Annotated in this window: 49 protein-coding genes and 1 pseudogene (1 of these 50 running past the window's edge); 21 read left to right on the forward strand and 29 right to left on the reverse strand. The window is 65.0% G+C overall.

Annotated features, from left to right (window positions below):
* The first annotated feature begins 90 nt into the window (after positions 1-90).
* The 6 genes from LDO14_RS19130 to LDO14_RS19155 all read left to right on the forward strand — a co-directional run bounded on the left by LDO14_RS19130 (position 91) and on the right by LDO14_RS19155 (position 9,306).
* A complete protein-coding gene (locus LDO14_RS19130) occupies positions 91-717 on the forward strand; it encodes a TetR/AcrR family transcriptional regulator (protein WP_223992919.1) in 627 nt (208 codons plus the stop codon).
* Positions 718-814: 97 nt separating this feature from the next.
* A complete protein-coding gene (locus LDO14_RS19135; protein ID WP_223992920.1) occupies positions 815-2,353 on the forward strand; it encodes an aldehyde dehydrogenase family protein in 1,539 nt (512 codons plus the stop codon).
* Positions 2,354-3,994, forward strand: a complete 1,641-nt coding sequence (locus tag LDO14_RS19140; RefSeq protein ID WP_223992921.1) for a GMC oxidoreductase — start codon at positions 2,354-2,356, stop codon at positions 3,992-3,994. It begins immediately after the preceding gene.
* 146 nt (positions 3,995-4,140) lie between these two features.
* Positions 4,141-5,703 (forward strand): APC family permease, encoded by a 1,563-nt coding sequence (locus LDO14_RS19145; RefSeq protein ID WP_018769944.1) that lies wholly within the window; start codon positions 4,141-4,143, stop codon positions 5,701-5,703.
* Positions 5,704-5,884: 181 nt separating this feature from the next.
* Positions 5,885-6,445 carry a hypothetical protein gene (locus tag LDO14_RS19150; protein WP_223992922.1) on the forward strand — a complete coding sequence of 187 codons (561 nt, stop codon included), beginning with the start codon at positions 5,885-5,887 and terminating at the stop codon, positions 6,443-6,445.
* On the forward strand, positions 6,442-9,306 hold the full coding sequence (locus LDO14_RS19155; protein WP_223992923.1) for an ATP-binding cassette domain-containing protein: 2,865 nt from the start codon (positions 6,442-6,444) through the stop codon (positions 9,304-9,306). Before LDO14_RS19150 ends, LDO14_RS19155 begins: the two co-directional genes overlap by 4 nt.
* A gap of 222 nt (positions 9,307-9,528) precedes the next feature.
* Here the strand turns inward: LDO14_RS19155 and LDO14_RS19160 are convergent, their stop codons facing one another.
* The 6 genes from LDO14_RS19160 to LDO14_RS19185 all read right to left on the reverse strand — a co-directional run bounded on the left by LDO14_RS19160 (position 9,529) and on the right by LDO14_RS19185 (position 14,864).
* Positions 9,529-10,278: an SDR family oxidoreductase gene (locus LDO14_RS19160; protein ID WP_223992929.1), complete on the reverse strand. Its 750-nt coding sequence runs from the start codon at positions 10,276-10,278 to the stop codon at positions 9,529-9,531.
* A 142-nt stretch (positions 10,279-10,420) separates the two neighbouring features.
* Entirely contained in the window at positions 10,421-11,416 is a 996-nt protein-coding gene (locus LDO14_RS19165) for a Gfo/Idh/MocA family oxidoreductase (RefSeq protein WP_223992931.1), read from the reverse strand.
* Positions 11,413-12,315 carry a sugar phosphate isomerase/epimerase family protein gene (locus tag LDO14_RS19170; RefSeq protein ID WP_018769938.1) on the reverse strand — a complete coding sequence of 301 codons (903 nt, stop codon included), beginning with the start codon at positions 12,313-12,315 and terminating at the stop codon, positions 11,413-11,415. The genes LDO14_RS19165 and LDO14_RS19170 overlap by 4 nt, the downstream gene beginning before the upstream one ends.
* A complete protein-coding gene (locus tag LDO14_RS19175) occupies positions 12,312-12,899 on the reverse strand; it encodes a VOC family protein (RefSeq protein ID WP_018769937.1) in 588 nt (195 codons plus the stop codon). The genes LDO14_RS19170 and LDO14_RS19175 overlap by 4 nt, the downstream gene beginning before the upstream one ends.
* Positions 12,896-13,891, reverse strand: coding sequence for a LacI family DNA-binding transcriptional regulator (locus LDO14_RS19180; RefSeq protein WP_018769936.1), 996 nt, complete (start codon positions 13,889-13,891; stop codon positions 12,896-12,898). Before LDO14_RS19180 ends, LDO14_RS19175 begins: the two co-directional genes overlap by 4 nt.
* Positions 13,884-14,864: a Gfo/Idh/MocA family oxidoreductase gene (locus tag LDO14_RS19185; protein ID WP_223992934.1), complete on the reverse strand. Its 981-nt coding sequence runs from the start codon at positions 14,862-14,864 to the stop codon at positions 13,884-13,886. The genes LDO14_RS19180 and LDO14_RS19185 overlap by 8 nt, the downstream gene beginning before the upstream one ends.
* Positions 14,865-15,033: 169 nt before the next feature.
* Between LDO14_RS19185 and eda the strand changes: the two genes are divergently transcribed.
* The 3 genes from eda to LDO14_RS19200 all read left to right on the forward strand — a co-directional run bounded on the left by eda (position 15,034) and on the right by LDO14_RS19200 (position 17,919).
* Positions 15,034-15,681 carry a bifunctional 4-hydroxy-2-oxoglutarate aldolase/2-dehydro-3-deoxy-phosphogluconate aldolase gene (gene eda / locus LDO14_RS19190; protein WP_223992936.1) on the forward strand — a complete coding sequence of 216 codons (648 nt, stop codon included), beginning with the start codon at positions 15,034-15,036 and terminating at the stop codon, positions 15,679-15,681.
* Positions 15,678-16,226, forward strand: coding sequence for an AAA family ATPase (locus LDO14_RS19195; protein WP_223992944.1), 549 nt, complete (start codon positions 15,678-15,680; stop codon positions 16,224-16,226). Before eda ends, LDO14_RS19195 begins: the two co-directional genes overlap by 4 nt.
* 271 nt (positions 16,227-16,497) lie before the next feature.
* On the forward strand, positions 16,498-17,919 hold the full coding sequence (locus tag LDO14_RS19200; protein WP_134164989.1) for an MFS transporter: 1,422 nt from the start codon (positions 16,498-16,500) through the stop codon (positions 17,917-17,919).
* Between the two features lie 110 nt (positions 17,920-18,029).
* On the opposite strand, the gene metH is transcribed toward LDO14_RS19200, so the two are convergent.
* The 5 genes from metH to LDO14_RS19225 form a co-directional block, all read right to left on the reverse strand.
* A complete protein-coding gene (gene metH, locus LDO14_RS19205; protein WP_223992946.1) occupies positions 18,030-21,674 on the reverse strand; it encodes a methionine synthase in 3,645 nt (1,214 codons plus the stop codon).
* Between the two features lie 520 nt (positions 21,675-22,194).
* A complete protein-coding gene (locus LDO14_RS19210) occupies positions 22,195-23,136 on the reverse strand; it encodes a radical SAM protein (RefSeq protein ID WP_223992948.1) in 942 nt (313 codons plus the stop codon).
* Entirely contained in the window at positions 23,115-24,164 is a 1,050-nt protein-coding gene (locus LDO14_RS19215; protein WP_223992950.1) for a hypothetical protein, read from the reverse strand. Before LDO14_RS19215 ends, LDO14_RS19210 begins: the two co-directional genes overlap by 22 nt.
* Positions 24,161-24,805: a dTMP kinase gene (gene tmk, locus LDO14_RS19220; RefSeq protein ID WP_223992952.1), complete on the reverse strand. Its 645-nt coding sequence runs from the start codon at positions 24,803-24,805 to the stop codon at positions 24,161-24,163. The genes LDO14_RS19215 and tmk overlap by 4 nt, the downstream gene beginning before the upstream one ends.
* A complete protein-coding gene (locus LDO14_RS19225) occupies positions 24,802-25,248 on the reverse strand; it encodes a hypothetical protein (RefSeq protein WP_223992954.1) in 447 nt (148 codons plus the stop codon). Before LDO14_RS19225 ends, tmk begins: the two co-directional genes overlap by 4 nt.
* Before the next feature lie 292 nt (positions 25,249-25,540).
* Here LDO14_RS19225 and LDO14_RS19230 point away from each other — a divergent pair, with 292 nt between their 5' ends.
* From LDO14_RS19230 to LDO14_RS19240, 3 genes are all read left to right on the forward strand, one after another.
* The gene (locus tag LDO14_RS19230) at positions 25,541-26,362 is read left to right on the forward strand and encodes a TIGR04255 family protein (protein ID WP_223992956.1); all 822 of its coding nucleotides are present in this window, start codon (positions 25,541-25,543) and stop codon (positions 26,360-26,362) included.
* A 289-nt stretch (positions 26,363-26,651) separates the two neighbouring features.
* Positions 26,652-27,020 (forward strand): hypothetical protein, encoded by a 369-nt coding sequence (locus LDO14_RS19235; RefSeq protein ID WP_223992958.1) that lies wholly within the window; start codon positions 26,652-26,654, stop codon positions 27,018-27,020.
* Complete coding sequence (locus tag LDO14_RS19240) at positions 27,013-27,756, forward strand: DUF863 family protein (RefSeq protein WP_223992960.1); 744 nt, start codon at positions 27,013-27,015, stop codon at positions 27,754-27,756. The genes LDO14_RS19235 and LDO14_RS19240 overlap by 8 nt, the downstream gene beginning before the upstream one ends.
* A gap of 331 nt (positions 27,757-28,087) precedes the next feature.
* Here LDO14_RS19240 and LDO14_RS19245 read toward each other — a convergent pair whose 3' ends face one another.
* The gene (locus tag LDO14_RS19245) at positions 28,088-29,116 is read right to left on the reverse strand and encodes an LLM class flavin-dependent oxidoreductase (protein WP_223992962.1); all 1,029 of its coding nucleotides are present in this window, start codon (positions 29,114-29,116) and stop codon (positions 28,088-28,090) included.
* Between the two features lie 142 nt (positions 29,117-29,258).
* Between LDO14_RS19245 and LDO14_RS19250 the strand changes: the two genes are divergently transcribed.
* Positions 29,259-30,233 (forward strand): alpha/beta fold hydrolase, encoded by a 975-nt coding sequence (locus LDO14_RS19250; protein WP_223992965.1) that lies wholly within the window; start codon positions 29,259-29,261, stop codon positions 30,231-30,233.
* An 85-nt stretch (positions 30,234-30,318) separates the two neighbouring features.
* Here the strand turns inward: LDO14_RS19250 and LDO14_RS19255 are convergent, their stop codons facing one another.
* The 6 genes from LDO14_RS19255 to LDO14_RS19280 all read right to left on the reverse strand — a co-directional run bounded on the left by LDO14_RS19255 (position 30,319) and on the right by LDO14_RS19280 (position 36,500).
* Positions 30,319-30,825, reverse strand: coding sequence for a gluconokinase (locus LDO14_RS19255; protein WP_056392010.1), 507 nt, complete (start codon positions 30,823-30,825; stop codon positions 30,319-30,321).
* Positions 30,825-31,136 (reverse strand): putative quinol monooxygenase, encoded by a 312-nt coding sequence (locus LDO14_RS19260; RefSeq protein ID WP_056392011.1) that lies wholly within the window; start codon positions 31,134-31,136, stop codon positions 30,825-30,827. The genes LDO14_RS19255 and LDO14_RS19260 overlap by 1 nt, the downstream gene beginning before the upstream one ends.
* Entirely contained in the window at positions 31,133-32,056 is a 924-nt protein-coding gene (locus LDO14_RS19265) for an NAD(P)-dependent oxidoreductase (protein WP_223992967.1), read from the reverse strand. Before LDO14_RS19265 ends, LDO14_RS19260 begins: the two co-directional genes overlap by 4 nt.
* Positions 32,057-32,059: 3 nt before the next feature.
* Complete coding sequence (locus LDO14_RS19270) at positions 32,060-33,979, reverse strand: TRAP transporter large permease subunit (RefSeq protein ID WP_223992969.1); 1,920 nt, start codon at positions 33,977-33,979, stop codon at positions 32,060-32,062.
* Positions 33,980-34,075: 96 nt separating this feature from the next.
* Positions 34,076-35,107: a DctP family TRAP transporter solute-binding subunit gene (locus LDO14_RS19275; RefSeq protein ID WP_144600083.1), complete on the reverse strand. Its 1,032-nt coding sequence runs from the start codon at positions 35,105-35,107 to the stop codon at positions 34,076-34,078.
* Between the two features lie 40 nt (positions 35,108-35,147).
* Positions 35,148-36,500, reverse strand: coding sequence for a Gfo/Idh/MocA family oxidoreductase (locus tag LDO14_RS19280; RefSeq protein ID WP_018769920.1), 1,353 nt, complete (start codon positions 36,498-36,500; stop codon positions 35,148-35,150).
* A 167-nt stretch (positions 36,501-36,667) separates the two neighbouring features.
* Here LDO14_RS19280 and LDO14_RS19285 point away from each other — a divergent pair, with 167 nt between their 5' ends.
* Positions 36,668-37,771, forward strand: a complete 1,104-nt coding sequence (locus LDO14_RS19285) for a LacI family DNA-binding transcriptional regulator (protein WP_223995313.1) — start codon at positions 36,668-36,670, stop codon at positions 37,769-37,771.
* Between the two features lie 147 nt (positions 37,772-37,918).
* Here LDO14_RS19285 and LDO14_RS19290 read toward each other — a convergent pair.
* The 6 genes and pseudogenes from LDO14_RS19290 to LDO14_RS19315 all read right to left on the reverse strand — a co-directional run.
* Positions 37,919-38,113: pseudogene (locus tag LDO14_RS19290) on the reverse strand (polyketide cyclase); the annotation flags it as partial.
* 2 nt (positions 38,114-38,115) lie between these two features.
* Positions 38,116-39,576 (reverse strand): polysaccharide deacetylase family protein, encoded by a 1,461-nt coding sequence (locus LDO14_RS19295; RefSeq protein ID WP_223992971.1) that lies wholly within the window; start codon positions 39,574-39,576, stop codon positions 38,116-38,118.
* A gap of 115 nt (positions 39,577-39,691) precedes the next feature.
* The gene (locus LDO14_RS19300) at positions 39,692-40,603 is read right to left on the reverse strand and encodes an intradiol ring-cleavage dioxygenase (RefSeq protein WP_018769916.1); all 912 of its coding nucleotides are present in this window, start codon (positions 40,601-40,603) and stop codon (positions 39,692-39,694) included.
* A gap of 327 nt (positions 40,604-40,930) precedes the next feature.
* Positions 40,931-41,566 carry a GntR family transcriptional regulator gene (locus LDO14_RS19305; RefSeq protein WP_026266199.1) on the reverse strand — a complete coding sequence of 212 codons (636 nt, stop codon included), beginning with the start codon at positions 41,564-41,566 and terminating at the stop codon, positions 40,931-40,933.
* A gap of 41 nt (positions 41,567-41,607) precedes the next feature.
* Entirely contained in the window at positions 41,608-43,071 is a 1,464-nt protein-coding gene (gene tcuA / locus LDO14_RS19310; RefSeq protein WP_056392018.1) for an FAD-dependent tricarballylate dehydrogenase TcuA, read from the reverse strand.
* A gap of 120 nt (positions 43,072-43,191) precedes the next feature.
* Positions 43,192-43,860 (reverse strand): GntR family transcriptional regulator, encoded by a 669-nt coding sequence (locus tag LDO14_RS19315; RefSeq protein ID WP_223992974.1) that lies wholly within the window; start codon positions 43,858-43,860, stop codon positions 43,192-43,194.
* A gap of 320 nt (positions 43,861-44,180) precedes the next feature.
* Between LDO14_RS19315 and LDO14_RS19320 the strand changes: the two genes are divergently transcribed.
* From LDO14_RS19320 to LDO14_RS19340, 5 genes are all read left to right on the forward strand, one after another.
* Positions 44,181-45,272, forward strand: a complete 1,092-nt coding sequence (locus LDO14_RS19320; RefSeq protein WP_223992976.1) for a PrpF domain-containing protein — start codon at positions 44,181-44,183, stop codon at positions 45,270-45,272.
* A 39-nt stretch (positions 45,273-45,311) separates the two neighbouring features.
* Positions 45,312-46,409, forward strand: a complete 1,098-nt coding sequence (locus LDO14_RS19325; RefSeq protein WP_223992978.1) for an ABC transporter ATP-binding protein — start codon at positions 45,312-45,314, stop codon at positions 46,407-46,409.
* Positions 46,406-48,190, forward strand: a complete 1,785-nt coding sequence (locus tag LDO14_RS19330; protein ID WP_018772059.1) for an iron ABC transporter permease — start codon at positions 46,406-46,408, stop codon at positions 48,188-48,190. Before LDO14_RS19325 ends, LDO14_RS19330 begins: the two co-directional genes overlap by 4 nt.
* Positions 48,191-48,222: 32 nt before the next feature.
* Positions 48,223-49,341 (forward strand): extracellular solute-binding protein, encoded by a 1,119-nt coding sequence (locus LDO14_RS19335; RefSeq protein WP_056392020.1) that lies wholly within the window; start codon positions 48,223-48,225, stop codon positions 49,339-49,341.
* Positions 49,342-49,419: 78 nt separating this feature from the next.
* A complete protein-coding gene (locus tag LDO14_RS19340) occupies positions 49,420-50,391 on the forward strand; it encodes a serine hydrolase (RefSeq protein WP_223992980.1) in 972 nt (323 codons plus the stop codon).
* A gap of 41 nt (positions 50,392-50,432) precedes the next feature.
* On the opposite strand, the gene LDO14_RS19345 is transcribed toward LDO14_RS19340, so the two are convergent.
* Positions 50,433-51,338: a LysR family transcriptional regulator gene (locus LDO14_RS19345; RefSeq protein ID WP_223992982.1), complete on the reverse strand. Its 906-nt coding sequence runs from the start codon at positions 51,336-51,338 to the stop codon at positions 50,433-50,435.
* A gap of 128 nt (positions 51,339-51,466) precedes the next feature.
* On the opposite strand from LDO14_RS19345, the gene LDO14_RS19350 reads away from it, so the two are divergent.
* Both LDO14_RS19350 and dctA read left to right on the forward strand, forming a co-directional pair.
* On the forward strand, positions 51,467-52,609 hold the full coding sequence (locus LDO14_RS19350) for a PrpF domain-containing protein (RefSeq protein ID WP_223992985.1): 1,143 nt from the start codon (positions 51,467-51,469) through the stop codon (positions 52,607-52,609).
* Between the two features lie 57 nt (positions 52,610-52,666).
* Entirely contained in the window at positions 52,667-53,977 is a 1,311-nt protein-coding gene (gene dctA / locus LDO14_RS19355; RefSeq protein ID WP_134164971.1) for a C4-dicarboxylate transporter DctA, read from the forward strand.
* 256 nt (positions 53,978-54,233) lie between these two features.
* On the opposite strand, the gene LDO14_RS19360 is transcribed toward dctA, so the two are convergent.
* The 4 genes in view from LDO14_RS19360 to LDO14_RS19375 are tightly spaced (at most 11 nt apart) and all read right to left on the reverse strand, a layout consistent with a single transcriptional unit that may run on beyond the window.
* Positions 54,234-54,392, reverse strand: coding sequence for a hypothetical protein (locus LDO14_RS19360; RefSeq protein WP_223995356.1), 159 nt, complete (start codon positions 54,390-54,392; stop codon positions 54,234-54,236).
* Positions 54,389-55,762, reverse strand: coding sequence for an NtaA/DmoA family FMN-dependent monooxygenase (locus tag LDO14_RS19365; protein ID WP_223992987.1), 1,374 nt, complete (start codon positions 55,760-55,762; stop codon positions 54,389-54,391). Before LDO14_RS19365 ends, LDO14_RS19360 begins: the two co-directional genes overlap by 4 nt.
* Before the next feature lie 11 nt (positions 55,763-55,773).
* Positions 55,774-56,865, reverse strand: a complete 1,092-nt coding sequence (locus tag LDO14_RS19370) for an LLM class flavin-dependent oxidoreductase (RefSeq protein ID WP_223992989.1) — start codon at positions 56,863-56,865, stop codon at positions 55,774-55,776.
* Positions 56,862-57,671 carry the 3' portion of a DUF1684 domain-containing protein gene (locus LDO14_RS19375; RefSeq protein ID WP_223992991.1) on the reverse strand. Its footprint extends 27 nt past the window's final position, so only the last 810 of its 837 coding nucleotides appear in the window; the start codon falls outside the window, past its right edge; the stop codon is at positions 56,862-56,864. The genes LDO14_RS19370 and LDO14_RS19375 overlap by 4 nt, the downstream gene beginning before the upstream one ends.

Raw genomic sequence — 57,671 nt, forward strand, 5'->3', positions numbered from 1 at the left:
CGCCCTGCCGGCAGCAGGGCGGGGATTCTTCTGTTTGAGTGCGGATCCGCGAAAGTGCGCTCCCGGCCGGTTAGGCAATAGTCTGGCCAGATGGGGACCAGTGCCGTTAACTCCGGCGAACAAGTGGACAGGCAGACGCGCATACTCGAGGCGGCCATGGACCTGCTGTCCCGGCACGGCATTTCCGGAGTGAGCATGCGGTCCGTGGCGCGGGAAGCCGGCGTGGCGCTGGGCCTGGTCAACTATTACTACGACGACAAAACCACCCTGATCCGGGCAGCCCTGCGCCGGGTGGATGAGCATGACCTTCTGCTCGTCGCCCCCGATCCGTCCACGCCCCCGGATGAACAGCTGCGCAAGGCCCTGCGGCGGGTTGCCGGCGCCGACCTGCTGACCACGCGCTACCTGTCCCTGCGCCTGCACCTTTGGGCCCTCGCCCAGGCCGACGAGGACTACGCCCAGATCAACGCCGCCGCCTTCGACCGCTACATCGACGGGCTCGCAGCACTGGTATCCAGCGCCAGGCCAGGGCTCTCCCGGGAGGCATGCCGGGAGCGGGCATCGGACATCGTGGTCATCCAGAACGGCATGTGGCTGACCGCACTGCTCGGGGTGGACAAGGCCGCCATCCAGCGAAGTATCCAGCGCACGGAACAGATTGCCTTCGCGCCGGTCCAGGATGAAGGGGCCGGCGGGCAGGAGCCCAGCCCGCGCTAACCCGCCTGGTCCCGGGCGCAGACGGCCCGAAAGTAACATTGAACGAGTGTTCAAAAAAGTATTGAACACTCGTTCAGTGTGCATTACTGTCCTTCCTATGACTTACGCCACACCAACCCTGGACGCCGTCGAGAGCACCACAACGGACGAAGCGTCCTCCCTGTTCATCAACGGCGCGTGGGAGCCGGCGGCATCCGGCGCCGTGCGCCAGATCCGCAACCCGGCAGACGGCGAGCTGGTGGCCACGGTCTCCGAGGCCGGCCGGGAAGACGCCGAACGCGCCATTGCCGCAGCCCGCGCAGCCTTCGACTCCGGCGCCTGGTCCTCCGTCCCGGCACCCGAGCGCGGGGCCTTCCTCCTCAAGGTCGCTGCCGGGCTGCGCGAACGGCGGGAAGAGTTCGCCCGGGCCGAGTCCCTTGACACCGGAAAGCGCATGGTCGAGAGCCGCATCGACATGGACGACATCGCCGCCTGCTTTGAATACTTCGGCAGGCTGGCCGGGCAGCAGGCCGGCCGGGTGGTGGACGCCGGGGACCCCGGCGTCGTGAGCAGGATCGTCTACGAACCCGTTGGCGTCTGCGGCCTGATCACACCATGGAACTACCCCCTGCTCCAGGCGGCGTGGAAGATCGCCCCCGCGCTGGCCGCCGGCTGCACCTTTGTCCTTAAGCCGTCCGAGCTGACCCCTTCCACCAGCATCATGGCCATGCAGCTGTTGAAGGACCTTGGCCTGCCGGCCGGCGTGGCCAACCTCGTCACCGGACCCGGCGCCGAGGCGGGCGCACCGCTCTCGGAACACCCCGCCGTCGACCTCGTTTCCTTCACCGGCGGCCTGGAAACCGGCAAGCGCATCGCCGCAGCTGCCGCCGGGACCGTCAAGAAGGTGGCATTGGAGCTGGGCGGTAAGAACCCCAACGTGATCTTTGCCGACGCGGACTTCGACGCCGCCGTGGACAACGCCCTCAACGGTGCCTTCGTCCACTCGGGGCAGGTCTGCTCGGCAGGCGCCCGGCTGCTGGTGGAGGAATCCATCGCCGAACGCTTCGTGGACGAGCTGGTCCGCCGCGCCCGGGGCATCCGGCTCGGCGGCCCCTTTGACGACGCCGCCGAGACCGGCCCGCTGATCTCCGCCGCCCACCGGGACAAGGTGCACGCGTACGTCCAGCGCGGAATCCAGGAGGGCGCGCGGCTCCGCACCGGCGGCGCGGCACCTTCCGGGGAGAAGTACGACGGCGGGTTCTACTACCAGCCGACCATCCTGGACCAGGTGCAGCGCGGCATGTCCGTGGTCACCGACGAGGCGTTCGGCCCCGTGGTGACAGTGGAAACCTTCCGCACCGAGGACGAAGCCGTGGCCACCGCCAACGACACCATCTACGGCCTGGCCGGCGCCGTCTGGACCCAGGACGCCGGCAAGGCGCAGCGCGTGGCGTCACGGCTGCGGCACGGCACCATCTGGATCAACGACTACCACCCCTACCTCCCCCAGGCCGAGTGGGGCGGCTTCGGCCAGTCCGGCGTCGGCCGCGAGCTGGGCCCCACGGGCCTGGCGGAGTACCAGGAAGCCAAGCACATCTACCAGAACACAAGCCCGCAGGTCACCGGCTGGTTCGCTGACCACGGCAAGGAGAACTAGATGCACTTCGACAACATCGAGGACCTCAGCGAGCGCTCGTTCGATTACATCGTCATCGGCGGCGGATCCGCCGGCGCCGCCGTCGCCGCCCGCCTGAGCGAGGACCCGGACATGACCGTGGCCCTGGTGGAGGCCGGTCCGGACGACCGCAACATCCCCGAGATCCTGCAGCTGGACCGCTGGATGGAGCTGCTGGAATCCGGCTACGACTGGGACTACCCGGTGGAACCGCAGGAAAACGGCAACTCCTTCATGCGCCACGCCCGTGCCAAGGTGATGGGCGGCTGTTCCAGCCACAACTCGTGCATCGCCTTCTGGGCGCCACGGGAGGACCTGGACGAATGGGAGTCCAAGTACGGCGCCGCCGGCTGGAATGCCGACGCGGCCTGGCCGCTGTACAAGCGGCTGGAAACCAACGAGGACGCCGGCCCGGACGCACCCCACCACGGGGACTCCGGCCCCGTGCACCTGATGAACGTGCCCCCGGCGGATCCTGCCGGCGTCGCTCTTCTGGACGCCTGCGAGCAGGCGGGAATTCCCCGTGCGAAGTTCAACACCGGCACCACCGTGGTTAACGGCGCCAACTTCTTCCAGATCAACCGCCGGGCGGACGGCACGCGCGCCTCCAGTTCCGTCTCCTACATCCACCCCATCATCGACCGGCCCAACTTCACCCTGCTGACCGGCCTCCGCGCCCGCCAGCTGGTGTTCGATGCGGCCAAGCGCTGCACCGGCGTGGACGTGGTGGACTCGGCCTTCGGCCGCACCCACCGGCTCTCCGCACACCGCGAGGTGGTCCTGTCCACCGGCGCCATCGACTCCCCCAAACTGCTCATGCTCTCCGGCATCGGACCGGCAGCACACCTTGAACAGCACGGCATCGACGTCCTGGTGGACTCCCCCGGCGTGGGCGAGCACCTGCAGGACCACCCCGAGGGCGTGGTCCAGTTCGAGGCCAAACAGCCCATGGTGCAGACCTCAACGCAGTGGTGGGAGATCGGGATCTTCACCCCCACCGAGGACGGCCTGGACCGCCCCGACCTGATGATGCACTACGGTTCCGTCCCCTTCGACATGAACACGCTGCGGCACGGCTACCCCACCACGGAGAACGGCTTCAGCCTCACCCCCAACGTCACGCACGCCCGCTCCCGCGGCACCGTCCGGCTGCGCAGCCGCGACTTCCGCGACAAGCCGATGGTGGACCCCCGCTACTTCACGGACCCCGACGGCCACGACATGCGCGTCATGGTGGCCGGCATCCGCAAGGCCCGCGAGATCGCCGGCCAGCCCGCCATGGCGGAATGGACCGGCCGGGAGCTCTCGCCGGGCGTCGAGGCGCAGACGGACGAGGAACTGCAGGACTACATCCGCAAGACCCACAACACCGTCTACCACCCCGTGGGCACCGTCCGCATGGGAGCGGCCGACGACGACATGTCGCCGCTGGACCCCGGGCTGCGGGTCAAGGGCGTCACCGGCCTCCGCGTCGCCGATGCGTCCGTCATGCCCGAACACGTCACCGTCAACCCCAACATCACCGTCATGATGATCGGCGAGCGCTGTGCCGATCTGATCCGCGCGGACCGCACGGTCGAAGACGCCATGGAAGAAAAGGAGCTCACCACGTCCCTCGCCTGAGCGGCAGGTCTTAGGGGGCCGCACTTCCCCAACAGCGGCGGCCCCACCCTCGTTATTCCGCCGCACCCCAGGGCGGCCGGTCCCATCGTGCTTTTCTGATCTAGGAGTCCATATTGGAACCCAGCAAGAGTATTGATTCAAGCGGCATGGATGAATTCGGCTACACCCAGACCCTTGACCGGAGCATCGGCAAGTTTGCCAGCTTCGCCGCAGGTGTCAGCTATATCTCCATCCTCACCGGTGTTTTCCAACTGTTCTACTTTGGTTTTTCCATGGCCGGCCCGGCGTACGCCTGGTCCTGGCCCATCGTGTTCGTCGGCCAGCTGATGGTGGCCCTGTGTTTTGCCGAACTGGCCGGCCGCTACCCCGTGGCGGGTTCGGTCTACAACTGGGCCAAGCGCCTGGCGTCCGGGACCTCGTCCTGGCTGGCCGGCTGGCTGCTGCTGTTGTCCTCCATCATGGCGCTGGGCTCCGTGGCACTGGCCCTGCAGATCACCCTGCCCCAGCTCTGGTCCGGCTTCCAGTTCGTGGGTGACGGCACGGGCCCCTACGACTTCGCCATGAACGGCGTGGTGCTGGCCACCATCATGATCACCATCTCCACCCTCATCAACGCGTTCGGCGTGAAGCTGATGACCAGGATCAACAGCATCGGTGTCTTCGTGGAGCTGATCGCGGCCGTGCTGCTGATCCTCGCGCTTGGCTGGCATGTGGTGCGCGGCCCGGAGGTCTTCTTCCAGACCAACGGCTTCGGCGAAGGCCACGACCTGGGCTTCTTCGGCGTCTTCCTGATCGGCGCCATGGCCTCCGGCTACGTCATGTACGGCTTCGACACTGCCAGTTCGCTGGGCGAGGAAACCAAGGATCCCAAGAAGACCGCTCCCAAGGCCATCCTGCGCGCCGTTACGGCATCGTTCCTGCTGGGCGGGGGAATCCTGCTCTTCGGCATCCTGGCCGCGCCGGACCTCGGCGACCCCCAGGTGGGGGCGGCCGACGGCGGGCTGCAGCACATCGTGCTCTCCGTCCTGGGCGGCCCGTTCGGCAAGGCCTTCCTGGCCTGCATCGTGGTGGCCGTGGTGGTCTGCACCCTGGCCGTCCACGCCGCCGCCATCCGGATGATGTTCGCCATGGCCCGCGACAACAACCTGCCCTTCAGCCGGCAGCTCAGCAAGGTGGATCCGGTCCGCCGGACCCCCACTGTCGCCGCCATCGTCATCGGAATCATGGCCGTCATCCCGCTGCTGGTCAACGTGATGCAACCGGCCATCTTCACCATCCTGTCCAGCATCAGCATCGTGCTGATCTACCTGTCCTACCTCCTGGTCACGGTTCCCCTGCTGCGCAAGCGGTTCCTGAGGAAATGGCCGCTGGCTGACGATGTTTCCGAGCCCGGGTTCTGCATGGGCAAGTGGGGCGTTCCCGTGAACATCCTGGCCGTCCTGTGGGGCGCTGCCATGACGGTGAACCTGGTGTGGCCCCGCCCGGAGATCTACAACTCGGTGCCGCCGTTCGAGTGGTACCTGCAGTGGGGCGGCGTGATGTTCGTGGCCGCCGTCATCATTGGCGGGACCCTCCTCTACCGCCTGAAGATCCGCCACCAGACAGGGGTACTGGCCGAGCACGCCGCAGCCGTGGCTGCCCACCCGTCGTCGAGCGCCACACGCGCCGCTTCCGGGGAGCACCACCTGGTGGACGTGCAGGTGCCATAGGGCTGCTGCTGCAGCAGGGTCCGCTGCAGCAGCGCATTTCAAAGGAAGGGGCCGACGGCGGCACTCACGTGAGTGCCGTCGTCGGCCTTTTCTGTGCCTCCGGCCACCGCCATGTTGAGGCCCGTCGTCACACAAGGAAGCGGCCTCCTGATCCGGAGCGGCAACGCCCTACCCTTGACAGGTGACTTTGACTAAGATTCGTACCGCCGCCGCGGGCTCCCTCGCCGCCGCCGGTCTCCTGTTGACCCTGGCCGGCTGTTCCACGCCGGCCGCCACCCAGCCAAGGGCCTCTGCGCCCGCTTCCTCAGCTTCTGCCAGCGCCGCGTCCACCACAGCCGGCCCCTGCGCCGGGGTTAAGGTCATCGTCGATTCCGGCGCCCTGAAGCAGGCCGCTGCGGACACCTCCACCTGCGTGTCCGTGGACGGACCCACCGTGGCGTCCAAGGTGCTCGACGAGGCAAAGGTCAAGACCGAGGGCACCACCCAGTACCCCAACGAAATCGTGTGCCGCGTGAACGGCGTGCCCGCCGCCGACTTCGACATCAAGCACAAGGACGGCACCTACCGCGAAGAGTGCAAGGGCATGCCCGCCGCTTTCGCCTACTGGGGTCTCTGGGTCAAGCCCGCCTCCGGTGAATGGGCCTACGCACAGGAAGGCCTCGCCACCTTGAAGGTGAGCCCCGGTGAGAGCCTGGAACTGCTCTTCACGGTCGACGGCGAGCCGGCCGCGCCCGCGGCATGACCTTCCGGCCCGCGCCGTTGCGCGCAGCGGCAGTCCTCGCCGCTGTGTTCATCGCGGCGCGGGTCATTTACCGCGTCCTTTTCAATGGGGCGGGCACCGGCAGCCCGGTCCTGCTCGACCTGCCGCCGCTGCGGCTTCCCGCCCCGTATGCCCATGTAGTCTTCCTCGGTCCGGTCACCGCGCCGGGCCTCTGGCAGGCGGCGCTGTCCGCCCTGCCCATCGCCGCAACCATCCTCGGCTTCGGCCTGCTCAACGCGTGGGTTGATGTGTCCCGCGGCTTCGTGCGGCTGGCCCGCGGCGGCCCGCTGCAGGGCGTGGCCCGGATGCTGGTGGTGGCATGGGCGGCCCTCCCCGCCCTGTCCGACGCCGTGGCCTCCGTGCGCCTGGCGTTCCGACTCCGGGGCGAACGCTTCGGCCCCCGCGCCCTGGTCCCCATACTGGAGCGCACCCTGGAGCACGCCGGGCGGGTTGCCGCAGCTTTGGAGTTGCGCGGTTTCGGAAGCCGGGCAGCACACTCAGGAAATCACGACGGCGGCCCGCCGCTTATCGTCCGGAACGCACAGTTCCGGATTGGGGACACCTGCGTAACGGTTGACGGGTTCGCGCCGATGCCCGGCTCCGTCATTGTGATCACCGGGCCCACGGGCTCCGGAAAGTCCACCATCCTGCGGGGCATCGCCGGCCTGCTCTCCCACGTTGACGGCGGAGCGGTTTCCGGCACCGTTCTCGCCGGCGGACTGGACCGCGCCGCCACACCACCGCGGGACACCGCCCGCCTCATCGGCACCGTCCTCCAGAATCCCCGGGCGGCCTTCGCCACCACCCGGGTCCGGGATGAAATCGCCCTGGCCCTTGAGCTGCGCGGCGTGCCTGCCGCCGCTGCGCAGGCGCGGGTGCTGGAGGTGGCCGGGCGGATCGGAATCCCGGCACTGCTGGACCGGAATGTCAGCACCCTCTCGGCCGGTGAGGCGACGCTGGTGGCCATCGCCGCCGCCGTCGTGGACCATCCAAAGCTTCTCCTGGCGGACGAGCCCCTGGCGGATCTTGATACGGCAGCCCGCGCACGCGTCATCGCAGTGCTCAACGCACTCGCCGGCGACGGCGTCTGCGTCATCGTGGCGGAGCACCGGGCGTCAGCACTCGCCCCCGTCGCCGATGCATGGTGGACCATTGATGGTGGCGCGCTGGTGCAGGGTTCTGCGCCGCCCGCGGCGCCGGTGCCTTCCGGTGACAGTCCGGCGCGGGAGGTGGCCGGCTCCGTGCCGGTGCTGACGGCGGCCCACCTCGCCGTGCACCACAAAGGTACCCCGCTGGTGCGCGACGCGTCCCTGGCCCTCCACCCCGGTGAAGTGGTGGCCCTGGTGGGGCCGAACGGAGCCGGCAAGTCCTCCCTCCTGGTGGCGCTGACCCTGGGTGAGGGAGCTGCTGACAAAGGAGTGCTCGACGGCGGCCGGGTGGCCCTGGTGCCGGACGCCTCGGACGACCTCTTCACCAGCGACACCGTGTCCGGAGAGCTCCGTGCGGCCGAGCGGCGCCTGGCCCGTGGAAAGAGTGGCGCTCGTGGGAAGAGTGGTGCCCGTGGGAAGAAGGGCGGACAGCCCGCCCCCGGCTTTGCGGCGGCACGCCTGGCCCGGCTGCGGGGAGGCGTGCAGATTCCCATTGGCCACGAGCATCCCCGGGACCTCTCTGCCGGTGAGCGCAGGATCCTCGCCATCGCGCTGCAGACCATGGACAGCCCGCAGGTCCTCCTGATCGATGAGCCCACGCGCGGCCTGGATCCCGCGGCGCGGACGGCTGTCTCGGCGGCTTTGCGGGCGGCGGCGGATGACGGCGCCGCAGTCCTGATTGCCACCCACGACCTTGAGTTTGCCCGCGGCCTGGGCGCCCGGATCCTGCCGATGCGGGACGGCGTGGCGCCTGCAGCCAAAGCAGCCATCAGCCCCGAACCGCTTGTCCTCCCATCGCGGCCGGCAGCAACGAGGCCACAGCCAGCGACCCTCAACGAGCAGGCTGGCCCACGGGACGCTGCAAAGCCCCGGCGCCCCCGGATGCCGCGGGCGCTCGAACTGGCAGTCCTCGCGGCCGCAAACCTGCTGGCCTTGGCGGCCTTCTGCTGGCCGCTGCTCGCCGCCGCCGTGCCGCAGGATGCCACGGCTGCCCTCCCCTACGCTGCGCTGGCCATCGCACCACTGGCGGCCGTCGCCGTCGTGGTGTCCCTGGACGGGTCGGTCCGCTCGGCACACACGGTGGCACTGCTGGGCGTGCTGGCCGCGGTCGGTTCCGCTGTCCGGGTGGCGAGCACCGGCGTCGGCGGCGTGGAGGCGGTCTTCATCCTGCTGATCCTGGCCGGACGGGCGTTCGGCGCCCGGTTTGGCCTGCTCCTCGGCGCCGCCACCATCGCCGTCTCCAGTGTGCTGTGGGGTGGCGTTGGGCCGTGGACGCCCTTCCAGATCTTCGCCTGCGCCTGGGTGGGCGCCGGGGCCGGGCTGCTCCCCCGCCGGGTGCGGGGCAGGGCCGAGCTGTGGATGCTGGCAGGCTACGGCGTGGTGGCGTCCTATGTGTTCGGCCTGCTGACCAACCTGTGGTTCTGGCCCTTCGCGGTGGGCACCGGCACCGGCATCTCCTACGTGCCCGGCGCGCCGCTGGCCACCAACCTCAGCAGCTTCCTGCTCTACTCGCTGTTGACGTCGACGGCGGGCTGGGACACCCTGCGTGCCGTCACCACGGTGATCGGGATCGCCGTGGTGGGCCGCGCCATCCTCGCCTCGCTGCGGCGGGTGAAGCCGGTCTCCGGCGCGGGTGGGCAGGCCGCGCGGCCCCAGCCCACCCACGTCGTGGACCCGCTACAACTCAGGGCCTGAGGACCCGCCGAAAGATAGTTGCGTTGGCATGAGCTGTGGATGAATCAATGCATCTATTCCGCATGGTTATCTTCAAAATCTCGCGCTTTTGTTGCAGCTCCTGTGACCCTGATCTCATCACTACAAACTCTTCGATCATGAGAGGCATGAAGAGCTGTCCCATGCCAGTGACTGCACAGGCCATCCGGCACCAGCCCTAGGCGCTGAGCCCTAAGCCCCGGATCAGGTTCCTATTCCCAGGTGGGCTCCGCCTGCCACATCGAGGGATACGCCCGTGATGTAGCGGTTGTCCGGGTCGGCAAGGAAAAGGATGGCGCGGGCGACTTCCTCTGGTTCGGCGAACCGGCGCATTGGAAGCTGGGCGGCGCGCTTGGCGCGGTTTGCGGCTGCATCAGGGCCAGAGTCTTTGGCGAATTGTGCCCACATGGGAGTGTTTACCGGGCCGGGCGCGATGGCGTTGACCGAGATGCCGTTGGGGCCGAGCAGCTCGGCGAAGGACCACATGATGTGCAGTACTGCGAGTTTGCTTGCGTTGTAGGGCAAGTAGTTGAGGCGGGCTTCTTTGGCTGCAACGGAGGACAGGATCACGATGGCGCCGGCAGTGCCGGTCCCAGTCATTGATTGTGCGGTTTCGCGGACCATGGTGAAGGTTCCGGAACCGTTGATCCGCATGATGGAGTCGAATTCTTCGGTCGTTGTGTTCATGATGTCCGGCGTGGCACCCAGGACTCCAGCTGCGTGGACGAGAGCGTCGATGCGCCCGTGCGTGGTTGTGACATCACGGACGACTGTGGCGCATTGTTCTTCGGAGGTGATGTCCAGCGGGAAGAAGCCGGCGAGTTCCTGGCCATCCTTCGGGCCGCGGTCGGCACCTATGACGAGTGCCCCTTCGGCTGTGAGTGCCTCGACGACTGCATTACCGATTCCGCCGCTTGATCCGGTCACCAGAACGACTTGGTCTTTGAGGCTCATCTGATTTCTCCGCCTATCTGTTGCTGCCCTGCGGCTGGCTGGTGGGCTGCTCGTTTCATCTTTCCAGCTCCTTACTTGAGGTTTCATTGGGGTGAGCCGTCACTCCGGGCGCGGACCAGGGTGGTGCACCTGCCCGTGCTGCCTAGCTGTTGCCGCTAACGGCGTGGCTTGCCCATTGCCGGCCTTCTTGTTCTTGTATGGGCAGTCCGGAGGCGGCGAGGACCTGGTCAAGCAGCCGCTGGGTATGGACGGCTTCGCGACCGGAGGTCAGTGGCTGTTCCCTGTCGGCCACCCGGTCCAGGAAGTGGTGGACGGCGGCGGAGAATCCGAGTGTGTCGGTCGCCGTTGCCCAGCCATACGCCTCAGAGCTGAGCTCCCGTGAGGTTGTGACTCCCTTGACGGTGGTCGAGACGGTCTCCGGCGCCCTGACTTCCACGGTCTTGCCATCGCCGTAGGCGTCGAGTTTCTCATTCCAGGCACCTGCTGTCCGGGCAGCCATCAGCACTCCAGTGTTGCCGGTGCTGAAGCGGATCATGACTGCGACGCCGTCTTCTTCCCAGGGGTCGTCACCGGCTGCGTGTGCGGCAACGTCCACGGGCTCGCCGCCGCAGTACCAGCGGAGCAGGTCAACCATGTGAATGGCGTTCTCGAACGTTGCACGGTATTCGGATCCGGGGCGGTTCTTCTGCGCGACGCAGAAGGTAGCGCCTTTTGCGCCGAACAGCTCACGGCCGGCGGCATAGACGGGTGCGTAGCGGCGGTTGAAATCCACCATGAGGATGCGGCCGCGCTCGTCGGCCAGGTCCGCCAAACGTTCTGCTTCCTCGGTTGCCGGGGCAAGAGGTTTTTCGCAGAACACATCGACGTCGTTGTTGAGGCACAACTGGACCGCGTGCGCGTGTTCGGATCGGGGTGTGAGGACGAAGACGGCATCCAGGTCCTGCGCGTCCAGCATGTCCTCCACTGACCGGTAGGCGGCGCCGAATCCCCAGCGCCGAACCAGGTTGCCCGGGTCCTCGCGGCGGGATACCAGGGCTGCCAGCTCCACATCATCGCGCTGGACGAGTGTGGGTAGTTGGGCGATGGTGGCGATATTGCCTGCGCCGATGACGCCGACGCGGAGGCGCTGCCCGGTCATCGGGCGTTCTCCATTTCAGCCAGATCAGTGAGCATTCCGCGCAGTGCGGTCACGGATTCCCGGAATCCGTCCTCAGGGGTGGGGAGGTCTTGCGGGTGCCAGCGGTACTCATACTCGATACTCAGCAGGTCATTGTAGCCGTGGCGCAGCAGCGCAGCGAGGATCTGGGGCCAGGGAAGAACACCGGTACCGATGACCCTTGATCGGACGGCGCGCTCGGACGCGTCGACGCGCGCTGTTTCCGTGGCACGGAAAGCTGCGTTCGGATCGGTGAACACGAGGTCCTTCACGTGCACGTGACCGATCAGGTCGCCCTGGACGGCAAAGGCTTCCTCGAACGTCTCGTCATGGGTGAAGGTGAGGTTGGCCTGGTCGTAAAGAACACGAACGGCCGGGTGGGCAACCTCCCGGACGAGCGCAGCGGTTTCTGCCGCGGTCTGGGTCATGGTGCCGAAGTGGTTCTCCACACACAGCCGCACGCCGGCCTGTTCAGCCTCGGGTGCCAGGGTCTGCAGGGCCTCCCGCAGTTTCGCCCATCGCCGGTCACGATCGGTGTCACCGGGATGCCACGCTCCCGCGTATACACGCACCCGGTCGGCGCCAAGCAGGTGGGCGGTCTCAATTGCGCCGCGGAATTCGTCAACTCCCCCGCGCCACTGACTCTCGTCAAGGGAGTTGATGGCCGTGGTGTAGGGCGTGAGGCCAAGGATCGGAAGGCCCTCGCCGTCTGCCGCCGTCAGTGCCTCCATGGCGGCGCGGCGGTCCCCCAGCGGCAACCCTGAGGTGTAGCCGTTTTGGTAGATGACTTCCGCGGCATCAAGCCCTGCGTCCCGGAAGAGCTTTAGCGCTTGGGGGACCGTATGGTGCGGAGTGCCTAGTGTGTGACCTGCAAACCTCATTGTTGATTGTCCTTCCTGGAAGTGTGTTGTGTTGCCGTCCAGTCCGCTGGACCGACGAGCCTGGGTGGGGACGCGACCCGGGATCGGTCGACGATCTCCATCAGCAGGCCCCAAGGGGTGATGAAGTAGGTCCAGCGGTTGCCGGCCACGCGCGGGCTGTCGCCGGCGACTTCTTTGCGCTCCCCGAGCACGCGGACTCCCGGGGTTTCGTGCAGTACGGCGATCGCTTCGTCAACGTCGTCCACGACAAAGCACAGGTGGTGTCCGCCCGCGTCGCAATGCCGTGGCGGGGTCTCGCGCCGCTCGGCGCTGCTCCATTCGAACAGCTCAATGTTCAGATTCGGGGGCAGGCGAAGCATGGCGAGCGTGAGTTTCGCATCGGCCGGGACGTCGAAGTTTGTGGGCATGAATTCTTCGTCAGGCCCACGTTCGGAGCGGTACAGTTCCTCGGCCCCGAGCACGTCGACGAAGAACCGGACGCCCTCCTCGAGGTTGGGAACGGTCAGGCCGATGTGGTCCGCATGCTGGAGCCCCGGCAAACGCCGCAGTGAGCCCGCTGTGGCATCGTACCTTTGCGCGGTCATTTGCGCGGTCCTGCGGTGGAGGCACGGACAAGAAGCTCAGGTTCGAGCACGATGTGGTCCACGGAACCGTCCGCGTTCTGCTTCTCGGCCAGTTCGATGGCGAGGTGTCCCATGTCGGAGATAGGCTGCCGGATGGTGGTCAGGGCCGGGTTGAACCGGGCCCCCAAAGCCAGACCGTCGAAACCGATGACCGACACGTCCTCCGGTACACGCACGCCGCTTCTACCGAGGGCCGAGATGACCGCAAAGGCCACCATGTCATTCGCGGCGATGATGGCCGTCGGCGGATTCTCCATCTCGAGGAAATGCTCTGCCCCACGCGTACCCGCATCCAGATCCGACCCGCTGTCCAGCACAACAGGTGCACTGCCGCTCTCGGCGGACAGCTCCAGATACGCGTCCATCCGGTCCTGGGCGGTGTGCGTACCGGCGATGCCGGAAACATAGCCAATGGAAGTGTGCCCCAGTGAGTGCAGGTGGTCCAGCGCAAGCTTAATTCCGCGGCGGCTGTCGACGGTGACAGTGGGAACCGTATCATCGCCTTCCACCCGGTCGATCACCACCACCTTGTGGCCGAAATCGAAGCGCTTCAACGCCTCGGTATCGACCTTCGTGGAGGGCGCGACGATACCAAAGGGGGCATACATGGCCTGCATGGCGACGAAGTATCCCTCAGTTTTAGCGGGGTCCCCATTGGTGACGCAGAGCAGCAGCTGGTAGCCGCGCTCATCCGCCGCCTGCGTCATCGTCTTGGCCAGTTCTGCAAAGAACGGGTTGGTGATGTCAGGGACGATCAGCGGGATGAAGGTGCTGGTCTTTCGGCGGAGTGCCTGGGCGAGTGGACTCATTGTGTAGCCAAGGCCCTCGGCAACCCGGAGGATGTGCTCGCGGGTTTCGCTCTTCACCGCTTCCGGCCGGGAGAATGCCCGGGAAACCGTTGAGCGGTGGACACCGGCCGCCTTCGCGACAACGTCAATACTTAGGTCAGCCATCTTCTTTTCCTCCGCGCTGGTCGTCATACGCCTGCCAGATCGGGCGCATCACATCTTCGAGCTGGGCCAATGTTGGCAGCCCCTTGAATCCATCTTCCAGTGTCTGGGCGACACGGCGCACGAACGGATCATAAAGAGGGTCACTGTCCACGTCGATCACGGCAGACTCCGTTGTCCCGTCCAACGCGGTGAACGTGGCAGAACCATCCGAGTTGACGGAGGCGAATCCTGCCCCGCCCGCCGACGTGTAGCTGCAGTACCGCTTCAACGGCGAGCCCGGGAAGGCGTACCCCACCTCCACAATGGCTTCACACCCGCTCGGGGTGGTGATGATGAGACTGGCATGGTCCTCAACAGCCCCGCCATGCAGCGCCGCCGACAGCCGCGACTCGACACTCGCCGCTGACTCGTCACAGGCCTGCAGGAACAGGTCCACGAAATGCGGTCCCAGGTTTGCCAGGCACCCTCCCCCGGCGGTGGAAGGGTCCAGCATCCAAGGGTTGCCGTTAGCCAGGTAACGCGAAGGCGGACCGGCAATAAAGGAGATCCTCTGGTACGTAGGCCGGCCAGCCTTGGCCAGCCAACGGTCCGTCGGACCACCCCGCTGGACCAGCGGGACGGTGACCGGGACGCCGGCTGCCTCAGCCGCCTTGCGCACCTGCGAAAGTTCCGTCAAGGACGTTCCCAGCGGCTTCTCCACCACAATCGGAATGCCACGCTCGATCAGGTCAAGACACTTTTCGGCCATTCCATCGTGCGGGCCGAAAACATAGGCGAGCCCCACCCCGGGCAGATCGAGCAGGCTCCGCCAGTCCGCCTCAACGGGAGCGGCCCAAGTCTTTGCCAGTCCCTGAACGAGTGACACGTCCTCGTCACTGATGCCGACGACCTGGTGTTCTTCGCCGATTGCCCGGGCATACAACGGAACGTGCCAGTGTGAAGCACCAAGAATGATCGTGCGTGTTTTGCTCACCCTCACAGCTCCTTTGCTAAGTATGGGTCTTGCTGTCCACTCAACATGAGATCGGTTGCTGAGATCGGTTGCAATAACAGTATGGATGGTGGGAAAGTTTGTCAACGACACTTCAACAGTGGCCCAGGCAACAGGATCGTCCGACGCCTCGGCCCCAAGAAAGGCCACCATGTACAAGAAACTCCGCACCTTGCAGACCATCGACGAATCAGGCGCCGTCCTCATCGTCCGCCTCGAGAACGCCGACGTCGCAGAACGAGTTGCCGAAGCTGCCATCGCCGGAGGCTTCCGCGCCCTTGAAATCACACTTTCGATCCCAGGCGCCGTCGAGGTAATCCGCCGCCTCGCCGCCAAACATGCTGCCAATGGAGTCGCGATCGGCGCCGGAACGGTGCTGGACGAGCACGCAGCCTATGAGTGCATCCGGGCCGGGGCTGAATTCCTGGTCAGTCCCCAGCTCAACCCGGCGATGATCCGGACAGCAAACCGGTACCAGGTGCCCACCGTTAGCGGAGCCTACACGCCGACCGAGCTTGTTAACTCCGCCGAGGCAGGCGCTGACATCCTCAAGCTCTTCCCCACCGAAGCCGGCGGTATCCCCTACGCAAAATCCGTTCTCGCACCGCTCGCCCACCTGCCGATCATGCCGGCCGGCGGCGTCACCCTGGAGAACGTAGGCGAATGGTTCGCCGCGGGCGTAGCCGGCGTCGGCGTCGGCAGTTACGTCACCAAAGCATGGCAGCCCGACGGCGACTTCGACCGCGTCACCAAAGCCGCCAAGGAGTTCCTGTCAGCAGTGGCAGAGGCCCGCCGATGACGACCCCTAGCGTCTTTGTCGTGATCGGACCGGCCGGCTCGGGGAAAACAACGGTCGCACAGAAAACAGCAAGAGAAAACAACGCGGCCTACCTGGACAAGGACCGGGTATGCGGACGCTTTGTCGAGTTCGCACTGAAGGCAACCGGACACGACCCCACCGACCGGGAGTCCAACGACTACTACCGCGACAACCTGCTTCCCCTCGAGTACGAGACCCTCATGGACGTGGCCGGGGCTAACCTGCGCCTGGGCCGGTCCGTCGTGCTCGACGCCCCCTTCGGGGCCTACTTCGAAGACCCGGATTTTCTGACCAACGCGGCAAAGAAATTCGATTGGCCACCTTCCCAAACCACGGTGGTACGGGTGAGGGTCCCGCAGGACCTTCTACGCGAACGGCTCACCCTCCGCGGCCTGGAACGGGACCAATGGAAGCTCACCCACTGGAATGAGTATTGGTCGGTCTACGGAGACCTGGAATGCGCCTGGTCCGGCGTGCAGTACCTGGACTTCAACAACGAGACACCCCTTCCGGCGGAGGGGTAATGGCCCCACCGCTGCACCCACTGCCGCAAAGCGGTTGCCCCTCCTAGAGGGGCGACACCAGAATCTGCGACGAGGCTCACAAAAAACGTTGACAAGTCTGTTCTCTCGTCCGTACTCTGATTGCAACCGATCTCAGCAACCGATCTCAGCAACCGATCTTATTGGTTTTGCTGATCCGTCAAGGCGGTAACGGCAGCTGCAGCCGGAGCATTGACCGCCCCGGCTCAACCCCTAACCCCTCCTCAGCAAACGTGGAAGTATGGAGAGTTCAATGAAGACCTCAAAAGATGCGCTCGACAGCTCGGGCCCTTCGGGATTTCCGGAAGTGCCGGAGCCACGCAGGCGCTCCGTCAACATGGTGGCAGGCACGATCGGCCACTTCGTGGAGTGGTACGACTGGTACATCTACGGGCTGCTGGCAGCAGTATTCTCATCGCAGATTTTCCCCGGCGACTCCCCGTTTGCGTCCCTGGTCGCAGCACTGCTGACCTACGCAATCGGGTTTGTCGTCCGCCCGCTCAGCGGAATCATCATTTCACCACTGGCCGACCGTTTCGGCCGCAGGCTCGTCCTGACGCTCTCCATCTCCGGAATGGCGCTCGGCGCTTTGATCATCGGTCTCACGCCGTCATTTGCGACAATCGGGTACGCAGCGCCAGTTCTTTTCCTGGTTGCACGCATTCTTCAAGGCATCTCGGCCGGCAGCGAGCAGCAGAGCGCTATCGCTTTCATGGTCGAACACGCTCCCGCGAACCGGAGGGGCCTGTTTGGCTCGTTCTCCAATATGGCCAGCGGCCTGGCGACCCTCGCCGCGACCGGTGCCGCCGCGATCGTGACCTCCTCTTTTGCTCCCGACGACCTCGCCGCCTGGGGCTGGCGCATCCCGTTCCTCATAGGCGGTGTCCTTGGCGTAGTCGGGCTTATCCTGCGGGCTCGCTCTGATGAGACCCCTGAGTTTGAGGCGACTGCCCTTGTCGACCAAAAGTCCGCGGCGGCGCGCCTGATGGACCTGCTGCGCGAACACCCGAAGGCTCTGCTGCAGGCAGCTGCGCTGTCTGCTCCGGCCGTGGCCTACTACACCTGGGCCACCTTCCTTCCCACCTATGCCAAGCTGACCACCGGCCGCGACCTGTCCTCCACTCTTGCCGGAAGCGTTATCGGCCTTGCCTTGCTGGTGGTCATCGTGCCGGTCTGCGGATACCTTTCCGACCGCCTCGGCCGACGAAAGATCTTCCCCATCATCGGTGCCATCGGCATGATCGTGCTCTTCTACCCACTGCTTCTGCTGCTGAACCAGCCAGGCTTCGGCGTGTACGTTCTGGTCTCAGCGTCGGGATGGGTGGTTCTTGGAATCTGGCAGTCGGTCTATCCGACAATCCAGGCCGAGCTGTTCCCGGCTTCTGTCCGGGTCTCCGGAATCGGCTTTGCACACCAGATCGTGATCGCCGTCTTCGGAGGCACTGCACCACTGATTGCCGCTGCATTCGTCGGCGCCGGACAGCCCATGTTCGTCGCGTACTACATGATCGCCATTGTCGCCCTCTCCCTCATCGCCTACTTCACGCTTCCGGAAACTGGCAGCAAGGGCCCGCGTGCCACCGTCGCCCCGGCAGACCGCGAAGTGCTGGAGGGAGAGCACCTGCTCTTTGAGACTCCACACGGCGGGATCCAGGCGCACAATTCCAAGCCATAGGCGTCCTTCTGGTGCCCTCGTAACCATGTAACGCCCCGCACTTCGGGGATCGCCCTCGACCGAGACCTGGTCGAGGGCGATCCCATGCCCGGCCAACGACCGGCTTCACCTCACACCTTGAAGTACTTCGCCTCCGGGTGGTGGAACACGAACGCGTCGGTGGACTGCTCGGGGTGCAGCATCAGCTCATCACTGAGGACCACGCCCATCCGTTCGGGCTTCAGCAGCTCGGTGACCTTGCGGCGGTCCTCCATGTCAGGGCAGGCGGGGTAGCCCAGCGAGAACCGCGCACCGCGGTAATCGAGCTTGAAGTACCCTGCCGTGTCCTTGGGCTCCTCAGCCGCGAAGCCCAGCTCCTTGCGGATCCGGGCATGCCAGAACTCGGCAAGCGCCTCGGTGAGCTGCATGACCAGGCCATTGAGTTCGTAGTAGTCGCGGTACTGGTTGGCCGCGAACATCTTGGACGTGAACTCCTCGATCTTCGATCCGGCGGTGACCAGCTGCACCGGCAGGACGTCGATCTGTCCGGATTCGCGGGACTTCACAAAGTCGGCCAGGCACAGGTGGCGGTCGCGGCGCTGCCGTGGGAAATCGAACCGCAGGCGGTCGGTGCCGATCGGGCCGCCTGAACCACCGTCGGGGGCGAGCAGGCCCGCGGTGCCCAGGACGCCGTCGGGATCCTCGCCGTGGTGAAGCACCACCACCTGCTCCCCTTCGGAAACCACCGGGAAGTAGCCGTAGGCGACGGACGCGTCCAGCATGCCCTCGCCCAGGATGCGGTCCAGCCAGTAGCGCAGCCGCGGCCGGCCCTCGCGTTCCACCAGTTCCTCGTAGGAGGCGCCGTCCTCGCCGCGGCCGGGCTTGAGGCCCCACTGCCCCATGAAGGTGGCACGCTCGTCGAGGAACGCGGCGTACTCGTGGAGCGAGACGCCGCGGACAATGCGGGTGCCCCAGAACGGCGGCACGGGAACGGGGTTGTCGGTGGCGACGTCGGACCGGCCGGGCATGGCCTCGGGCTCGGTCACCGTGAATTTCGCGCCGCCCTTGTGGATGCGCTTCTTCAACGGCGGCAGGCCGACGTCGTCCGGCGACTCGCCACGGGCCACGCGGACCAGCGGCTCCATGAGGGAGAGGCCCTCGAAGGCGTCCTTGGCGTAGCGGACCACGCCGTCGAACTGCTCCGCCAGGTCCTGCTCCACGTAGGCGCGGGTGAGGGCTGCGCCGCCCAGGATGACCGGCCATTTCTTGGCCAGGCCGCGGGACTGCAGCTCGGCGAGGTTTTCCTTCATCACCACGGTGGACTTCACCAGCAGGCCGGACATGCCGATCACGTCGGCGTTGTGCTGCTCGGCTGCGGCGATGATCTCGGCGATGCCCTGCTTGATGCCGATGTTGATGACCTTGTAGCCGTTGTTGGTGAGGATGATGTCCACCAGGTTCTTGCCGATGTCGTGCACGTCGCCGCGGACGGTGGCGATCACCATGGTGCCCTTGCCGGACGAATCCGACTTCTCCATGTGCGGCTCCAGCAGGGCGACGGCATTCTTCATCACCTCGGCGGACTGCAGCACGAACGGCAACTGCATCTCGCCGGCGCCGAAGCGTTCGCCCACCACCTTCATGCCCTCGAGCAGGTGGTCGTTGATGATGCCCAGGGGGGTCATGCCCTCGCTGCGTGCCAAGTCCAGGTCCTCTTCGAGGCCCTTGCCTTCGCCGTCGATGATGCGCCGCTCCAGGCGCGCGCCGGTGGGCAGCGCGGCGAGTTCGGCGGCGCGCTGGTCCTTGAGCGCTGCGGTGTCGACGCCGGCGAAGAGGTCCAGCATGCTGGCCAGGGGGTCGTACGTGACGTTGCCGTCGGCGTCGTATTCGCGACGGTCCCAGACCAGGTCCAGGGCCACCTTGCGCTGCTCTTCCGGGAGGGAGGCGAGCGGGACGATCTTGGCGGCGTCGATGATGCCGCTGGTCAGGCCGGCCTGGACGGCTTCGTGCAGGAACACGGAGTTCAGGACCGTGCGCGCTGCGGGGTTCAGGCCGAAGGAGACGTTGGAGACGCCGAGGGTGGTGTTGATGCCGGGGTACTTGGCGGTGATCTGGCGGATGGCCTCGATGGTTTCGATGCCGTCCCGGCGGGTTTCCTCCTGGCCGGTGGCCACGGGGAAGGTGAGGCAGTCGACGATGATGTCCTCGACGCGCATGCCCCATTCGCCCACCAGGGCGTCCACCAGGCGGGAGGCGATGGCCACCTTGCCTTCGGTGGTGCGGGCCTGGCCCTCTTCGTTGATGGTCAGGGCGATGACGGCGGTGCCGTGTTCCTTGACCAGAGGCATGATGCGGGCGAAGCGGCTGTTGGGTCCGTCGCCGTCCTCGTAGTTGACGGAGTTGACCACGGGGCGGCCGCCGATGAGTTCCAGGCCGGCCTGCAGGACGGGCGGCTCCGTGGAGTCGATGACCAGCGGGAGGGTGGAGGCGGAGGCGAAGCGGCTGACGACCTCTTTGATGTCCGCGACGCCGTCGCGGCCCACGTAGTCGACGCAGACGTCCAGCAGGTGGGCGCCGACGCGGATCTGTTCGCGGGCGATATCCACGCAGTCGTCCCAGCGTTCCTCGAGCATGGCCTGGCGGAAGGCCTTGGAGCCGTTCGCGTTGGTACGTTCGCCGATGGCCAGATACGCGGACTCCTGGTCGAAGTTGACGTGCTGGTAGAGGGAGGCGACGCCGGCCTCGCGCTCGGTGGGGATTCGTGCCGGCGCGTTGCTTGCCTTGGCATCCACGGCTTTGGTGCGGAAGGGCGCAAGGCGTTCGACGACGGCGGCCATGTGCTCCGGCGTCGTACCGCAGCAGCCGCCCACCAGGCCCAGGCCGAATTCGCGCACGAATTGTTCGTGCGCGGTGGCGAGTTCGGTGGGGGTGAGCGGGTAGTGCGCGCCGTTGGCGCCGAGGATGGGCAGGCCGGCGTTGGGCATGCAGGCGATGGCGACGGAGGACTGCTTGGAGAGGTGGCGGAGGTGCTCGCTCATCTCGTCCGGGCCGGTGGCGCAGTTCAGGCCGATCGCGTCGACGCCGAGCGGTTCGAGGGCAGTGAGCGCGGCGCCGATTTCGGAGCCCATGAGCATGGTTCCCGTGGTTTCCACCGTCACCTCGACGAAGATGGGGAGGCGGATTCCCTTGGAGACGATGGCCTGCTTGCAGCCGTTGACGGCGGCCTTGGTCTGCAGGAGGTCCTGGCTGGTTTCGATGAGGAAGGCGTCCGCGCCGCCGTCGATGAGGCCCTCTGCCTGAAGGGCGAAGGTCTGCTTGAGGTAGTCGTAGCTGGTGTGGCCCAGGCTGGGGAGCTTCGTGCCGGGTCCCATCGAGCCGAGGACCCAGCGCATGCGGCCGTCTGTTTTTTCTGCCGCTTCGGCGCGTTCACGGGCGATCTCCGCACCCTTTCGGGCGAGCTCCTCGATCCGGTCGTCGATGCCGTAGTCGGAGAGGTTGGACCAGTTGGCGCCGAAGGTGTTGGTTTCGACGGCGTCGATGCCGGTGGCGAAGTAGGCGTCGTGGATGTCCGCGATGACGTCCGGGCGGGTGTCGTTGAGGATCTCGTTGCAGCCCTCGAGGTTTTGGAAGTCGGTTTCGAGCTGCAGGTCCCGGCCCTGCAGCATGGTGCCCATGGCGCCGTCGGCAATGACCACGCGGTGGTTCACGGCGTCCAGGAGCTCCTGCGAACGGGCGGGGCGGGGGACGGACTCGATGTCCAGTGCGAAACGAGGCATTTAAACAGACTACGGGCGGAGCCGCCAACGTTGCGCTGTGTGTCCGTGTACTACGGCAGGTGGCGGCCCGGCCATCGATAAATTGGGGGCCTCAACCAAGGGCCGAAACAAAGGTAGCGGGAAGCTTTGAAGACGGTCTCATCCCCTCGTCCTCCGGCGTATCTGCGAGCTAGCCTGCCTGCAGTGGTGACGTGTTGGGGGCTCTGGGTCCGCATCTATCTGGGTTAAACACGCTGCCACCGGCAAGCATAAGTATTCAATTTCAGGCATCGTGCTTCTCAAGGACACTAGATCGTCCGACTGAGCACAGCCCAACCTGACGCCAGACGGTCTCCTTTTGACGTCAGCCCTAAAGTCGGACGGAACGATGCCGCATTCAATCACCACGGCGCGTGCTGGCGATAACGTACGCCAATCGCGATCACGGATCGCGGAGGAGTCGTTCACGGCAGTCAGCATTTGGCTGAAAGCTCTAAGAGACTGACCATAAGGCGATTAGGCGTTCAACCGAATTTTCAGTCTAATTTTCCAGCTCGGGTGCGAGGGCATCTCCATACCTGGCGTGATGTTGCGTAGCGTCAAACGGAAGAGATGAAGCTAACTGAGACAGGTGATCCTGGATGAGATCACCCACGATTGGATAGTGGCCGTCAGTGGCTGTCATCGTGCCGTAAAGTTTCCCCTCCGGGGTGACCAGAGCGTAAGTCCCAAGCTTGGATGGGGCATCAAAGGAATCAAATGATGCGTTGCCCGCGTAGACCGAACGAGCAAGGGCAATGGCCTCCAGGTATTCAGCTCTTGAAACAACAAAGACATCGGCATTGGTGTAGCCCTCTCCCACCGGCGTGAACTCCAACAACGACCAGCGGACAATGTTTGAGTATCGGCCGATCAAACTAGCGATGTTTGCTACTTCATGTCGATTTTTGCGGGTTACGACTGTGCGTAAAATTACCGGTTTGTCGACCTGCTGAGCGGAATCCAGAAAATTGAGGACACGCTGGAAGTTTCCTCGTGTTTCTCTGATTGCGTCATGAGTTTCAGCGGTCGCGCCGTCCAGAGAAAGACCGATTAGGTCGGTTAGGGGTCCGAGTAGGACGGATCTCATTTCTTGTGGCATGTAATGAGCGTTGGTCTGCACCTCGACAAGTAGACCGAGGCCGCGGGCGTGGTCGAGTAGGTCCGGTAAATCCCGCCGCAATGTGGGATCTCCACCAGCAAAGACCACTGCGCCTACTCCGCCGAAAGCAATGGAGTTCAAGAGACGCCTTGCTCCAGAAGTGTCTAGTGGGGAACCGAGGGTTCGATAGCAGAACTTGCAGCCAAGATTGCACAGCGACCAAGATTCCCAGTGCACCTTGACGATACCTACCTTCGCGAAGGATGCGTGACAGCCCGGGTCAGGCTGGCCCGTGACGCAGCCTGGACATGAAGGCTGGATTACGCCCGTTGCCGGTCCCACCAATTTTTTGCACCTTTCAGGAGCGGATCCAATTTGTTGACGAGGTAGCCAATCACCCCACCTAGAATCAAGGAAGTAGCCGTCGGATGTTTCACATTCATAGTGGCAACAACGACGACGCCAGCCCCTACTAAGCCCAGCCACCACCATCTACGGAGAACCCATCCGAAAGATCGCCATACTCCTAGCGGACGGGCTCGGGACCAGGCATCATCGAAGCGATCCTGAAACATACGGCTGAGATTTGTCGCGCCCGAACGTCCTACTTCTATCATCGTCCCGTCGGTGGATCGCTCGACGGTGTCGTCATACACGTCGTATCTAAGGAGGCTGCCGTCGATGAGCGCGCTGCTGGCGTCCCGAAGATCATCTCGATGCCGAGTGACCCTGACCTGGAAATTAGGGCGCCCCCTTGTATGGAGATTCCACCCATCGAGCCGTTTCTTTGCTTCCGCGACCATGCTCGACCCGCGGATATCACCCGCCAAGTCAGCGGTAGCGAGAAGTATTCGAACCTTTACGCCAGCCTCGGCACGCGCTTTCAGTACATCCGCTGCGGAGAGCGGGCTTGTCATGATCGCCGGCATGGCGATATCGCTCCTAGCCTCACCTAACCGCGTGGCAAAACTGTCGAAAACATCCGGCTCTCCCATATGGCCCAGTACCCGGACCGATGCCTCCTCACGGCGGATTTGACGGATATGACCTGCGTAGACCGGAACAATCGCTGCGAGCTTCTCCTCAAGGTCGGCTGCGGCTTGCACAATGGCCTTGCCCTGGAACTTGCTAGGTACGTCGACCACCCAGTTACGTTCACGAGCGTCTCGCAGAGCCCGGTTCCTGTTATCCACTGTGTCTAGCACCGGGTAATTTGCAATTAGATCGAGAAGCTCTGCTTCGGGACGAAGATGTCTCCGAGACCACATGACCACGGCTAAGGTGGCCGTTTCGCGCTGCACGCCCGCCTGCGACAAAGCGTCCACGACAGTTATTTCCTGTGGCGTGAGCGCTCCAGCGCCCAATTTCACTTAAGAGCCTCCTGGACAACAGACCAAGCGTCGTGCACAACTTCCTCCAAGGGGCGACCGGTCGACTGGACCGTGCTCCAGCCGGGGTCCGCGGAAAGTTTTTGGTATTCATCTGCTGCTGCTCGCAGAAGATCCATGCTTGCTTCGTAGTGGTCCTTTTCGGGCCGGTCGGTGCCCTGCCTTAGCGAGGTGCGCCTTCGAGACTCATCCGGGGAAACTTCAAGCAAGACAGTGATAGTGGGCCGTGGCATCGCCATAAGACCATGCTCAAGGTTTCGAACCCAAGTGGTGAAGTTGTGCCTTTCCTTTTCCGGTAGGCGCGCTGCTTGGTACGCCGCATTCGAATCGACGTATCTATCCACAATGACGAGGTCCGAGGTCGACAAAGCATCACAAAGCTCGTCCCTAACCTGTAGCCGATCACACGCGAAAAGCATGGCGGCAGCATCCGGGGATAGGACAGGGTCCGGATTGCTCAGGTAATTTGAAATCGCAACTCCAGTTGGTGACTCATAGTCAGGGAAGGTGAAAAACTGCACCTTCAAGCCGAGTGCAGTGGCGTTGCCGCTAATGGCGTCGCAGACACTTCGTTTTCCCGCACCGTCAACGCCCTCAACCGCAAGAAGTACGCATTGCTTCACGCCATATTCCGAACTTCACTGGAAAAACTTGAGAGCAATCTGACGACACGTTCCTCATCTATACCTGTCTCAGCGCTTAATCTTCTGATTCTGCTCTCCCGTTCTTCAGGAAAGGTGAGCGCATCGCTGTCGAGAAGATCACGCGCGTACTGAGCGACTACCAAAAGGGACGCCAAGGAGTGAAATCTGGTTGGGAAACGCTCGTCAATGGTCCGGGCCCAAGGGACGTCGGTGTACTCGATTGCATGTGGGAGAGCACTGTTTGCGACTTCAACCAGGCGCCCGCTATCGGTCTTACCCAAGGATGCGCTGCAATCCCAGGCCGTAAGCAAGTCAATCGCGGCACGATCTAACTGAGGCAGCAGTTTTGAAGCCGCACTGCACCGGCGTTCGGGCTCGGTCTGCCAGATCGTATTGAGGGCTTCGTTGAGCTTCGAGGTCATTGCAGACTCCTTCTTCATCAATCCCCATAGTATCGGCGTTGGGCTCATCGTTTTTATCGATGGCTTTGTGTAGCAGTTGTCGCTGGTCCGTGTACATGGCTCTTGCCGCGCCCTTAGCCAGTGGACGACAGCGCTCACGCCGGATTCCGCACCGCGGACATAGCTGTCGTCCTCCGCATGCCCTGCTCGACTGTCACACCTCATACCTGCAAGCTTCCTGAAAATCTGGCAATAGGTCTAGCTTCGGTTACACTTCCGGTTACACTTCTAGTTACCTACCAGGAGGGTAACCATGACCTACGCAAACCGAGAGGTTTTCGTCCACGCTCCACTTGCTATCGTCACGGCCGAGGTCCAGCTAAACTACGAGCCCCGCATCAACGACGAGGCGACTAGAGCGAAATTCGCTGAAGAAATTCGCTCCCTGCTGCCCGTTCTAGAGCGCCAGACTGTAAATTCATTCACGCTCCAACCTTCTGAAGTTTTACAGAAGGAAACAATTCAGCAGATCCGAGCGACGTCGCTCGACAAGAGGGTTACAGCTTTACTGCATCAAACGTCTCTAAGCATATCCATGGACGGCAGGGCTTATTCAGGCTTCAACTCCTTCGCTCCTCTGTTTGACGCTGCGTTGGCTGCCCTTACGAATACCATTGATTCCGTCGTAGTTAAAAGAGTCGGCCTTCGCTACATCGACGAGATTCGCGTTGAAAATCCCCCCGAACACACAGGTGGATGGTCTCCCTGGATCAACAGTGCCCTCCTGGCCCCCGTTACGGCCTATGGGGAGTCTCAAGCGGAAGTCCTGAGGGGCAACGTCATCTACAATCCAGGCGATGACCGAAAGGTAATCTTCAATTGGGGCGAATTCGTGGGATCGGGCGTCGTTGGACCCGACGTTCCGTTCCACAACGCTACGCTTGCACCTTCAAAGCTCTTCCTTCTGGATGTAGACAGCGCATGGGAGCCAAGCGACTTTGTGCTCCTGGACAGGGAAAAGATCAGTAAAATCATGGATAGACTCCACGATCCCATTGGTGAGATTTTCCAGTGGTCTGTCACGGAGCAAGCACGAGAACTTTTCAGGGGGAATAGTGTCCGCAACGGTGCATGAGGTTGCTTCGAAGAAGCTCTATAGAAGTCACTCCTCCACTTCGAGCGATTCCTTGGTGGACTTGCTCAGCTCGTTTTCCGGAGGCACGTCCGATGCCCTCCTTGATGCCCAGTGGCGCCAGAGACGCCAACTCAATCGTGCACAGGCGTCCAATCTGCGGGCGGACCACCGAACGTCCTTTACAGATTCAATTGAGGCGCACGTCCGCGATCTGCTAAAGCAGCCCCTTTCGGCTGTCCTCCAAGACTTGGCAGAAACATGGGGGGTCGCTTGGGCTGACGTTGCAAGAATGGTGGGCGTCAGCCTGCCGGCGCTGCGCAAGTGGAGAATTAGCGGCGGCGCGTCGGGAGAGAATGTACGACGGGTGGCAGAACTTACTGCATTTTTGCGGTTGCTAAAAGAGGTGGGTGTTGAGGAACCAGCAAGTTGGCTGTCCGTCCCATCCATCGGTGGTTACACGGTGACGCCGCGGCATTTGTACAAGCCTGGCGCTGCGGCCGCTGCGTTAGTTGACCTTGCTTCTGCGTCTAGTTCCCCAGAAGAGATCCTGAACGAACTGCATCCTTCCTGGAGGATCGATTACGCCACTGATTTCGAAGTTGTGGTTGCAGAAGACGGCGTGCCTGCCATTGTGAGGAAGAATTCAGCCAATGGCTGACCAACTCGAACCACTACTACCTCCTGATGAACTGTTCGACTATAGAGAAGGGACAGGAGACGGCGTGCCTTTCTGGCTGCCGTATTCGCAGGGGGATGTCTTTGACGAGGTCGTTATGCCTGGTATCGAAGACAACGAGCCCGGTTTGGCGATGTTATTTATGCACCCCTGCACTATGCGAGAGGGGGCAAGACTTCGAGAAGCCGTTACCGCCGTACGCGTAAAATTTCACCAAGACCGAGTCCTGCCAAGACCTGGCACTTGGGCGAACCGCAATAAGCTCATGCCCCTGCCTGACTTGTCTGGCACCGGTGGTTCTACTCATGTGGCTGACTTTATGCTCATCGGTACGGTCCCCTCCGTTTCTTTGGACCGAGCCCGCCGCGTGTCCCAGTTGTCCGCGGACGGGAGGCTAATCCTGCAGCAACGCATAATATTTCACCTCACGAGGCACGCTCCTTCCATTGATATATTGCGCCAAGCCAGCCACGGCTTAGAACTCGAGTTGCAGTCTCAAACAGACTGGATGGAGGAAGCCTTTAAGAAGGGTTTGGTGCAATCAGGCGAGGACGTGGATCAGCAAGAGATCGCCTTCGACGAATACATGAGCGGCCCCCTAGAGCCGGTCAACCCTGATGTTCAAGCGAGTACCAAATCTCGGCGATCGCTTTTATCCAGCCCCAGAGAAGCTCCGGCCGTAGTCCGCGACGTTCAAAGAAGGATTATGTCTCTGTAATCCGTCTGCTACACGCAATTGGTCCAAATTCGGTGGATTGTCATCGCTACGTGGTGGGCATGTCCCTGCCTAAGAGGGGCCTTATACCGCCTAAAATTGGTAACTAATACGAGTGCCGTTGTCCTCGAGAAGTACCCCCAATCTGAGCTCGGAGGTACTTCTCGAGGTATGTCTCCCGCACGTGTCGCTGTCCCAACACCCTCGCCTGCCCATTGACTGGGGCATCTCCTCGTTCTGCCGGCTTGGCTCCCCCTGGGTTTTCCACAGCACCGCAAACTCCCGTCTGGCGGAATGGTGGGCGGCCAGATCTAGAACGTTCGCTTCTCAACTCTCACGAAGCCCACCCCAGAGCCGGCCCCAACTTCCCCGCCATGTCCGTCAGGATCTGCACGTAGTCCTCGTGGTCGAAGCTGAAGGGCAGGGCGAATGCCACCTCATCCACCTCCTGGAACGCTGCATGCGCGTACAGCTGCTCCGCGATCTCCTCACTGGTACCAATGAGATCAGCAGCGAACATCATGCCCCGCGGCCCCTGCGGCGCAGCAGTCCGTGGAGTGCGCTCGTCCACGTACTGCTGGTACTTCTCCCGCTGGGCCGCAGTCGCCGAGTCAGTCGGGATCACCACCAGGCCCTGCGAAACCCGAGCTCCGGCGTGGCCGGCAGCAGTAGCAGCTTCGCGGAACGCCCGGATCTGCGACTGCTGGACCAAGGCGAAATCAGGTTTCTGGTCCTTGTCCGGAAAAATCACGCTGCTGGAGAGCAGATTGAACCCATTCGAACCCGCCCATACCGCTGACTTCGTACTCCCGGCCCCGTACCAAAGCCGGTCCCGCAGGCCGGGCGAATGCGGCTCCACCCGGTTGGAGAACTCCTCCACCACACCCTGCTTACCGGAAAACTCCCGCACCGGTTCCCCGGCAACCAAGCGCGCAAACCGCTCCACCCGGGCGTAGCTGAAGTCCTCCACGTCCCCGGTGTCCGGGTACAGCTCATGCTTCACGGTGTCGTACTGCATCGGCTCCCCAACGCTTACGCCTGGGTTGATGCGTCCACCTGCCAGCAGGTCCACGGTGGCCAGGTCCTCGGCCAGGCGCAGCGGGTTTTCCCAGCCCAGCGGCGTCACGGCAGTGCCAAGCTCAATGTGCGAGGTCCGTTGGCTCGCCGCCGCCATCACCGCCACAGGGGAAGAAATCCCGAACTGCAGGTGGCGGTGGCGCAGCCAGGCACTGTCGAACCCCAGCCGCTCCCCCAGCTCGATGATCTGCAACGTGGACTCGTGGCCCGCGGCCGGGTTCGCCGGATCGAACAAACCAATGGTGAGGAAACCCAGCTTGCGCAGGGGACGTTCGGGGTGCGGCATCGGGTTCCTTCAAAGCGGCGGACGGGGCTGGTTTCAGACTAGGCGGAAGCCCCTTGAATGAACCAGCAATCATTGACGCACATGACGGCCTTGTGGTTAGGCTCACCACAAGCCAGCGACGGCGCCGCCACAGGAGGAATACATGTCATTGCAGGAAATCGAGTTCACGTCCGCCAACGGCCGGGACACTATCCAGGCGTGGGTCTACGAGCCCATCGGCCAACCCAAGGCCATCGTGCAGCTGATCCACGGGCTCGGCGAGCACTCCCGCCGCTACCTCCACCTCATCTCCACCCTGGTGGACGCGGGCTTCATCGTGGTGGCAGGCGACCATTCCGGGCACGGGCGCACCGCGATGCAGCAGGGCACGTGGGGCGATGCCGGGGAGGACGCAGCCAGCGTGGTGGTGGCGGACGAGGTCACCCTCCAGGCCAAAGCCAGGGAGGCACTCCCCCAGCTTCCGTACGTGGTGTTCGGCCACAGCTGGGGCTCCATGATCGCCCGCGGCATGGCCGTCAATCCAGGTGCGCAGCTTTCCGGCCTGATCCTCTGCGGAATCGCCGCCCAAATGCGTGGCATCGAGAAAAGGATCAACCGGCCGGAACTGTCACGGCTTGCCTCCGGCGAGAGTGCAGCGGAACCCGCGCCTGAGGAACTGGTGGGCCAGTTGTTCGACGGTTTCCTGGGCCGCCTGGGAGAAGACGCCGGCCCCACCGCCTGGGTGGCGCTGGACGCCGACGTCGTCACCGACCACGGGAGGGACCCCTTCAACAACTTCGGCGCACCCCTGAGCGCACGGTTCCTGCAGGGCTTCGTGGACCTCTACGACCAGGTCACCTCGGACGACTGGTACAAACAGCTCCCCGCGGACCTCCCCGTGCTGATCCTCGCCGGCGACCAGGACCCCGTGACCAACTACGGCGAAGGCGCCTACCACGTGGCAAACCGCCTAGCGGATTCGGGCCACGCGGACGTCCGCACCCGCGTCTTCCCCGGCGTCCGGCATGAGGTGCACAACGAACCCACCACCCGCGCAGAGACAGAGCGCGAGACGGTCGAGTTCATCCAGCGTGTCACCCAGCGGCAGGACTCCCCCACACCGTCAGCTGCAGGCTGACCGTCCCCGAGGAAAGCACCCCGCTGGAAGGTTCGACGGCGGCACTCACCCGCCGCCGTCGTCGTACCTTCCAGCAAGGGGAGGCTCAGTCCGCTGCTGATTGCTCCAGCAGCCGTCGGATGCGTTCGACGGTTGGGTCGATGCCCCCTGTTGACTCGACCATCAGGCCGGATTCGTCGGTCTGCAGCTCCTCCAGGGTTTCCAGCTGGGACGTGAGCAGCGAGGCCGGCATGAAATGCCCGGGGCGTTGGGTGAGGCGGTCCTGCAGTGCCGGCCTGTCGGCTTTCAGCAGGATGAACGTGGTGGCAGGCGCGGCCGTCCGGATGGCGTCCCGGTAGCTTCGCTTCAGTGCTGAGCAGGCAACAATGGTTGCTTTTTCGGTGCTGGCGGACAGCTTGGTACCCACCAGGTGCAGCCACGGCCATCGGTCCTCATCCGTGAGGGGAACGCCCGAAGCCATTTTCTTGACGTTTGCTTCCGGATGCAGGGTGTCGCCATCGACGAAACTGGCGCCGAGCCGGGTGGCAAGCGCCTGGCCCACGGAGGATTTCCCTGCACCGGAGACCCCCATCACCACGATGCTCTGGGGCATTACAGGGCGCCCTGCCGGGCAGTGCCGGCGGGAATGGGCGTCAGGCGGGTGACCTCGACGGGTTCGGCCAGGAGTCCTTCGAGGGAGGCGTTGAGCCGCTTGACGGCGTCCCCCACTCCGTGGGCGTCGAGCAGCTCGGCGCTCTCCCATTTCTCAATCATGACGATCTGGCCGTTGGGCGCATCGTGGATGGCGTACAGGAGGCATCCGGGTTCTTCGTGGACCTCGGCGATGGCGGGCTTGAGGGCCGCGACAACCTGGTCGCGGGCGCCGTCGTTGGGCGTGAAGACTGCAGTGACGACGATGGTCATGATGATTCCTTTACTCGATTGCTGGTGATGCTCAGATAAATGCCTGTGTGGTCAAGGTCCCCGAGACCCTCGGTGACCATTGTTTGGAATGCCGAGGTCAGGGTGTTGGCGACGGGCAGTGCGAGTCCGGCATCCGCGGCCGCCTCCGTGACAAAGCGCAGGTCTTTGAGCTGGTTTTTGGCCGAACCGCCGCCGTGGAAGTCCCCCGTGATCCAGCGGCCGCCTTTTTGCTGGAGGACTTCGGAGTTGGCCAGCCCGCCTTTGAGGATGGCCTGGACCTTTTCCAGGTCCAGGCCGGACGCCTTCGCCAGCGCCATGGATTCGGACAGGGCGGTGACCGTGGCGGCCACCACAATCTGGTTGCAGGCTTTCACGATGGCCCCGGCGCCGGCCTCCCCGAACCACATGACCGTGGAGCTGTAGAGCTTGAAAAGCGGAGTGAGCCACTCGACCGAACTCCGGGGGCCGCCGGTCATGATGCTCAGCCGCCCCTGCTCCGCCCCGATGGTCCCGCCGCTGAGCGGTGCGTCGATGACCACCACCCCGTAACGGGACTTGCAGTGGGCTGCGAAGGCGGCGACGGCGGTGGGGGACACGGTGCCGTGGATGACCAGGACAGGTTCAACCGCACCTGTCCGCGCCCACCCCGCGAGCAGGCCGTCCTCGCCTTCCAGGAGTGCTTCGACCTGGGGCAGGTCCGGCAGGACGGTGAGGACAACATCCGCCGCGGCCTCCGCTGGCCGGAGCGCTACTGTCCCCTCTTCGATGGCTTTGGCTTTCTGGATCGTGCGGTTCCAGAGCGTCAGGGGTACCCCGGCGTTGATGATGTTCCGGGCGATGGGGGCTCCCATGGGACCGGTGCCGAGCAGCGAGACGGAGACACCGGGATCGAGCGGCGAGGGAGGTTTGGTTTCTGTCATCGGTTAGAAGGGGATCAGGCCGGCGAGGGCGGGAAGGAAGGTGCTGAACCAGGGCACGGCGGCGAGGACGAGGAGGCCGACGAACACCGCCACCAGGTAGGGCCAGAAGTGTTTGAGGCTGTTTTCCACGGTTTCGCGGGCGGTGGCGCAGGCGACGTAGAAGCCAACCCCTGCCGGCGGGGCGAAGGATCCGATGCCCATGGAGATGATGAGGACCATGGCGTACTGCACGGGGTTGACGCCGAAGTCGGTGGCGATCGGCAGCAGCAGGGGCGCGAAGATGAGCACCGCTGGCAGGCCTTCGAGGAGCTGGCCCATGATGATCAGCAGCACCACCGTGAAGAGCATGAACAGGATGGGGGAATCGCCCAGCCCGGACATCAGGTCGTGGATCTGCTGCGAAACGCCGGCCAGGGCGAGAGTCTGCGCCAGGGGCGACGCCGCGGCGATGATGAACAGCACCATGCCCGCCGTCGTGGTTGTTTCACGCAAGGTGTCCCCCAGAAGGCGCCTGCTGCCGCGGCGGTAGGCTGCCGCGAGCACGAAGGCGTAGGCGACGGCGACCGAGGAAACTTCCGTGGGGGTGGCGAATCCGCTGAGGATCCCCACCACCATGCCTACGGGCAGCAGGAGCGTCGGCAGGGCGAAGAACGTGGCGGAGCCCCGGGCCCGCCACGTGGCCTTGGCGCTTGGCACGCCTCCCTGCTTGCGCGCCCTCAGGAACACCAGTGCCATGACCACCAGGGCGAGGAAGGCTGCCGGCACGAAGCCTGCAAGGAACAGGGTGGTGGTTGAGATGGTGGTGATGGAGCCCAGGATGAGCAGGACGATGCTGGGCGGGATGGTTTCGCCCATGATGGCCGACGCCGACAGCACGGCGACCACTTCGCCGCGCGGGTACTTACGCTCTTCGAGCATGCCTCGCATGGTGGTGCCCACTGCTGCGACATCGGCGACCTTGGAGCCGGAGATACCGGAGAAGATGTACATGGTGACCACCACCACCTGCAGCAGGCCGCCGCGGAGATGCCCGATCAGCGCATCGACGAGCTTGGCCAGCGGCAGGGTAAGGCCGGCCGAGTTCATGACGGTGCCGGCCAGGATGAAGAACGGGATGGCCAGCAGGACGAATCCCTTGGCTCCGGACGCCATGCCGATGGGGATGGCGCTTACGTCGGAAATGCCGCCGAGGTACAGGTAGATGCCGGAGGCGAGGGCCAGGACAAACGCAATGGGCAGTCCCAGGAACAGCAGGCCGAACAGGGCCACGAGGACCACCACGAGCAGGACGTTCGGTGAGGCGTAGTAGAACAGCGGCGGGGAAATCAGGACGACGGCGACGAGGGCGGCTGCGATTCCGGCACCGACGACGGCGGGACGCCAGGCCTGGCGCCGAAGTTTGACCAGGGCAAACCAGGCGATGAGGACCATGCCCACCGAGAAGGGCAGGTTGACCCAAAACACGGGGAGTTGAAGGATCGGTGTCTTTTCCTCGACCTGCTGGACCAGGGTGGGCACGAACAGGGCAAGCGCGCCGGCGCTCATGACAAAGACGAGCCAGTCGACCAGCGCGGCGAGGTACGGCTTCCAGGTTGCGGGCAGGCGCATGATGAGCGCCTGGACGGACATGTGTGCGCCTTTCGGGTAGGCGATGGCGCCGCCGATGAAGGCAATGGTCAGCAGGGCAATCTCGGACACTTCCTGTGTCCAAAGCACGGAATCACCGGTAATGAGGCGGACGGTGATGTTCAGGAGGATGACCACGAGTTCCGCGAGAATCGCCGCTCCCACAATCCCTTCGAGCGTCTTGTCGAGCCAAGCTGCGCCGCTCCAGCGCTCTGGCACGTGGTCGTGGTGAAGGATTTCCTCCGCTTCGAGGGGAAGGACTTCCTCGTAGTCCTGGGGAGCAACGGTGGGTTTCATGGTTTTCCAGACTGTCGACATTGATAGCGGGATGTGTGTGGGGAGTGGGGTGTTGGTACGGGTGGGAGCCGACTTGTGGGCTCCCACCCGTCCTTGCTACTTCTTGCCGGCGAAGGCGATGGCCTGGTCGAAGAATTCCTTGCCGATGAGCTTGGAGAACTCCGGGTAGAGGCTTTGGGAGGTGGCCTTGAACTCGGCGAGCCCGGACGCGCTGAGCTCGTTGGCCTTCATGCCCTTGGCTGCCAGTTCATCCAGCTGCTTCTTGGACTGTTCCTCGTCATAGCCGGTTTTGAAGGTTGCCGTTTCCTCTGAAGCGGCGGTGAGTGCCTTCTTCTGGTCATCCGTGAGGGAATCCCACTTCTTCGATGACAGTGCCAGCACCCAGGCGTCGTTGATGTGGTTGGTCATTGAGACGTATTTCTGCACCTCGGAGAACTTGTTCGTCCAAGGGACCTCAATCGGGTTTTCCTGGCCGTCGATCGTTCCGGTCTGCAGGCCGGTAAAGACCTCGGAGAAGGCCATGGTCGTGGGGCTTGCGCCCAGCTTGCCGAAGAAGTCGGTCCACAGGGTGTTGCCCGGCACCCGGATCTTCAGCCCCTTCAGGTCGGAAGGCTGTTCAATCGGGCGCACGGAGTTGGTGATCTCGCGGCCGGTCCGGGTCAGGAAGGCGAGTGCCACGGTGTCCTTTGCCGCCAGCTTGTCTTTCAGGACCTTTCCAGGTTCTCCAGCCAGGAACTTTGCCTCTTCCTTGGTGTCCGAGAAGAGGTAGGGGATGCTGATGCCGTTCATTTCCGGCACCACCGAGGCGTAGACGGAGGTGGACAGGATGAGTCCGTCGAGTGATCCGCCCTGCAGCCGGGTCACGGCCGCGTTCTGGTCCCCGCTGAAGCTCGTGCCGTTGGGTACCACGGTGACCTGGACGGAACCGTTGGAGGTCTTCTTGACCTGGTCGGCGAAGTGCTGGGCGGTGACGCCGACCGAGGACGTCAGCGGATCGGGGATGGAGAGCTGGATCTTGGCCACCGGGGCGCTTTGGCCGGCGGGGGTTCCGCCTGCACAGCCGGACAGCAGGGCGGCGGCCAGGCTGGTTGCCAGTACCCCGGTCATGGCGCGGGTCTTGAAGTTCATTCGATGCCTTTCTTCATTGGAAGGATGCGGTGGTACTGGTTCAGGAGACGGTGACGGGGGCGGAAATCAGCGCTTCGGTTTCGCGGCGGAGTTCCAGCGCTTGGGACAGGGAGTCATCAATGATGACATCGTCCCAACCAACGATCGCTCCCTTGGGCACATCGTTACGCAGCTCCACGTGGTGGGCCAGGGCGACGGGGAGGGCGCCGGTGGAGACCGAGTGCTTGGCGGAAACCAGCTTGCCCCACACCGTGAAGCCGCCTTCGCCGTCGAGGAATTCACCGGCCTTGAGGTCTTTCTTGGCGGTAGCGACCACATCGCCATAGAAGCCGACGGGCCCGCCGGTGGGGATGCCGCGGAGGGCTGCGTTGGCGATGGACATGTTCAGTTCGAGGCCTACGTAGTGGTAGGGGCGGTACAGGGCGGCGTACTGGCCGGTGGGGTCCGGGTGCCAGGGGTATTCGTTGAAGCAGCCGGAAACGTAATTGTTGGTTGCCTTGACGACGACGAAGACGCCCTCCTGGGTGTTGTGGCTGATCCAGCTGCCGTCGCGGTTGACGCTGGACATGACGTCAACGCTTCCTTCGTGGGCGAGGGAACCGCCGACGGCGGCCGGGCGGCAGATGGTGGCGATCTCTTCAACGTTGCCCGGTGTGAAGCTCAGGCCGGAATCGGAGGGGGCCAGCCCCGCGCCGTTGGCCACCGCCGCCATTTCGATGGCGGCCTTGGTGCCGTCGCGGAACGAGGTGTGCATGTAGGGGTTGAGCTGGCCGGAGTCGGTCAATTCCTTGGAGAACTCCCAGTTCTCCCAGACGTTGTCCGGGTTCATCTCGTGGTAGTGCTCCAGGTATTTTGCGCCCTTGCCGGCGCAAACCACATCAAAGCCGCTGGTGCGGGCCCAGTCGACGAGTTCCATGATGAGGGCCGGCTGGTCCCCGTAGGCCATGGAGTAGACCACGCCTGCTTCCTCGGCCCGCTTGGCCAGCGCAGGGCCGGCAAGGGCATCAGCTTCGACGGTCACCATGATGATGTGCTTCTTGGTTTCGATTGCCTTCAGGGCGTGCTTGATGCCGACGATCGGGTTACCGGTGGCTTCGACAATGACGTCGATGTCCACGTCGAACAGTTCGTCAGCGTTGGCGACGATGGCGGTGGAGCGGTCCTTCAGCGCCGTAGCGATATCGGGAGCTACCTGGGAGGCAGGCCAGTCCACCAGCTCGAAGGCCCCCTGCGCCCGCTTGACGTTGATGTCGGCAATGGCAACAACGTGGATGCCGGGGATGTTGTTGGCCTGCGCCAGGTACATGGTCCCGTAGCGGCCGGCGCCGATCAGTCCAACGCGGATGGGACGGGACTGCTGCTCACGCTCGCTGAGGAGTTTATGAAGGTTCACGGGAATCTCTCTAGGGGGTGCTTGGCCAAAGAAAAGCACCTCCGGCTCGCCGGATGGCACAACTTCTTTGTCGCTTTTTATGGGAAAACCGTCCGGAGTGGAACCGGTTCCACTTTTGTACCAGCTGCTGATAAGCTGTGTCAACGATCACCTTCCAGCCCGGCGTCATGAAGCAAACGGCTGAAAGAAATCGCGTAGGTCATAACCACGAAGGTCTTGTGTCTCAAGGAGGAGCGGTGCGCAAAGCGCCTACCATTCGCGACGTAGCGTCTGCTGCGGGAGTATCCGTCTCTGTGGTCTCACGGGTACTGAACCCGGAGTCGGGACCGGTCGCACCCGCAAAGAGGCAAGAGGTCTTGAGGGTCATCGATGAACTGGGTTACCGGCCCAGGGCGGCAGCGCGTGAACTCAGCGCCGGGCATGCACTCACCATCGGCCTGGTGGTCACCGATCTGTCCAACCCGTTCTTCGCCCGCCTGGCGGACAGGATCGTCTGGGAGGCGCGCAGCCATGGCGTGCAGGTGGTGTTGATGACCACGCAGGAGGATCCGCACCTGGAGGCGGACTCCCTGGATACGTTGCTGGACCGGTCGGTCAGTGGCGTCATTGCCACTCCCACCGGGGGCAACATCGAAAAATGGAGGCGCCTGCGCGACCTCGGCGTCAATGTCGTCTTCATCGACCGTGCCATCGAAGAACTCGAAGATGTCGATGTTGTCAGCATCGAAAACTTTGACTCGGGACAACGCTCAACCGAGCATCTCATCAGCCTGGGCCATACCCGGATCGGGCTGATCACGGGCCCGCTAACCACCTCCACCGGGAGTGCGAGGTTGAACGGCTACAGGGCTGCACACCGGAACGCCTCCCTGCCAGTAGACCCCACGCTGATACGTGACGTACCTTTTCGCGGGGACGCGGGCGGGGACGCCGTAGGATCGCTGCTTGCGATGCGCCAGCCGCCAACAGCACTCATCGTTGCCAACACGGCACAGGTGCAAAGTTCAGTCCGCAGGCTCGTCCAGATGGGCACTGACATCCCCGATCAGCTTTCGCTCATTGTCTTTGACGACAATCCCTGGACTGAGCTCACCTCTCCCCCGCTGAGCGTCATCCGCCAGCCGCTCGACATGCTCGCCGTTCACGCCATCGAGCTGGTGCTCGGACGGATGCAGGGGAAGCTCCCGGAGGGTGCCCGCCGCATCGAAGTCAAAGCGGACTACCTGCCGCGCAACAGCTGCGCGCCCGTTACCGCCCCGGTCGCGCGCTAAAGGCCTGCAGGGTCCAGCCCTGGAAGGACTCCCCCGTACCGTCAGCTGCAGGCTGATGGCCCCGGAGAAAAGCACCCGCAGCAATGGTCGACGGCGGAAATCACCCGCTGCCGTCGTCGAACCTTCCAGCAAAGGCAGCCCGGTACGTCAGGCCTGTGTCGCCTTCCGCCACCAGCGGGACAGGCGTGCGAACGTGGGCCCAGTGGGCGGCGGGATTTTGGCTGGGTCGGCGCCTGGCCGGCGTCGGCGCAGTTCCAGGGCCAGCGCCTCCTGACCGCGCGCCATCGCCCACCGGTGGTTCGCGGCAAAAGCCGGCTTGAGCAGCCAGCCCGGCCGCCGCAGCCCTACGGCCGCGCCGGCCGGGACCGGTAAACGTGCCCGGGCAGCAGCGGAATCCCCTCGAAGAGCTGGGGGACGGACACCAGCTTGTAACCCTGCCCCTGCAGGCCCGCAATCAGCTCCTGCTGCCCGGATATTGTCGACGGCTGGACGTCATGCATGAGCACCATCGCCCCGGGCGTGACCTCCTTCAGCACCTTGGGCACGAAGGCCGCCGGATTCTTGCTCTGCCAGTCCAGCGAGTCCACGGCCCAGATCATCAATGGTTTGCCCACTGCCGCCTGGACCGTTGCATCGGCCGCGCCGTACGGCGGACGCATCATGGTGGGAGTGGAACCCGTGGCGGCCAGGATCGCGGCATCCGTCCGGTCCATCTCTTTCCTGATCGCGGGCGGGGACAGCTTGGTCAGGTAGGGGTGGCTGAAGGTGTGGTTGCCGATGGCGTACCCGGCCTCGGCAACCTGCCTGGCGGCGGCCGGGTTGGCGGTGGTGTTGGACCCGGTCATGAAGAACGTGGCCTGCGCATCGTTGGCCTTCAGGATGTCCAGTAACTGGGGCGTGGTGCGGGGGTCGGGCCCGTCGTCGTAGGTCAGTGCAGCGCACGGGACAAGATCGCAGTTCACGTGCCGGTGGGCCGGGGCGCTTGCCGGGCGCGGTGCTGCGGCGGCGTTCAGCTGCCCCAGCACCTGGCGGCCGTAATCGCTGAGGGCAGCCGCCGTGTCTGCGGCATTCATCGTGGCCGTCACCTCCCGGCCGGGCATGCCGGGCTGCCCTGCGGAGACGGTCAGTTCGCCTTCCGGACTGAGGACAAGGTCGGTCGGGATTCCTTGAGGGGCGCGGGCGGCGATGTCGGCAGGGATGCCCGCCGCGCGTGCCTGGATGGCGGGGATGGACTCAGGCCTTAGCAGGTCGGTGCCGCTCCGGACCGCGCCGGAGGCCAGGTCGATATAAACGGTGGCGGCCGCCATCGCACTGACTCCGTCCGGCCCGGCGTCCGACACTCTTTGACGGACCACGAGCACATTGCCCTTGGCCTGGACGGGTTTGGCCGAAATGACCATTTCCCGGCCCTGGTGCTGGCCGGCGTTCAGTGCCATCGCGGGCCGGTAGCGGCCACCCGCCGGAGCCGCCGCATCCAGGAGTCCCAGCAGCCACGAGTCGATCCGGGCGTTGAAGGCGGGCAGCCCGTCAACGTAGGTCCAGGAGGCATGGACGTGGTGGTTTCCCACCTGGGCCGTCAAGGCCATCGGGTACCCGCCAGGGACAGCGGCCGGCTGATCCAGCACGTCGGACAATGGCGGTGGCATCGGCACCACCCGCGGCTGGCTGGAAACCCGGTCATGGGGCTGCAGCAGGGAAGGGGCCACCGCACTGCCAGCACCGCTGGCCAGCACCGCCGCTGCGCAGAGCGAGGCAACGAGCAAACGCAGGCACGCAACAGCCACGCTCCCGCGGGTGCGCCCCATACCCAGCCCCATCGATCCGCACGCTCCTCAGGTGTTGACCTCTCGATTGTCCCTTACTACCAGGCCCACATGACGAAACCGGAGGCAGTGGCTCGGAACGGGGAGCTGCGGCAGCCTAGATTGTCACGTTGAGTCCCGCCGTATAGCCCTCCGCGGCGGAACCGGTCATCGTTGCCAGCTGGTAGATGCCGCCGTCGTTCCCGAACACGTTGTCCGACTTGAGCGTTGTGCGGGTCATGTTCGCGACGCTGCGCTCGTACCCGGGGGTGGCGTACACGTCGTCGCAGGCCGCCTGCGGCAGCGCGATCTGGGAGACGGCCAATACCTGCCCGGCGGCGGTGGCATTGTTCATGGACTCAAACACTTCGAAGTGGATGTGCGGCCAGCGCCCGGAGTAGGCGGCCGGGAAGATCGACGTGAACGTGACCTGCCCGTTGGCGTCGGCTTCCTGCACGCCGCGCAGGTAGTTCTCGTTCTTCAGGCTCGAGTCGTACATCGAGTATTTTCCGTCCCGGTCGCAGTGCCAGGCGTACACCGCGGCACCGGCCATCGGGGTGCAGCCCTTGGCGTTGTCCAGGAGGGTCAGGATGAAGGTCAGCGGAACGCCCTCCGCCTTTGCGGAGGCAGTCCCGAAGCTCGACGTGATGTCCTTCCGCACCACCCCGGATGCCTCCAGGACATTCGGTCCGTTGGAGCCATCCCCCGGATAGGGGCCTGCGGTCTCCTGCGGGATTTCCACGCCGCACTCGGCGATGACCCTGGTCAGCGTCGGAGTGACGGCGGAGTCAGTGGTCGTGGCAGACGCGGAGGATGTGGCGGCCGCCGCCGTGCTTGATGCCGGGGAGACAGAGCCAGAGGTTCCGGCCGGCGTGCAGGCGGCGAGCGCGGCCACAGCACCGCCTGCGCCCAGGAACAGTCCCAGGGACCTGCGGCTTACCAGGGTGTTCAAGTCGAACTCCAGCCCCCGGTCGTGGTCGGGGTGCGGCTGGTCAAGGTCGGGCTGGCGGGGTGTGCGTGAAGTGGTCATGATGCAACGAAACCGCACGGGGCTATGCCGTGGGCCGGTTGCTGCTGTGCCGTTCCTGTGCGTCCGGACGCACGCTTCCCCGCAGGAAACCAGCCCCGCAGATAGTACGACGGCGGCACTCGCCCGGCGCCGTCGTCGTCCGTTCCAGCGAAGCCGGCCCGGCGCATAAGGCGCGGAAAAGCGAGGCGGGGCAGGCCCATTGGAGCCTGCCCCGCCTCTTTGCACCGGCTGATGCCCTGCGCCCGACTTTCGGGTTTCCTGTTGCGATGGAGTATGCAGGAACATCTGCCGGCGGGTCTGGTGCGGATGCCCGCGGTCGCCGGCGGCCTAGAGCGTCCTGGGATCGTCGGCGTACATCTTCAGCCTGATGTTCAAGGCGTCGGACATGTGGCGGGCGGCGATCTCACCCGCGCGCTCGGAGTCGCCGTCCCCGATGGCGTCCAGCAGCTCGGCGTAGTCCGCCAGCACCACCGGCCACCTTCCCGGGTAGGTCAGGGTGGTGAGGGTGTACCGGCGCACCTGCTGGTCAAGGCGTTCCAGCAGTCCGATCAGCGACGGGCTGTGGGTGGCGTGCCACAGCTGGGCATGGAAGGCGCGGTTGGTTTCCGCGAGCGCCCGGCCATCATTGGGATCCAGCTGCTGCATCTGCGCCAGCAGCCCCGTGAGCAGCTGGCGGTCCAGGGCGGTTGCCTTGACGGCAGCCTTGGCCGCGGCGGCCTGCTCCAGGATGATCCTCGACTCGTAGATGTCGATGATCTCCTCGGCTGAATGCGTACGGACCACCACCGCCTTGCCGCGCCGTTCCACCAGCCCGTCCTGTTCCAGCCGCTGCAGCGCCTCCCGCACAGGTGTCCGGGATGCCCCGTACCGCTCAGTGAGCTTCGCCTCCGTGAGCGGCTCGTCAGGCGCAAAGACACTCGCGAGAACATCCTCGCGAAGCCGCTGGTGGATGGGACTGGCCACTTTTTCCTCTTTTCCGTTGCTGGTGGGGGCTGCTGGGTTGCCTAGGCGATGGAGCCGGCACGGCGGCCGAAGACGGCGCCCGCCGCAAGCCCGGAGCCGCCGGGGTAGTTTCCGCTGAACAGTCCGCCCAGCGCTTCCCCGCAGGCATACAGCCCTTCGAGCGGCTCCGCGTCTTCGGTGAGCACGCGGCCCCAGGTGTCCGTCTTGAGGCCACCGAAGGTGAAGGTGATGCCGCAGGTCACCGGGAAAGCGTAGAACGGGCCGGTGGCGATGCTGCGGGCCCAGTTGCTCTTCGGCGGCTGGGTGTCGGCCCGGCGTCCGTCCTTGACGTTGGGGTCGAAGGGCGAGCTGCCGGTGATCGAAGCATTGAAGTTGTGCACCGTCTCCTCCAAACCCTCGGGGCTGATACCGGCCTTTTGGGCCAGCTCGGCGAGGGTTGGAGCGGTGACCACCGAGACGCCCGGCATGTCGTACTCCTCGGCGCGCAGCATGGGGCGGGAAGAAGCGTCAAAGATTTGGAAGGCGGCCGAGCCCGGCTGGGCAAGGATGTCCCGGCCGTACTTCGCGTAGGTGTAGTTGCGGTAGTCGGCGCCCTCGTCCACGAACCGCTTCCCGTCGCTGTTCACCACGATGCCCAGCGGGTACCCGCCGCGGGTGAGCTGGTTGGTGAGCGCCAGGTTGCTCTCGTTCTCCGGGTGCCAGGCGTCCCAGGCCACGCTGTGGCACGTGGACCAGTCGCCGCCCCTGGCCGCCCCGGCGTCGAGGGCGGCCAGGATCATCTCCCCCGTGTTGCCCGGCGTGCCGCGTACTTTCGCGTTCTGCCAGCCCTCCCCCAGGTGTTGGCGGCGCAGTTCAGGTGAGGCTTCAAAACCTCCCGAGGCGAGGATGACCGACTCGGCCCGGAGCTCGCCTTCCCCGGTTGACGTGCGGTACCGGACGCCGCGCACGCGGCCGTCCTCCTGGATGAGGCCGGTGGCTGCGCAGTCGTAGATGACCTCCACGCCCATGCGCTCCGCGGCGGCGCGGTGGTCGGCCATGAGTCCCTTGCCGCCGCCCACGTTGCCCACGTGCAGTCCGCCCCAGAACAGATACCCGCCGTCCTGGGTCCGGTACGCCTGGCGTTCGTACATCAGGCGGTATTTGAGTCCCATGCCCTGAAGCCAGCGCAAGGTCGGGTTGCTTTCGTTGACCAGGACCGCGGACAGTTCGGGGTCGTTGCGCCCTTCAGAGACCTTGGACAGATCGGCAAGGTATTCGGCAGCGGTGTACGCGGGGACTTCGCTGGCGGCGTGCCGCTCATCCGGTTCCACGAATTCGATGAGCTCCTGGAGCCCGTCGTGGGAGATGCGCGTGGCACCGGCGGTGTAGAAGCTGTTGCCGCCCGAGGCGGCTTCCCGCGCCTTTTCCAGCAGGACAACTTTGCGTCCACGCTCGGCGGCTGCAAGTGCTGCCGCAAATCCGGCGTTGCCGCCGCCCACTACCAAAACGTCGCTCTTGATCATCATCAATCTCCTCAGCTCCATCGCTGTACACGATTGTATACATAAGTATGCCGTAGCATGCAATGGGGTGGCGGCACATGCCTTGGGGGCATGGCAGGAGAGGGTGAGTGCCGGAGGTGGTGGCTACCCCAGGCGCGGGTGGCTGATTTCCTGGGCGTCGATGTACATCTGGATGCGGATGTTCTTTGCTTCGTCCATGTGGGCGCTGGCGATGCGGCCGGCCTCCTCCGCGTTCCGTGCGCGGATGGCAACCAGCAGCTCCTCGTGCTCCTTCAGCACGCGGTCCCAGCGCTCCTTGGTGGAGAGCGTGGTGCCGGGGTAGCGGATGAAGTGGACCAGGATCCGGTCGAGCAGGTCAAGGAGGGCGGCGCTGTGGCTGGCGGCCCAGATGCGCTCATGGAAGGTGCGGTTGGCGGCGGCCAGTTCAGCCGGAGTGGCAGCATCGAAATCAAGGGTGACCATGGCCTGGTGTGCGCGGTCGATCAGCATCAGGTCCATGTCCGTGTGCCGGAGAGCCGCAGTTTTTGCGGCTGCCTCCTCCAGGAAGGTCCGCACCTCATAGAGGTCCAGCATCTCCTCCGGGCGGTACTCCCGCACCTGCATGCGTGAACCGTAGCGCTCCACGAGCCCCTCGGTTTCGAGGCGCCGCAAGGCTTCCCTGATGGGCGTCCGGGAGACGTTGTACTTCTTGGCCAGGGCGCTTTCAACGAGCTGGGCACGGGGAGGCAGCTCCTGCGAGATGATGGCGTTCCTGATCATCAGGTAGGGGCTTGTCTCTGGTTGCGACGCCACGGGCGGCCTCCGGTCTTCATGCAAACAAGCGGCAGGACGCGCCGGCGCCATACCTTTAGCCGTAATTCTAGCGCACTGCATACCGTTCCGGCGGGCTGTGAACACCGTGCCGATATTTCGCACACTCTCCCAAAAGCACCAGGCACCCACACTCCCCTTTCGGTATTCATCTTTTGAAGACTGTTGCTTAAGTCATATAAACGGTATACCGTTTGTGACCAACGCCATACAGCAGGGTAATAACCGGATTCTGGTTTGCTCAGCTTTGAACATTCATCCGGCGGCTGCACACGGTAGCCCGGGGTTTTTCAGGAGAACCAATGACGCTTCTATTCAGGGAAGAGCCGCACGCCGGCACCCTCCCGGTCACCCCGGTGCCGGCCACCCTCGTCCGTGGCGGCACCAGCAAGTGCTGGATATTCCGGGACAAGGACCTTCCGGCTGACGCCCTGGAGACGGACCGTCTCCTCATCCGCACCTTCGGTTCGCCGGATCTCCGCCAGATCGACGGAGTAGGCGGCGCCTCGTCGACCACCAGCAAGGCGATCACCGTGGCCGGCACCGACCGGGACGGAACGGTCCGCTACCGGTTCGCCCAGGTGGCCATCGACAAGCCGGCAGTCGAGTGGGCCAGCAACTGCGGCAACTGCGCAACAGCGCTGGGCCTCTACGCGCTCCATGCCGGGCTGGTCGCTCCCACCGGGGAAGTCACCCGGGTCCCCATCCTGAACACCGTGACCGGGCTGCGCCTCGTTTGCGAGATCCCCACACCGGGGGCGCAGGTACCGGCCTACGGCGGGCGGCGCCTCGACGGCCAGCACTACCCCGGCGTCCCCATCGACGTCATCTTCCAGAAGTACTCCTGGTCCAGCTACGGTGCACAGTTCCCCACAGGCAACGCCACGGATGACATCGAGGTCGACGGGAAGCGGTACCAGGCGACACTGATCGACGCGGGCGCCCCGGCTGCACTCTTTGCCGCACAGGACCTGGGGCTGGACGCAACCGCCAGCGAGGAAGCCTTGGAGGCACTAGTCCGGATCGCTCCGCAGTTGCGCGCTGCGGCCGCCCGCCGGATGGGGCTGCCGCAGAACCTCAGCTCCATTCCGAAGGTTGGCGTCGTGGGGCCTCCGCCCGCAGGCGCAACCGGCGTTTCGGTCCGGATGATCTCGATGAGCGCGTTGCACCCCGCCATCGGCCTCACCAGCGCGGTCGCCGTCGCGGCTGCTTCGGGGACCGCAGGCAGCGTGGTGCAGCGCAACGTGGTTCCGGCGGCGGAGGCCGGACTCTTTATCCACTTACTGAAAGGCAAGACGGCGCTGGCATTGGATGCAGCCGATCCCGCTGAAGTCTCCTTTCAACGCTCGGCCCGCGTCATCAGCGAAAGCACCATCCTGGTGCCAAGTGACTGAAGAAACCCCTACAGGAAAACCCAGCCCAAGGAATCAGCCATGAAAATCAGCATTCAAAACCTGCAGCTGAAGTACGGAAGCTTCACTGCCATCGAAAACCTCAACCTCGACATTGAAGACGGCGAGGCACTGGTCCTCCTGGGCCAGTCGGGCTGCGGCAAGACCAGCACGATGCGCTGCATCGCCGGCCTGGAGGAGCCCACCTCGGGGCGGATCATCATCGACGACGTTGTGGTCTTCGACTCCGAAAAGGGCATCAACCTGCCCCCGAACAAGCGCAACGTCGGCATGGTCTTCCAGTCCTACGCGGTATGGCCGCACATGACGGTTGCCCAGAACGTTGCCTATTCGCTCAAGCAGAAGAAACTCTCCAAGAGCGAAATCGATGAGCGCGTCATGGAGGCGCTCACGCTGGTCGGCCTGGAGCCCTACGCCGACCGCGGCGCCAGCCTGCTCAGCGGTGGCCAGATGCAGCGCGTGGCCCTGGCACGCAGCCTGGTCATGCGGCCCAGCGTGCTCATGCTCGACGAACCGCTCTCCAACCTTGACGCCCGCCTGCGTGACCGGCTCCGGGTTGAACTGCGTGAGATCCAGCTCCAGTTGGGGCTCACCTGCGTGTACGTCACCCACGACCAGCACGAAGCCTTCGCCCTGGCAGACCGCATCGCCCTGCTCCAGGGCGGCCGGATTGTGCAGATGGGCGCCCCGCAGCACATGTACGAGGCACCCGCCAGCGCCTCGATCGCCCACTTCCTGGGTGTTTCCAACATCATGGACTGCACCCCGGAGGGCACGGCCACCGGCGCCACCACCGCACGCATCACCAACAGTGAGCTCACCATCCAGTCGGCGCAGCAGGCCAGTGATGCGGGCGCATCCCCCAAGGTCTGCATCCGGGCCGAGGACCTGCAGATCACTGCCATGCCCACCGAACACCCCAACTCGTGGCCGGGGACGGTACGCGTGGCGGGCTTCCAGGGGAACGACATCCGGTACGCGATCCAGCTGGAATCCGGGCCCGAACTGGACGCACTGGGCGGGCTGAGGCGCGGCGAACAGCACAAGGTGGGGGACCGCGTGTGGGTCACCGTCAACCCCCGCGAAGTCCAGATCCTGCCGGCTGAGGTCCTCGCATGAGCCTCAAGACCACCGAGGCGGCCAGCCGCGTCGAGGCCCGCCTGGCACCGAAGCCCGAACCCCGGAACTACCGCTCTGCCCGGACCCTTGCCGGCCTCCGGAAGAACACGCCGGGCCTGATCGTCCTGGTCATCCTCGGCGTCCTCATCGTCCTCCCCCTTGCCCTGGTCCTGCTCGCCGCGTTCTCGGACAGCGTTCCCCGGCCGGGCAGCATCTCCCTGGGCGGCCTGACGCTGTCCAACCTGGCGCTGCTGGCCACCCCGGAAGCACTCGGGGCCCTGGTCAACTCACTCATGGTCGGCGCAGGCTCGGCACTCATCGCCCTGCTGATCGGCGCATTCCTGGCCTTCGTGTGCGCCCGCTCCGATGCGCCGTGGCGGAAGTTCATCTTCTTCATCGGCATGGCGCCGATGTTCATCCCCGCCCTGGTGGGCGCCCTGGCCTGGTCCCTGCTCTGCTCGCCCAGCGCCGGCTACATCAACATCTTCCTCCGCGACCTGGGCATTGACGCCGCCATCAACATCTACAGCCTCCCGGGCCTGGTGTTCGTGCTGGGAATCTTCTACGCCCCGTACGCCTTCCTGCTGCTGCACAGCTCGCTGTCGATGATGAACGCCGACCTCGAGGAGGCTGCCACCGTCCACGGGGCTCCGCTGCGCACCATGCTGCGGACCGTCACCCTGCCCCTGGCCCTGCCGGCCATCCTGGGCTCCGCCGTCCTGGTCTTCGCGCTGACGATGGAAAACTTCCCCGTGGCCCAGGTCATCGGCAACCCCGCCGGCGTGGACACGCTGCCCACCTATATCTACCGCCTCATGAGTGCCACTCCGGCCAAGAGCAACCAGGCTGCCAGCGTCGCCGTGATCCTGACCGTTGCGCTGATGGCCGTGACCCTCATCCAGCAGCGCATCATCAACAAGCGCAAATTCACCACCATGACCGGCAAGGGCAACCGTCCCCGGCAGGTGCCGCTGCGCAAGATGCGCTGGCCCTTCACCATTCTGGCCCTGGCCTACTTCGCCGTGTCCGTCGTCCTGCCCATGCTCGCACTGCTCGCCGCGTCCATGCAGGCCACCCCCTTCGTGTCCTCGATGTCGCAGCTGCTGGAGGCCAATTCCCTCAGCTTCGCCAAGCTGATCGAAGTCCTCGGATCCAACGATTTCCAGCTTGCCCTCAAGAACAGCGTGCTGGTGGCCCTGATCGCGGCATTCGCCGGCACCACCCTCAGCTTCATCGCCTCCTACATCCGCTACCGCACCAAGTCCAAGGTGGGACGGCTGATCGAACTGGTCGCCATGACCCCCCTTGCCGTCCCCGCCATCGTGATGGGCATCGGACTGCTCTGGACCTGGCTGCTGCTGCCCCTGCCCATCTACGGCACCCTGGCGATCCTCGCCGTCGCCTGCGTTGCAGTGTTCATGCCCCAGGGCTACCGCGGCGTCTCCGCATCGATGCTCCAGATGGACCAGGACCTCGAGGACAGCGCGGTCATGCTCGGCGCCGGACGGACCCGTTCCGTCCTGGACGTCACCCTGCCCCTGATGCGCGTCGGCATCATGTCCTCGTTCCTGCTCTTCCTCATGCTGTCCATGCGTGAGCTCAGCGCCTCCATCTTCCTCTTCACCTCGAACACCCGGATCCTGTCCATCCTCGTGTTCGACAACTTCGACAACGGCCAGAGCCAGGCAGCTGCCGCCGTCAGCGTCCTGTACTGCCTCGTCATCGGAATCCTCGCCGTCATCGCCCAAAAAGTCGGCGGCGAACGCAAGACCAAGAACTGACCTCACACCCACCTTTGAAAGGGACACCCACAATGAAGTTAGCGTCCAAACTTCCCGCCTTCACCGCAGCCGGAGTGCTGCTCGCCCTCAGCCTGGCCGGGTGCGGAAGCCCCGCCCAGAGTGCCGGCGTGGTCACTGCCACCGCAGCTGTGAACACCGACAACGGACTGGTGATCAACGGCGAATCCATCGCGGACAAGGACACCTACGAGAAGGCCAAGACCCAGACCCTGTCCCTCTACTCCGGCTACACCGATTCCTCTGAAAGCGCGCTGGTTGACGCCTTCACCAAGGACACCGGCATCAAGGTCAACGTCGTACGGCTCACCCCGAACAAGCTCTCCGAACGCGTTCTCTCCGAACAGGGCGCCGGCAAGCTCAGCGCCGACGTCATCCGCACCTCCGACTACCGGATTGCCAAGTCCATGGAGGACGCCAAGGTCTGGAAGGCCTATGACGTACCCGGCGCCTCGGCCCTCAAGGACGTTTCCGTGGACGGCGGCCAGTTCACCCGCATGTTCAACTCCGTCTACACCCTGGGGTACAACACCCAGCTGGTGAAGGAAGCCGATGCCCCCAAGTCCTGGGCGGATGCCGTCGGCGGCAAGTGGCAGGGCAAGCTGGGCATCGTCCAGGGCGGCTCGGGCGGCAGCACCGCTGCGCTGAACAGGTTCATGGAAACCAAGATGGGCGGCGACTACTTCGCCAAGTACGCTGCGCAGAAGCCCAAGATCTACGACTCCCTGGGTGCTGAGGCCACGGCGCTGGCCCGCGGTGAAGTGGCCGTGGGCACGGTCACCATCAGCGGCACCAACATCTCGGCCGTCCAGGACAAGGCCCCGGTCAAGTTCATCGTCCCCGAGGAAGGACTCGTCTCGTACGACTATTACCTGGGCATGACGGGCACCGCCACGAACGTGGAAGCCGCGAAGGTCTTCATGAACTACAACCTTTCCAAGCAGGGCCAGCAGGTCTTTGCGCAGATCGGTGAATACCCAGTCCGCACCGACGTGGCACCGCCCACCATCATGGGCGTGACGCTCCCCGCCGTCGATTCCGGCAAGGTCTACCGCATGCAGAACACCGACGCCGTGACCTACGGCAAGGACGACCTTGCCAAGTGGAACCAGGTCTTCGGCTACACCAAGTAACCCCGCAATCCCGTGCCTGGGGACCCGGCCTCCGCTGGGTCCCCGGGCTTTTTTCATTCACCCACCACCAGGAGCCCCGTGACCGCCGTCCACGTCCCCGCACTTCCGGTGCCCCGGAACACCTCGTCCCTGCTGGTCCGCCAGGACGGCAGGACCATCCTTGAACTCGGCGACACCACCCGCGCCAGTTACGTCGCCTCCGTGCGCAAGAGCCTGCTCTCGATCCTTTTCGGAATCCAGGTGGACGCCGGCACGGTCAGCCTCGACGCCACACTCGATGAGTTCGGTGTTGATGATGTTGGCGGCCTGCTGCCCATCGAGCGGACGGCCCGGCTCCGTGACCTGTTGACGTCGCGTTCGGGCGTCTACCATCCGCCCTCCAGCCCGGGCAGCGACGAGGATGTTTTCCCTTCACGTGGCACAAAAGCACCGGGGCAGTATTTCCTCTACAACAACTGGGATTTCAACGCCGCCGGCGCGATCTTCGAGAAGGCCAGCGGCCTGACCGTCTTCGAAGCGTTCCAGAAGCACCTGGCCGGTCCGCTGGGGTTCGACGACTACGACCCCACACGCCAGCGAATGCTCGGGGACGCCCGAAAGTCCGCCTTCCCTGCCTACCACTTCTTCCTCTCCGCCCGGGACCTGGCCAAGATCGGGATGCTGATGGCTGCCTGCGGCCAGTGGGAGGGACGGCAGCATGTCCCCCGGGAGTGGGTCAGGGACAGCGTGGCCACCCATGTCAGGCGCGCAGACATGGCGCCGGCCACCGGTTTTGGCACCTGCGACTACGGCTACCTGTGGTGGCTCCCCCGGGAATCCGGCCCGCAGTGGGAGGGGGCGTTCATGGCGGAGGGCAACTACGGCCAGTTCCTGCTGGTCCTGCCGGCGATCGGGAGCGTCATTGTGCACCGGCGCTTCGTCAGCGACAGCTTCGCCGTCGCCCGGAACACCGACACGGCAGCTGCCTCGACGGCAGGCCCTGCTCCGGTGACCCACGCCGAATTCATGGACCTTGCCCGGGCGCTGGTTGCCGGGCCCCTGGCCCGGTAGGCGTCAGGAAAGGCACCGTACGACGGCGGCACCCTCCTTTGTCAGGAAGCCGTGCCCTTGGCGATGGAACGGAACACCTTGGTTGCCTGCTGCGCCGCGGGGCTGAGCCGCCGGTTTGCCAGGTGGGCCAGGAGGATCCGGCGCTTCGGCGATCCGGCGAGCGGGACCGCCACCACGTCGGGGCGCAGGGCCGTCAGCGCCAGCCTGGGTGCCAGGGCGATCCCGATACCGGCCGCCACCATGCCTTGTGTCTCCTGGTAATCGTTGGCGGCGAAGGCGATCCGCGGTTCGAACCCGGCGTCGCGGCATACCCGGCTGAGGACATCGGCCACGGGGTGCTCGTCGCGCACCACCCATTCCTGGTCGCTCAAGGCGCCGATGCGGACCGAGCCCAGTTTCGCAATGGGGTGCTCCCGCGGTACCAGCAGCACTGTTGGATCGTTCATCAGCCTGACCAGGGCCAGGTCAGGGTCCTCGATCTGCTGCCAGGGATAGTCCCACAGCAGCGTCAGTTCGATTTCCCGCCGCCGCAGCCGTTCCAGCAGGCCGTCCCGGCGGGCACTGACAACCGTCACTGCCACCTCCGGGTGGCGGGCGCGGAACGCCAGCACAACGTCGGGCATCAGGGAGGCCCCGCCGGTGGGAAAGGTCCCAAGCCGGAGCTGGCCCCGCCGAAGGCCCGCGAACTCCCCCATTTCGGCACGGGCGGCTTCAACGGTCCTGTCGATGTCGTCGGCGTAGTGCAGCAGGGCGTGCCCCGCCTCGGTCAGGACCACGCCCCGGGGATGGCGCTCGATGAGGACCACGCCCATCTCCTGCTCGAGTTTGGCTATCTGCTGCGACACCGCCGAGGTGGTGAAGGAAAGGGCGGTAGCAGCCGAGGTCAGGGAGCCGGAACGGCCCACCTCACGGAGCACATGGAGCCGGTGGAGATCGAGGATTGCCATGCACTGAGTTTAGCAAAAGTAGATAGTCGTCCATTTATTTGCGATTGTGCTGAAGGCTCCCATCCCGGATCGTAGAAGTACAAGGTGCTGTGAAGTAGAGCACCTGCAAGTTACGAGGGAGAAATACAGTGGGACTCAAAGGACATTGGTACCGGGGCGGCACCAGCAAGTGCTGGCTCTTCGATGCCAGGGACGTGGCCCTCCACGCCCCCACCCGCGAGGAAATCCCCGCACTGCTGTCAGCCGCTTTCGGCGCAGCGGATGCGCGGCAGCTGGACGGCGTCGGGGGCGGAACGTCCACCACGTCAAAGGCTGCGGTCATCTGGGCAACCCCTGGTGCCGAGGCAGACCTCGACTACCTTTTCGCCCAGGTAGGGATCGGTGACCCCACCGTTGAGCTGGGTTCCAACTGCGGCAACTGCGCCACCGCCATTGCCCTGTTCGCCGTCCAGACGGGCATCGTTCCCGCCCGGGACGGCATGACCAAGGTCCGCATGCGCCACGTCACTTCCGGCGCCGTGCTCAGCGGAGCGGTTCCAACTCCCGGCGGCCACATTCCCAAGTCCGGCCTGGCACGGGTTCCGGGCAGCAGCGCCGCCGGTGTTCCCGTCAGCCTCTCGTTCCACGGCCCCTGGGGCCAGAACACCGGTGCACTCCTGCCTACCGGCAACACCGTGGACCAACTCCAGGTCAACGGCAGGACCCTGGGCGCAACGATGGTGGACGCCGGCGCCCCTGCCGTGCTCCTCGCAGCCGACCAGGCCGGCGTCGATCTTTCCTCAATGACGGACAACCTCACCGCCCAGCTGCCGGACCTCATCGCGGCACGGGCATCAGCCGGCCTCATCATGGGGCTGCGGAAGCCTGAGGATCCGCCGCAGAACGCTGTCCCGAAAGTCGGGGTTGTGGCGCCAGCCGGCGACTACATCACCGCGGACGGAACAACCATCACCGCCGGCAGCCACGACGTGCGGGTGCGGATGCTGTCCATGCTCGCACCCCACCCGGCCATCGGCCTGACCTCAGCCGTGGCAGTTGCCCTTGCATCCTCGCTGCAGTCATCGGTCGTAGCCAACGCAGCAGGCCAATCACCCTCCACCGGCACCGGAACTCCCCGCTTGCTGCGGGTCGGGACGCCCGCCGGCGTGATCACCGCCGAAATCATCACCGATGACACCGGCGCCGTCAGCGAAGTGGCCCTCCACCGGGCAGCCCGCCACATCGCCACCGCAGATATCGACGTGGCCCCGGCCGCCGAGCTGTCTGCCTAAAACCCCTTATCTCTTTGCCCCATCATTAAGGGGCCGCACCAACCAGGAAGTTGTTCAATGAAGATCAAATCCATCCTCGGACACCTGTATGTCCAGGTACTCATCGGAGTCGCCCTCGGCGTCGTTGTGGGCGCACTGTGGCCCGACCTCGGTTCGTCCCTCAAGCCCATCGGCGACGGCTTCGTGAAACTCGTGAAGTTCATGATCGCCCCCATCGTGTTCTGCACCATCGTCGGAGGCATCACCTCGCTGCGGGACACCAAGAAGGTGGGCCCCACCCTGATCCGTTCGCTTGGCCTCTTCTACGCGCTGACGGCACTCGCCCTGGCCCTGGGCCTGGCCGCGGTGACGCTGTTCCAGCCCGGCGCCGGGATGCACATCGATCCCACGCACCTGGACTCCTCGGTGGCGCAGAAGTACACCACGCAACTGCCCAGCAGCAACCCCGTGGACTTCATCCTCAGCATCATCCCCACCACCTTCGTTGGCGCCTTCGCCGACGGTGAGGTCCTGCCCGTGCTGGTCATTGCAATGCTGTGCGGCTTTGCCTTCAGCAAGCTCGGCGCACCGGGCCAGCTGGCCCTGAACGTGGTCAACAGCTTCAACAAGCTGCTCTTCATCATGTTCGGCTACATCATGAAGGTGGCTCCGCTGGGAGCCTTCGGGGCCATGGCCTTCACCGTTGGCAAGTACGGCGCCCACTCCATCGGAAACCTCGGCATGCTGATCCTTGCCTTCTACGCCGCCTGCATCGTCTTCGTGGTGGTCGGCCTGGGCATCCTGGCCAAGGTGACCGGCTTCAGCCTGTGGCAGATCCTGCGCTACTTCAAGGATGAGTTCCTGATCGTCCTGGCCACGTCCTCCAGCGAACCGGTCCTGCCGCGCCTGCTGTCCAAGCTCGAACGGATCGGCTGCGACCGCAGCGTTGTGGGCCTGGTGGTCCCCACCGGCTACTCCTTCAACCTGACCGGAACGGCCATCTACCTCACCCTCGCCTCCATGTTCATCGCCCAGGCCTGCGACATCCACCTCAGCTGGGGCCAGATCCTGCTGATGCTCGGCATGATGCTGCTGACCTCCAAGGGCGCGGCGGGCGTCACCGGAAGTGGTTTCGTGGCCCTGGTGGCGACGCTGACGGTCATGCCCACCCTGCCGGTGGCCGGCGTGGCCCTCATCGTGGGCATCGACCGCTTCATGAGCGAGGCCCGTGCCCTCACCAGCACGGTCTGCAACATCGTCTCCTGCGTGGCAATCGCCAAGTGGCAGGGTGAGCTGGACATGGTCAAGCTCCGCTCCGAGCTCCAGGCGGGCTTCGTGCCCACCGAGGCGGAGAAGGTTCAGCTGGCCGAACCGGCCTTGGCCCACTAACCGGCCGCCAGCCCACCACCATCAGTGTTTGCCCGGGATCCCAGCAGGGGTCCCGGGCAAACCCCTGCAAGGGGTATTACTTCACAATCCGCACGGGAAGGACCCGAGATGAGTGAGCGCCAAACGGAACAGGAAACTGCAGAAGACTGCGACGCCGGCACCTGCTTCTACTGCCAGAGCCCGGAAACCGACTAGCGCCCCAGCCCTGGGGCCACGCCGTCAGCCTGGGCACTGCGAGGCAGGGCGGCAACAGGCCCTAGACCCACTGCTCCCACAGCGTCAGCTGCAGGCTGACGGTCCCGGACGAACCAGCCACAACGGAACCGGCCCCCGCGGAAGGGTCGACGACGGCACCCGCCGTGCCGCCGTCGTCGTCCCTTCCAGCCAAAACAGCCAGCCGCATCAGCCGCATCACGCCCGGACCGCCTCAGCAGCCGCATCCGAAGAACGCACGGGCGTCTCCAGCCCAAGGTTTTCCCGCAGGGTGTTCCCGCGGTACTCCGTGGGGTACACCCCGCGTTCCTGCAGCTCCGGCACCAGGTGGTTGACGATGTCGTCCAGGCCGGAGGGAATGAGCCACGGCGAGATGTTGAATCCGTCCACCGCCCCCACCCGCGCGAACTCGGCCAGCTGGTCCGCCACCTCAACGTACGAACCCGTGAAGGTGGAATCCACCCGTGCAGTGCGGGAGGTGACGAACTGCCGGATGGACAGCCCCTTGTCCTTGGCCTCGGCCCGCCACTGGTCCGCCAGCTGCCGCGCCTTGGCGCCGTGGAAGCCGCTGCCGCGGGTCTCGGACGTTTCCTCCACCACCGGATCGATCTCCGGCAGCGGTCCGTCCGGATCGTAGGCCGACAGCTCGCGGCCCCAGAACTGCTCCAGGTAGGCGGTGGCCTGCTGCGGGCCGATCTGCAGGCTCCGCACCCACTCCTTCTTCTCCGCCGCCTCCGCAGCGGTGGGCGCCAGGATGAACTCACTGGCCGGCATGATCTGCACGGCGTTGGCACCCCGGCCAGCGGCCAGGGACCGCTCCACGAGGTCCTTGCGGAACTCCACGGCGTCGTCGAACTTGGGGTGCGCGGAGAAAATCACATCAGCCTGCCGGGCGGCAAAGTTGCGGCCCTCGGGCGAGTCGCCGGCCTGGAACAGCACCGGGCGGTACTGGGCGCTGCGCGGCAGCCGCGGCGTCACGTCCACCGTGTAGTGCTGGCCCTGGTGCACCACCCGCCGGGCAGGACCGTCCGGGGTTTCCCACGAATCCCAGATCCGCTTGGCCGTCTCCACGAACGCTTCGGCGTGCTTGTACCGGTCAGCGTGGTCCAGGTATCCCCCGCGGCGGAAGTTGGCCCCGGTCCAGGCGTTGTCAGTGGTCACGATGTTCCACGCGGCACGCCCGCCCGAGATCAGGTCCAGCGACGCGAGCCGGTGCGCCAGGTCGGCGGGATCGTTGTACGTGGTGTTCTGGGTGGCCACGAGCCCGATGTTTGTGGTCACCGAGGCCAGTGCGGCCAGCATGGTCTGCGCGTCCGGCCGGCCCACCACGTCCAGCGCGTGCGGGCGGCCCAGGTGTTCACGGAGGCGGAGCCCCTCGCCCAGGAAGAACGCGGCGAACAGCCCCCGCTCGGCGGTCTGGGCGATGCGGCGGAACGATTCGAAGTCCGTCTGCGAGCCCGATTCGGCGGCCTTCCAGATGGTGCCGGAGTTCACGCCCTGGAAGAAGACCCCAAACTGGATCTGGCCCGACGGCACAAAGACATCGGATTTAGCACGGTTGTGCTGTGTCACGGTGGTTCCCCTTACTTTCCCGCGCCGGCGGGCGCAGCGGCGTTGGATGCGGCGGTGGCGTAGCGGCTCACCGGGCGTGAGAGCCCCAGCAGGTCGCGGAAGGTGCCGTCCTGCACCACCGGGCGGAGGACTCCGCGGCGGCGCAGTTCCGGCAGGACCAGGCGGCCCAGTTCCTCCAGGTCGACAAAGAGCGACGCCGGGTGCAGGCGCACGCCGTCGGCCTCCTTCAGGAGTTCCGTGAGGAAGTCCGTGAGACCGGCGGCGGAACCGGCGTAGTTAGCACGGCCGGAGCCAAAGCCAGCCACCCGCCCCGCCGCAACCTGCCCGCGGGAGTCCAGGACGACGTCGAGCTCGGCGACCACTGCAACGCCGGCAGCCACCCGGGACCGCACATCGCGGACCTCTGCCGCCAGCAGTTCGGCGGCAGGTGCGGACACCAGCACGGCATCCACGGCGTCCGCGGGAACCTCCCCCAGCAGGGACGCGGGCGCCAGCACGGGCAGCTGCCCCTGCAGCGGCCGCGGAATGATGGACGGTCCCTTCACGGAATAGCCGGCGCCGGCAAAATCGGCACGAGTCTCGAAATCGACCGCCGTGTCAAAATCGACATAGTGCAGCTTGTCCACGTCGATGTACCGGCCGGTGGCCACGTCGCGGATCACGGCGTCGTCCTCCCACGAATCCCACAGCCGCCGGGACACCTCGATGGACGCCGCGGCCTCCTGACCCAGTGCAGCGCCGGTCACGGACGGGCGTCCGACGGCGGCAGCAGCCTCCGGCGATTCGGCTGCCGTCACGATCCACCCGGCCCGGCCGCCGGACACGTAGTCCAGGCTGGCCAGCTGGGTGGAGATGTGGAACGGCTCGGTGTAGACGGTGTCCACCTCGGGTACCAGGGCGATGGTCCGGGTGGCGGGCCCGGCGAAGGCCGCCCGCTGCAGCGCGTTGGCGCGGCCCGGAGCGGGTGCGTCGGTGAAGGTTGCTGCATGGAAGCCCGCGGACTCTGCTGCCAGCACGGCCCGGGTGAGGTGCGCGCCGTCCCAGCCGGCGCCGTCGAGCTCAAGGGCAAGGAACCCTCCCTGGCGGGTTGAAGAGATGCTCACTGCTGGTCCTGACGTTCGTAGGGAATCTTTTCGCCGGCCTCGATGGCCACCGGCAGCCGGTTTTCCGCCGGCGGCAGCGGGCAGGTGGCCAGGTCCGTGTACGCGCACGGCAGGTTCACGGCCCGGTTGAAGTCCAGCAGCACGGACCCGTCTGCGGCCGGCACTACGGACAGCGAGCGGTTGGCGGCATAAGTGGTCTTGCCGGAGGTCTGGTCTGTGAACAGCACGGACAGGGCGCCGGGGGCGTGGCCGTTGAATGCGGTCAGCGCCAGCTCCCGGCCGGCCAGCTTGAAGCGGATCTCGCCCGGCGCCTCATACACATGCTGGATGCCCTCGACGGCGGCGCCCACCGTGGTGGACCTCGGCGCCTCGAACGGCACATAGGTTCCGCGCACGGCATACGCGGCATCCGGCGAGTAGGCGGGCGTGCCCTGGTAGGCCTGCAACAGCGGGTTTTCCGGATGACGGGGCCGGACGATGTATTCGCCGCCGCGCTTGGCCAGCTCAATGACGGTCTCGCCGGACACCAGGTTGATGCCGCCGCGCTCCTCGATGGGGCCAAGCTCAACGGTGGCCCCGGACGCAGTGTTCAGCTCCGTGCCGTCCTGCTGCAGGCTGTCACCCGGCTCCAAAAGGATGCGGACGACGTCGGCCGCCACGCTCCAGGTGCCCGGGACGCCTTCCAGCCGGGCGGGTTCGCTGCCCAGCCAGTGCAGGTGGGTCACCGCCAGGAAGCCGTGCGGGTGGGCGCGGTGCTGTTCGTGGGCGGCGTGCCATTCCTGCCAGTCGGCGTCGAAGGATTCGAG

The sequence above is a fragment of the Arthrobacter sp. NicSoilB11 genome, assembly GCF_019977375.1.
Classification (GTDB): domain Bacteria; phylum Actinomycetota; class Actinomycetes; order Actinomycetales; family Micrococcaceae; genus Arthrobacter.

Bases quoted from the DNA above. Each gene is read 5' to 3' on its own strand.
- LDO14_RS19325 (WP_223992978.1), top strand. From the start codon at position 45,312: ATGAAAATCAGCATTCAAAACCTGCAGCTGAAGTACGGAAGCTTCACT.
- LDO14_RS19295 (WP_223992971.1), bottom strand. From the start codon at position 39,576: ATGGGGCGCACCCGCGGGAGCGTGGCTGTTGCGTGCCTGCGTTTGCTC.
- LDO14_RS19335 (WP_056392020.1), top strand. From the start codon at position 48,223: ATGAAGTTAGCGTCCAAACTTCCCGCCTTCACCGCAGCCGGAGTGCTG.
- LDO14_RS19250 (WP_223992965.1), top strand. From the start codon at position 29,259: ATGTCATTGCAGGAAATCGAGTTCACGTCCGCCAACGGCCGGGACACT.
- LDO14_RS19195 (WP_223992944.1), top strand. From the start codon at position 15,678: ATGACGACCCCTAGCGTCTTTGTCGTGATCGGACCGGCCGGCTCGGGG.
- LDO14_RS19230 (WP_223992956.1), top strand. From the start codon at position 25,541: ATGACCTACGCAAACCGAGAGGTTTTCGTCCACGCTCCACTTGCTATC.
- LDO14_RS19180 (WP_018769936.1), bottom strand. From the start codon at position 13,891: ATGGCTGACCTAAGTATTGACGTTGTCGCGAAGGCGGCCGGTGTCCAC.
- LDO14_RS19270 (WP_223992969.1), bottom strand. From the start codon at position 33,979: ATGAAACCCACCGTTGCTCCCCAGGACTACGAGGAAGTCCTTCCCCTC.
- eda (WP_223992936.1), top strand. From the start codon at position 15,034: ATGTACAAGAAACTCCGCACCTTGCAGACCATCGACGAATCAGGCGCC.
- LDO14_RS19240 (WP_223992960.1), top strand. From the start codon at position 27,013: ATGGCTGACCAACTCGAACCACTACTACCTCCTGATGAACTGTTCGAC.
- LDO14_RS19130 (WP_223992919.1), top strand. From the start codon at position 91: ATGGGGACCAGTGCCGTTAACTCCGGCGAACAAGTGGACAGGCAGACG.
- LDO14_RS19225 (WP_223992954.1), bottom strand. From the start codon at position 25,248: ATGACCTCGAAGCTCAACGAAGCCCTCAATACGATCTGGCAGACCGAG.
- tcuA (WP_056392018.1), bottom strand. From the start codon at position 43,071: ATGATGATCAAGAGCGACGTTTTGGTAGTGGGCGGCGGCAACGCCGGA.
- LDO14_RS19265 (WP_223992967.1), bottom strand. From the start codon at position 32,056: ATGACAGAAACCAAACCTCCCTCGCCGCTCGATCCCGGTGTCTCCGTC.
- LDO14_RS19255 (WP_056392010.1), bottom strand. From the start codon at position 30,825: ATGCCCCAGAGCATCGTGGTGATGGGGGTCTCCGGTGCAGGGAAATCC.
- LDO14_RS19345 (WP_223992982.1), bottom strand. From the start codon at position 51,338: ATGGCAATCCTCGATCTCCACCGGCTCCATGTGCTCCGTGAGGTGGGC.
- dctA (WP_134164971.1), top strand. From the start codon at position 52,667: ATGAAGATCAAATCCATCCTCGGACACCTGTATGTCCAGGTACTCATC.
- LDO14_RS19330 (WP_018772059.1), top strand. From the start codon at position 46,406: ATGAGCCTCAAGACCACCGAGGCGGCCAGCCGCGTCGAGGCCCGCCTG.
- LDO14_RS19165 (WP_223992931.1), bottom strand. From the start codon at position 11,416: ATGACCGGGCAGCGCCTCCGCGTCGGCGTCATCGGCGCAGGCAATATC.
- LDO14_RS19140 (WP_223992921.1), top strand. From the start codon at position 2,354: ATGCACTTCGACAACATCGAGGACCTCAGCGAGCGCTCGTTCGATTAC.
- LDO14_RS19200 (WP_134164989.1), top strand. From the start codon at position 16,498: ATGAAGACCTCAAAAGATGCGCTCGACAGCTCGGGCCCTTCGGGATTT.
- LDO14_RS19235 (WP_223992958.1), top strand. From the start codon at position 26,652: ATGGTGGGCGTCAGCCTGCCGGCGCTGCGCAAGTGGAGAATTAGCGGC.
- LDO14_RS19175 (WP_018769937.1), bottom strand. From the start codon at position 12,899: ATGACCGCGCAAAGGTACGATGCCACAGCGGGCTCACTGCGGCGTTTG.
- LDO14_RS19320 (WP_223992976.1), top strand. From the start codon at position 44,181: ATGACGCTTCTATTCAGGGAAGAGCCGCACGCCGGCACCCTCCCGGTC.
- LDO14_RS19145 (WP_018769944.1), top strand. From the start codon at position 4,141: ATGGATGAATTCGGCTACACCCAGACCCTTGACCGGAGCATCGGCAAG.
- LDO14_RS19300 (WP_018769916.1), bottom strand. From the start codon at position 40,603: ATGACCACTTCACGCACACCCCGCCAGCCCGACCTTGACCAGCCGCAC.
- LDO14_RS19135 (WP_223992920.1), top strand. From the start codon at position 815: ATGACTTACGCCACACCAACCCTGGACGCCGTCGAGAGCACCACAACG.
- LDO14_RS19285 (WP_223995313.1), top strand. From the start codon at position 36,668: ATGAAGCAAACGGCTGAAAGAAATCGCGTAGGTCATAACCACGAAGGT.
- LDO14_RS19160 (WP_223992929.1), bottom strand. From the start codon at position 10,278: ATGAGCCTCAAAGACCAAGTCGTTCTGGTGACCGGATCAAGCGGCGGA.
- LDO14_RS19260 (WP_056392011.1), bottom strand. From the start codon at position 31,136: ATGACCATCGTCGTCACTGCAGTCTTCACGCCCAACGACGGCGCCCGC.
- LDO14_RS19155 (WP_223992923.1), top strand. From the start codon at position 6,442: ATGACCTTCCGGCCCGCGCCGTTGCGCGCAGCGGCAGTCCTCGCCGCT.
- LDO14_RS19275 (WP_144600083.1), bottom strand. From the start codon at position 35,107: ATGAACTTCAAGACCCGCGCCATGACCGGGGTACTGGCAACCAGCCTG.
- LDO14_RS19170 (WP_018769938.1), bottom strand. From the start codon at position 12,315: ATGAGGTTTGCAGGTCACACACTAGGCACTCCGCACCATACGGTCCCC.
- LDO14_RS19245 (WP_223992962.1), bottom strand. From the start codon at position 29,116: ATGCCGCACCCCGAACGTCCCCTGCGCAAGCTGGGTTTCCTCACCATT.
- metH (WP_223992946.1), bottom strand. From the start codon at position 21,674: ATGCCTCGTTTCGCACTGGACATCGAGTCCGTCCCCCGCCCCGCCCGT.